Origin of the sequence: Streptomyces sp. SUK 48 (assembly GCF_009650765.1) — a bacterium.
In the GTDB taxonomy this organism is placed as follows: Bacteria; Actinomycetota; Actinomycetes; order Streptomycetales; family Streptomycetaceae; genus Streptomyces.
The window spans coordinates 5,645,207-5,700,745 of the sequence record NZ_CP045740.1 but is presented as its reverse complement, the minus strand read 5'-3'; the positions used below and the strand labels follow the sequence as shown (position 1 = coordinate 5,700,745).

55 protein-coding genes and 1 tRNA gene (1 of these 56 running past the window's edge) are annotated in these 55,539 nt (G+C 71.5%); 25 read left to right on the top strand and 31 right to left on the bottom strand.

The window, feature by feature from the left end; all coding sequences use genetic code 11:
* Window positions 1-279, bottom strand: partial view of a hypothetical protein gene (locus tag GHR20_RS25070; RefSeq protein WP_237520709.1) — the start only. It extends 315 nt beyond the left edge of the window; the window shows 279 of its 594 coding nt (coding positions 1-279); the start codon lies at window positions 277-279; its stop codon lies off the left edge, out of view.
* Between the two features lie 147 nt (window positions 280-426).
* Between GHR20_RS25070 and GHR20_RS25065 the strand changes: the two genes are divergently transcribed.
* Complete coding sequence (locus GHR20_RS25065) at window positions 427-939, top strand: GNAT family N-acetyltransferase (protein WP_153814437.1); 513 nt, start codon at window positions 427-429, stop codon at window positions 937-939.
* Here the strand turns inward: GHR20_RS25065 and GHR20_RS25060 are convergent.
* The gene (locus GHR20_RS25060) at window positions 932-2,992 is read right to left on the bottom strand and encodes an MDR family MFS transporter (RefSeq protein WP_153814436.1); all 2,061 of its coding nucleotides are present in this window, start codon (window positions 2,990-2,992) and stop codon (window positions 932-934) included. The two genes, GHR20_RS25065 and GHR20_RS25060, sit on opposite strands and share 8 nt — an antisense overlap.
* 142 nt (window positions 2,993-3,134) lie before the next feature.
* On the opposite strand from GHR20_RS25060, the gene GHR20_RS25055 reads away from it, so the two are divergent.
* A complete protein-coding gene (locus GHR20_RS25055) occupies window positions 3,135-4,088 on the top strand; it encodes a peptidoglycan-binding domain-containing protein (RefSeq protein ID WP_153814435.1) in 954 nt (317 codons plus the stop codon).
* Window positions 4,089-4,181: 93 nt separating this feature from the next.
* On the opposite strand, the gene GHR20_RS25050 is transcribed toward GHR20_RS25055, so the two are convergent.
* Window positions 4,182-4,856, bottom strand: coding sequence for an HAD-IA family hydrolase (locus tag GHR20_RS25050; protein ID WP_153814434.1), 675 nt, complete (start codon window positions 4,854-4,856; stop codon window positions 4,182-4,184).
* A gap of 170 nt (window positions 4,857-5,026) precedes the next feature.
* Window positions 5,027-5,608 carry a TMEM165/GDT1 family protein gene (locus GHR20_RS25045; RefSeq protein WP_111582179.1) on the bottom strand — a complete coding sequence of 194 codons (582 nt, stop codon included), beginning with the start codon at window positions 5,606-5,608 and terminating at the stop codon, window positions 5,027-5,029.
* A 377-nt stretch (window positions 5,609-5,985) separates the two neighbouring features.
* Between GHR20_RS25045 and GHR20_RS25040 the strand changes: the two genes are divergently transcribed.
* A complete protein-coding gene (locus GHR20_RS25040; RefSeq protein WP_111582178.1) occupies window positions 5,986-6,630 on the top strand; it encodes an HNH endonuclease family protein in 645 nt (214 codons plus the stop codon).
* Window positions 6,631-6,704: 74 nt separating this feature from the next.
* Here GHR20_RS25040 and GHR20_RS25035 read toward each other — a convergent pair whose 3' ends face one another.
* From GHR20_RS25035 to GHR20_RS25025, 3 genes are all read right to left on the bottom strand, one after another.
* A complete protein-coding gene (locus GHR20_RS25035) occupies window positions 6,705-7,328 on the bottom strand; it encodes a VTT domain-containing protein (protein WP_111582177.1) in 624 nt (207 codons plus the stop codon).
* Between the two features lie 157 nt (window positions 7,329-7,485).
* Window positions 7,486-7,944, bottom strand: a complete 459-nt coding sequence (locus GHR20_RS25030; protein ID WP_111582176.1) for a DoxX family protein — start codon at window positions 7,942-7,944, stop codon at window positions 7,486-7,488.
* 283 nt (window positions 7,945-8,227) lie between these two features.
* Window positions 8,228-8,476 carry a DUF2277 domain-containing protein gene (locus GHR20_RS25025; protein WP_111582175.1) on the bottom strand — a complete coding sequence of 83 codons (249 nt, stop codon included), beginning with the start codon at window positions 8,474-8,476 and terminating at the stop codon, window positions 8,228-8,230.
* Between the two features lie 356 nt (window positions 8,477-8,832).
* Between GHR20_RS25025 and helR the strand changes: the two genes are divergently transcribed.
* Genes helR through GHR20_RS25005 form a run of 3 tightly spaced genes read left to right on the top strand, consistent with a single transcriptional unit; the run spans window position 8,833 to window position 12,213 of the window.
* On the top strand, window positions 8,833-11,049 hold the full coding sequence (helR, locus tag GHR20_RS25015) for an RNA polymerase recycling motor ATPase HelR (protein ID WP_243878127.1): 2,217 nt from the start codon (window positions 8,833-8,835) through the stop codon (window positions 11,047-11,049).
* Between the two features lie 51 nt (window positions 11,050-11,100).
* Entirely contained in the window at window positions 11,101-11,445 is a 345-nt protein-coding gene (locus GHR20_RS25010; protein WP_111582174.1) for a hypothetical protein, read from the top strand.
* A gap of 57 nt (window positions 11,446-11,502) precedes the next feature.
* Entirely contained in the window at window positions 11,503-12,213 is a 711-nt protein-coding gene (locus tag GHR20_RS25005) for a lysoplasmalogenase family protein (protein WP_153814433.1), read from the top strand.
* Between the two features lie 56 nt (window positions 12,214-12,269).
* Here the strand turns inward: GHR20_RS25005 and GHR20_RS25000 are convergent.
* Window positions 12,270-12,341: transfer RNA gene (locus tag GHR20_RS25000), tRNA-Val, on the bottom strand.
* Window positions 12,342-12,504: 163 nt separating this feature from the next.
* Here GHR20_RS25000 and GHR20_RS24995 point away from each other — a divergent pair.
* From GHR20_RS24995 to GHR20_RS24985, 3 genes are all read left to right on the top strand, one after another.
* Window positions 12,505-12,849, top strand: a complete 345-nt coding sequence (locus GHR20_RS24995; RefSeq protein ID WP_153814432.1) for a hypothetical protein — start codon at window positions 12,505-12,507, stop codon at window positions 12,847-12,849.
* A gap of 74 nt (window positions 12,850-12,923) precedes the next feature.
* Window positions 12,924-14,327: a hypothetical protein gene (locus tag GHR20_RS24990; RefSeq protein WP_153814431.1), complete on the top strand. Its 1,404-nt coding sequence runs from the start codon at window positions 12,924-12,926 to the stop codon at window positions 14,325-14,327.
* Between the two features lie 146 nt (window positions 14,328-14,473).
* Window positions 14,474-15,070 (top strand): DUF4383 domain-containing protein, encoded by a 597-nt coding sequence (locus GHR20_RS24985; RefSeq protein ID WP_111582171.1) that lies wholly within the window; start codon window positions 14,474-14,476, stop codon window positions 15,068-15,070.
* Here the strand turns inward: GHR20_RS24985 and GHR20_RS24980 are convergent.
* The 3 genes from GHR20_RS24980 to GHR20_RS24970 all read right to left on the bottom strand — a co-directional run bounded on the left by GHR20_RS24980 (window position 15,058) and on the right by GHR20_RS24970 (window position 19,719).
* Window positions 15,058-16,182: an amidase domain-containing protein gene (locus GHR20_RS24980; protein WP_241670592.1), complete on the bottom strand. Its 1,125-nt coding sequence runs from the start codon at window positions 16,180-16,182 to the stop codon at window positions 15,058-15,060. The two genes, GHR20_RS24985 and GHR20_RS24980, sit on opposite strands and share 13 nt — an antisense overlap.
* Before the next feature lie 174 nt (window positions 16,183-16,356).
* A complete protein-coding gene (locus tag GHR20_RS24975; RefSeq protein ID WP_148023895.1) occupies window positions 16,357-17,655 on the bottom strand; it encodes a hypothetical protein in 1,299 nt (432 codons plus the stop codon).
* Between the two features lie 45 nt (window positions 17,656-17,700).
* A complete protein-coding gene (locus tag GHR20_RS24970) occupies window positions 17,701-19,719 on the bottom strand; it encodes a transglycosylase domain-containing protein (RefSeq protein WP_111582544.1) in 2,019 nt (672 codons plus the stop codon).
* Window positions 19,720-20,117: 398 nt separating this feature from the next.
* On the opposite strand from GHR20_RS24970, the gene GHR20_RS24965 reads away from it, so the two are divergent.
* Window positions 20,118-20,330 carry a zinc ribbon domain-containing protein gene (locus tag GHR20_RS24965; RefSeq protein ID WP_148023894.1) on the top strand — a complete coding sequence of 71 codons (213 nt, stop codon included), beginning with the start codon at window positions 20,118-20,120 and terminating at the stop codon, window positions 20,328-20,330.
* 39 nt (window positions 20,331-20,369) lie between these two features.
* Here the strand turns inward: GHR20_RS24965 and GHR20_RS24960 are convergent, their stop codons facing one another.
* The 3 genes from GHR20_RS24960 to GHR20_RS24950 are packed head-to-tail and all read right to left on the bottom strand — an operon-like array spanning window position 20,370 to window position 24,882.
* Window positions 20,370-21,185: an HAD family hydrolase gene (locus GHR20_RS24960; protein ID WP_148023893.1), complete on the bottom strand. Its 816-nt coding sequence runs from the start codon at window positions 21,183-21,185 to the stop codon at window positions 20,370-20,372.
* Entirely contained in the window at window positions 21,185-23,680 is a 2,496-nt protein-coding gene (locus tag GHR20_RS24955; RefSeq protein WP_153814430.1) for a phosphoribosyltransferase, read from the bottom strand. Before GHR20_RS24955 ends, GHR20_RS24960 begins: the two co-directional genes overlap by 1 nt.
* 35 nt (window positions 23,681-23,715) lie before the next feature.
* On the bottom strand, window positions 23,716-24,882 hold the full coding sequence (locus tag GHR20_RS24950; RefSeq protein ID WP_153814429.1) for an HpcH/HpaI aldolase/citrate lyase family protein: 1,167 nt from the start codon (window positions 24,880-24,882) through the stop codon (window positions 23,716-23,718).
* 179 nt (window positions 24,883-25,061) lie between these two features.
* On the opposite strand from GHR20_RS24950, the gene GHR20_RS24945 reads away from it, so the two are divergent.
* Window positions 25,062-25,829 (top strand): TerD family protein, encoded by a 768-nt coding sequence (locus tag GHR20_RS24945; RefSeq protein WP_153814428.1) that lies wholly within the window; start codon window positions 25,062-25,064, stop codon window positions 25,827-25,829.
* A 22-nt stretch (window positions 25,830-25,851) separates the two neighbouring features.
* Here the strand turns inward: GHR20_RS24945 and GHR20_RS24940 are convergent, their stop codons facing one another.
* The 6 genes from GHR20_RS24940 to GHR20_RS24915 all read right to left on the bottom strand — a co-directional run bounded on the left by GHR20_RS24940 (window position 25,852) and on the right by GHR20_RS24915 (window position 30,276).
* Window positions 25,852-26,577: a Tellurium resistance gene (locus GHR20_RS24940; RefSeq protein WP_111582542.1), complete on the bottom strand. Its 726-nt coding sequence runs from the start codon at window positions 26,575-26,577 to the stop codon at window positions 25,852-25,854.
* An 88-nt stretch (window positions 26,578-26,665) separates the two neighbouring features.
* Window positions 26,666-27,805: a DUF475 domain-containing protein gene (locus GHR20_RS24935; protein ID WP_111582165.1), complete on the bottom strand. Its 1,140-nt coding sequence runs from the start codon at window positions 27,803-27,805 to the stop codon at window positions 26,666-26,668.
* Window positions 27,806-27,868: 63 nt separating this feature from the next.
* Window positions 27,869-28,447, bottom strand: a complete 579-nt coding sequence (locus GHR20_RS24930) for a TerD family protein (protein WP_037661547.1) — start codon at window positions 28,445-28,447, stop codon at window positions 27,869-27,871.
* Window positions 28,448-28,544: 97 nt separating this feature from the next.
* Entirely contained in the window at window positions 28,545-29,120 is a 576-nt protein-coding gene (locus GHR20_RS24925) for a calcium homeostasis/redox stress adaptation protein (RefSeq protein WP_037661546.1), read from the bottom strand.
* Between the two features lie 138 nt (window positions 29,121-29,258).
* Window positions 29,259-29,717, bottom strand: a complete 459-nt coding sequence (locus tag GHR20_RS24920) for a peroxiredoxin (protein WP_111582164.1) — start codon at window positions 29,715-29,717, stop codon at window positions 29,259-29,261.
* A 121-nt stretch (window positions 29,718-29,838) separates the two neighbouring features.
* Window positions 29,839-30,276 (bottom strand): DUF3052 domain-containing protein, encoded by a 438-nt coding sequence (locus GHR20_RS24915; RefSeq protein WP_037661542.1) that lies wholly within the window; start codon window positions 30,274-30,276, stop codon window positions 29,839-29,841.
* Window positions 30,277-30,736: 460 nt separating this feature from the next.
* On the opposite strand from GHR20_RS24915, the gene aceE reads away from it, so the two are divergent.
* Entirely contained in the window at window positions 30,737-33,484 is a 2,748-nt protein-coding gene (aceE, locus tag GHR20_RS24910; RefSeq protein ID WP_153814427.1) for a pyruvate dehydrogenase (acetyl-transferring), homodimeric type, read from the top strand.
* Window positions 33,485-33,696: 212 nt separating this feature from the next.
* On the opposite strand, the gene GHR20_RS24905 is transcribed toward aceE, so the two are convergent.
* Window positions 33,697-35,337 carry an MFS transporter gene (locus GHR20_RS24905; RefSeq protein ID WP_153814426.1) on the bottom strand — a complete coding sequence of 547 codons (1,641 nt, stop codon included), beginning with the start codon at window positions 35,335-35,337 and terminating at the stop codon, window positions 33,697-33,699.
* A 122-nt stretch (window positions 35,338-35,459) separates the two neighbouring features.
* Here GHR20_RS24905 and GHR20_RS24900 point away from each other — a divergent pair, with 122 nt between their 5' ends.
* From GHR20_RS24900 to GHR20_RS24890, 3 genes are all read left to right on the top strand, one after another.
* Window positions 35,460-36,086, top strand: coding sequence for a TetR family transcriptional regulator (locus GHR20_RS24900; protein ID WP_153814425.1), 627 nt, complete (start codon window positions 35,460-35,462; stop codon window positions 36,084-36,086).
* A gap of 183 nt (window positions 36,087-36,269) precedes the next feature.
* Window positions 36,270-37,490 (top strand): alpha/beta hydrolase, encoded by a 1,221-nt coding sequence (locus GHR20_RS24895; RefSeq protein ID WP_153814424.1) that lies wholly within the window; start codon window positions 36,270-36,272, stop codon window positions 37,488-37,490.
* 66 nt (window positions 37,491-37,556) lie between these two features.
* On the top strand, window positions 37,557-38,396 hold the full coding sequence (locus tag GHR20_RS24890; protein ID WP_111582541.1) for a DUF4429 domain-containing protein: 840 nt from the start codon (window positions 37,557-37,559) through the stop codon (window positions 38,394-38,396).
* On the opposite strand, the gene GHR20_RS24885 is transcribed toward GHR20_RS24890, so the two are convergent.
* Both GHR20_RS24885 and GHR20_RS24880 read right to left on the bottom strand, forming a co-directional pair.
* Window positions 38,397-39,413, bottom strand: a complete 1,017-nt coding sequence (locus tag GHR20_RS24885; RefSeq protein WP_148023888.1) for an aldo/keto reductase — start codon at window positions 39,411-39,413, stop codon at window positions 38,397-38,399. It lies immediately after the preceding gene.
* Window positions 39,410-39,874 carry a MerR family transcriptional regulator gene (locus GHR20_RS24880; RefSeq protein ID WP_111582158.1) on the bottom strand — a complete coding sequence of 155 codons (465 nt, stop codon included), beginning with the start codon at window positions 39,872-39,874 and terminating at the stop codon, window positions 39,410-39,412. The genes GHR20_RS24885 and GHR20_RS24880 overlap by 4 nt, the downstream gene beginning before the upstream one ends.
* 96 nt (window positions 39,875-39,970) lie before the next feature.
* On the opposite strand from GHR20_RS24880, the gene GHR20_RS24875 reads away from it, so the two are divergent.
* Both GHR20_RS24875 and GHR20_RS24870 read left to right on the top strand, forming a co-directional pair.
* On the top strand, window positions 39,971-40,447 hold the full coding sequence (locus GHR20_RS24875) for an N-acetyltransferase (protein WP_161214968.1): 477 nt from the start codon (window positions 39,971-39,973) through the stop codon (window positions 40,445-40,447).
* A 19-nt stretch (window positions 40,448-40,466) separates the two neighbouring features.
* Window positions 40,467-41,294 (top strand): serine hydrolase domain-containing protein, encoded by an 828-nt coding sequence (locus GHR20_RS24870; RefSeq protein ID WP_148023887.1) that lies wholly within the window; start codon window positions 40,467-40,469, stop codon window positions 41,292-41,294.
* Between the two features lie 35 nt (window positions 41,295-41,329).
* Here GHR20_RS24870 and GHR20_RS24865 read toward each other — a convergent pair whose 3' ends face one another.
* Window positions 41,330-41,983, bottom strand: a complete 654-nt coding sequence (locus GHR20_RS24865) for a pirin family protein (RefSeq protein ID WP_153816121.1) — start codon at window positions 41,981-41,983, stop codon at window positions 41,330-41,332.
* A gap of 96 nt (window positions 41,984-42,079) precedes the next feature.
* Here GHR20_RS24865 and fasR point away from each other — a divergent pair, with 96 nt between their 5' ends.
* From fasR to fabF, 5 genes are all read left to right on the top strand, one after another.
* Window positions 42,080-43,285, top strand: coding sequence for a fatty acid biosynthesis transcriptional regulator FasR (gene fasR, locus GHR20_RS24860; protein WP_111582156.1), 1,206 nt, complete (start codon window positions 42,080-42,082; stop codon window positions 43,283-43,285).
* A gap of 89 nt (window positions 43,286-43,374) precedes the next feature.
* Window positions 43,375-44,310: an ACP S-malonyltransferase gene (locus tag GHR20_RS24855; RefSeq protein ID WP_153814423.1), complete on the top strand. Its 936-nt coding sequence runs from the start codon at window positions 43,375-43,377 to the stop codon at window positions 44,308-44,310.
* A 10-nt stretch (window positions 44,311-44,320) separates the two neighbouring features.
* Window positions 44,321-45,352, top strand: a complete 1,032-nt coding sequence (locus tag GHR20_RS24850) for a ketoacyl-ACP synthase III (RefSeq protein ID WP_111582154.1) — start codon at window positions 44,321-44,323, stop codon at window positions 45,350-45,352.
* An 81-nt stretch (window positions 45,353-45,433) separates the two neighbouring features.
* A complete protein-coding gene (locus tag GHR20_RS24845; protein WP_111582153.1) occupies window positions 45,434-45,682 on the top strand; it encodes an acyl carrier protein in 249 nt (82 codons plus the stop codon).
* A 112-nt stretch (window positions 45,683-45,794) separates the two neighbouring features.
* Window positions 45,795-47,057 carry a beta-ketoacyl-ACP synthase II gene (fabF, locus tag GHR20_RS24840; protein WP_148023884.1) on the top strand — a complete coding sequence of 421 codons (1,263 nt, stop codon included), beginning with the start codon at window positions 45,795-45,797 and terminating at the stop codon, window positions 47,055-47,057.
* An 81-nt stretch (window positions 47,058-47,138) separates the two neighbouring features.
* Here the strand turns inward: fabF and GHR20_RS24835 are convergent, their stop codons facing one another.
* Window positions 47,139-47,633 carry a DUF3145 domain-containing protein gene (locus tag GHR20_RS24835; protein ID WP_037661510.1) on the bottom strand — a complete coding sequence of 165 codons (495 nt, stop codon included), beginning with the start codon at window positions 47,631-47,633 and terminating at the stop codon, window positions 47,139-47,141.
* Between the two features lie 256 nt (window positions 47,634-47,889).
* On the opposite strand from GHR20_RS24835, the gene GHR20_RS24830 reads away from it, so the two are divergent.
* Window positions 47,890-48,774, top strand: a complete 885-nt coding sequence (locus tag GHR20_RS24830) for an SGNH/GDSL hydrolase family protein (protein ID WP_153814422.1) — start codon at window positions 47,890-47,892, stop codon at window positions 48,772-48,774.
* Here the strand turns inward: GHR20_RS24830 and GHR20_RS24825 are convergent.
* Entirely contained in the window at window positions 48,749-49,264 is a 516-nt protein-coding gene (locus GHR20_RS24825; RefSeq protein WP_153814421.1) for an SRPBCC family protein, read from the bottom strand. The genes GHR20_RS24830 and GHR20_RS24825 overlap by 26 nt on opposite strands.
* A 46-nt stretch (window positions 49,265-49,310) precedes the next feature.
* Here GHR20_RS24825 and GHR20_RS24820 point away from each other — a divergent pair, with 46 nt between their 5' ends.
* Complete coding sequence (locus tag GHR20_RS24820) at window positions 49,311-50,288, top strand: aldose epimerase family protein (RefSeq protein WP_153814420.1); 978 nt, start codon at window positions 49,311-49,313, stop codon at window positions 50,286-50,288.
* A gap of 50 nt (window positions 50,289-50,338) precedes the next feature.
* On the opposite strand, the gene GHR20_RS24815 is transcribed toward GHR20_RS24820, so the two are convergent.
* The 3 genes from GHR20_RS24815 to GHR20_RS24805 all read right to left on the bottom strand — a co-directional run bounded on the left by GHR20_RS24815 (window position 50,339) and on the right by GHR20_RS24805 (window position 52,999).
* The gene (locus GHR20_RS24815; RefSeq protein WP_243878126.1) at window positions 50,339-51,412 is read right to left on the bottom strand and encodes a hypothetical protein; all 1,074 of its coding nucleotides are present in this window, start codon (window positions 51,410-51,412) and stop codon (window positions 50,339-50,341) included.
* 277 nt (window positions 51,413-51,689) lie between these two features.
* Complete coding sequence (locus GHR20_RS24810; protein ID WP_153814419.1) at window positions 51,690-52,409, bottom strand: cysteine hydrolase family protein; 720 nt, start codon at window positions 52,407-52,409, stop codon at window positions 51,690-51,692.
* Window positions 52,409-52,999 carry a cysteine hydrolase family protein gene (locus GHR20_RS24805; protein ID WP_111582147.1) on the bottom strand — a complete coding sequence of 197 codons (591 nt, stop codon included), beginning with the start codon at window positions 52,997-52,999 and terminating at the stop codon, window positions 52,409-52,411. The genes GHR20_RS24810 and GHR20_RS24805 overlap by 1 nt, the downstream gene beginning before the upstream one ends.
* A 149-nt stretch (window positions 53,000-53,148) precedes the next feature.
* On the opposite strand from GHR20_RS24805, the gene GHR20_RS24800 reads away from it, so the two are divergent.
* Window positions 53,149-54,141, top strand: coding sequence for a helix-turn-helix domain-containing protein (locus GHR20_RS24800; RefSeq protein ID WP_153814418.1), 993 nt, complete (start codon window positions 53,149-53,151; stop codon window positions 54,139-54,141).
* Window positions 54,142-54,236: 95 nt separating this feature from the next.
* Here GHR20_RS24800 and GHR20_RS24795 read toward each other — a convergent pair whose 3' ends face one another.
* Both GHR20_RS24795 and GHR20_RS24790 read right to left on the bottom strand, forming a co-directional pair.
* Window positions 54,237-55,034 (bottom strand): EI24 domain-containing protein, encoded by a 798-nt coding sequence (locus GHR20_RS24795; RefSeq protein ID WP_153814417.1) that lies wholly within the window; start codon window positions 55,032-55,034, stop codon window positions 54,237-54,239.
* Between the two features lie 10 nt (window positions 55,035-55,044).
* On the bottom strand, window positions 55,045-55,479 hold the full coding sequence (locus tag GHR20_RS24790) for a MarR family transcriptional regulator (RefSeq protein ID WP_111582144.1): 435 nt from the start codon (window positions 55,477-55,479) through the stop codon (window positions 55,045-55,047).
* Window positions 55,480-55,539 lie beyond the last annotated feature (60 nt).

Here is a 55,539-nt window from a genome sequence, read left to right as displayed (position 1 = left end):
CTGGACGCTCGACCAGCGGGCCGCGTACCGGTCCCGCTCGTCCTGGGCGAGGGGACGCTCCCGCAGGTCGCCGTGGCGTTCGACGCGCTGGTTCAGCTCGCGCTCGGCGGCCTGGGTGTCCCCGTCGTGGGCGGCCACGGTGCGCTCGTACTCCGGACCGAAGCGCCGCTTCAGACCGGGTCCGGCGCCGCGGCGGCGGCCGATCAGCACCGTCACCAGCGCGGCGACGACCACGAGCGCCACGATCACGACCAACAAGATGATCAAGCCAGTGGACATGGTTGCCTTCCGCTCGGATCGCGGACCGGTCCGGCGGACCGGTCCCCCCTAGCGGGTCACCCGGAAGCCCGCTCACAAACGGCGCAACGGCACACCGGGTCGTCCGGCCCGGAAAACCGCTCGGCCCGGTCCGGCCCGCGCCCCACAATGAGCCGCATGACGACGTGGACGATCACCCCGCAGGCGCCCGGCTCGCCGGTCGCCACCGCGCTGTGGCGGGCGTACTACACCGAGGTCAGCGACCGCTGGTACCTGCTGTACGAGGGCCACCGCACCGACCCGGCGGAGCTGGAGCGGGGGATCGCGGCCGACCCCGGCGCCGAACTCGCCCCGCCGCACGGGCAGTTGCTGGTGGGGTGGTACGACGGGACACCGGCCGGCAGCGCGGGCGTACGGCTCCTCGATCCCGAAACCGCCGAACTGACCCGGGTGTTCGTGGCCGAGGACCGGCGCGGCAAGGGCGGGGCGGCGCTCCTGGTGGCCGCGGCGGAGGACGCGGCCCGCGCGCTCGGCGTCCGCCGGCTCGTCCTCGACACCCGCGGCGACCTGGTCGAGGCCCGCGCCCTGTACGCCCGCCTCGGCTATACCGAGACCGGCCCCCACAACGCCGACCGGTACGCCGAGCACTGGTTCGCCAAGGAGTTGGAGACGGTCAACTGAGCCTCTCCTGCGGCGCGTTGTGCGGGTGCTCGGGCACGGTGTGCGGGCGTTCGCGTTCGGCGCCGCACAGTTCCGCCGACAGTTCCCTGACCAGTTTCACCAGGTCGGTGGAGCGGCCGGGCTGCCACCAGTCGCCGAGCAGTTCGGCGAGCGACTCCTCGCGGGCCACGGCGAGCCGTTCGGCGGCCTCGCGTCCGGTCGCGGTCAAGTACAGGTCCAGACCCCGGCGTTCGGCCAGCCGCCGCTCCTCGACCTGGCGGGCGGCGGCCATGACGGCCTCCAGCGGGACGGGGCTGCGCTCGGCGAGCACCCCGGGTTCCACGGAGCCGTTGCGGCGGATGCGCAGCAGCATCCAGCTGGCCGCGGGCAGCAGGTCGTACCCGGCCCGCTCGGTGATGTCCCGGTAGATCTCGCGCCGCCCCTCGCGGGTGCCGAGCGCGGACAGGGCGCGGCACACCTCGTCGTACGAGGAGCGCTGGACCGGGTTGGGCGGGAGGGTCTCGGAGGCGTCCGGCGCGGTGACCGAGCCGCGCAGCGGGTCCTCCTTCAGCAGCCAGGCCAGCAGGAAGCCGAGAAGGGCGACGGGGGCGGCGTAGAGGAAGACGTCGGTGATGGACGACGCGTAGGCGTGCAGGGCGGCGGGGCGCAGGGCGGGCGGCAGGGCGGCGATGCCGCGCGGGTCGGCCTTGAGGGTGTCCGCGTCCACCCCGGGCGGCAGCCGGACGCCCGCGAAGGCGGCGGTGAGCTTCTCGGCGAGCCGGCTCGCGAAGACGGTGCCGAAGATGGCGACGCCGAAGGAGGCCCCGATGGAGCGGAAGAAGGTCGCCCCGGAGGTGGCGACGCCCAGGTCCTCGTACGAGACGGCGTTCTGCACGATCAGCACCAGGACCTGCATGACCAGGCCGAGGCCGAGACCGAAGACGAAGAAGTAGGTGCTCATCTCGGCGGTGGAGCTGGTCTCGTCCAGGCGGTGCAGCAGGAGCAGGCCGATGGCGGTGACGGCGGTGCCGGTGACCGGGAAGACCTTCCAGCGGCCGGTGCGGCTGACGATCTGCCCGGAGACGGTGGAGGACAGCAGCAGCCCGAAGACCATCGGCAGCATGTACACGCCGGACATGGTCGGGGAGACGCCGTGCACGACCTGGAGGAAGGTCGGCAGATAGGTCATCGCGCCGAACATGGCGAAGCCGACGATGAAGCTGATGACGGCGGCGAGGGTGAAGGTGCGGATGCGGAACAGGCCGAGCGGCAGCACCGGTTCGGCGGCCCGGCGCTCCACGGCCACGAACGCGACCGCGAGCAGCACCCCGGCCACCGCGAGGGCGATGATCTGCGGGGAGCCCCAGGCCCAGGTGGTGCCGCCGAGGGAGGCCACCAGGACCAGGCAGGTGGCGACGCAGGCGATCAGGAAGGTGCCGAGGTAGTCGATGACGTGGCGGGCGCTGCGGACCGGTATGCGCAGGGCGGCGGCGATCACGGCGAGCGCCACGATGCCGATCGGCAGGTTGACGTAGAACACCCAGCGCCAGCTCAGATGTTCGGTGAACAGCCCGCCCAGCAGCGGTCCGAGCACGCTGGTGGCGCCGAACACGGCACCGAACAGGCCCTGGTAGCGGCCCCGGTCGCGGGGCGGCACGATGTCGCCGACGATCGCCATCGACAGCACCATCAGCCCGCCGCCGCCCAGGCCCTGGAGCGCGCGGAAGCCGATCAGCTGGGGCATGTTCTGCGCCATGCCGCACAGCGCCGAGCCGATCAGGAAGATCACGATGGCGGTCTGGAACAGCTTCTTGCGCCCGTACTGGTCGCCGAGTTTGCCCCACAGCGGGGTCGCGGCGGTCGAGGCCAGCAGATAGGCGGTGACCACCCAGGACAGGTGTTCGAGGCCGCCGAGGTCGCTGACGATGGTGGGCAGCGCGGTCGACACGATGGTCTGGTCGAGCGCGGCGAGCAGCAGCCCGAGGAGCAGCGCCCCGATCGAGACGAACACGCCGCGCGCCACGTGTTCCTCCCCGCCCACGTCCTTCGCCGCACCGTGCGTGTCCAGGGCCATGAAGACCTCCCGGGGCTGGGGGCTGGGATGCGCCCCTTCCATCCTGGGCGGTGTCGCCGTTTATGGCCTGTCGAGTCCTGCGGATGTGGAGGGAATGGGCATACCCTGTGTGGCTTCGGGGGTTCCAGGGGAGGGGACGGACGTGACCGGGGAGAAGGGCACGGCCTGCCCGGAGTGCGGCACACCGAGGGACGCGGCGGGCGCCCCGTGCTGCGACTGCGCCGAGCGCACGGGCGAGGCGCTGCGCCGGACGCGGACCGCGCAGGCGGCAGCGGTGGAGGACTTCGACCCGCTGCGGATCCGGCCCTACGTGGATGTGGGGTCCGGGGACGGCGAGGGGTCCGGGGACGGCGAGTGTCCCCCGCCCGCTCCGCCCACCCCGCCCGCTCACCCGCCCGTCGAGGCCACGATGCCGCTGCGCCCGGTGGCCGTGCCCGGCGTACGGCCCTTGGCGGAAGCCCCTGGCGGACCCGGCCCGTCCCCCGAGTCCCTCACCGCCGGAGCACCCGAGGTACCGGCCCGGCGCCGCCGATTTGGCCGTACCGCGCTGATCGCGGCGGCGGGCGTGGGCGTGGCGGCCGTCGCGGCGGCCGGTGTCGCGCTGTTCTCGTACCACACGCCGTCTAGGGACGACGCGGCCCCGGAGGTCAGGGAGAGCGTCCCGGACGTGCCGCCGCCGGCCACCGCGACCCCCTCGGCGCACGGCACCTCCGCCCCGTCCCGCTCGGCGGCACGCCCGGTGCCCGCGCCCCCGCCGAGCCCCTCGCCCACCCCGACGCGGTCCCCGTCGCCGACCCCGACCCCGGCCCCGCGCCGTACGCCGTCCATGGCACCCTCCCCCACCGCCGCCGCGCCGGGCGCCCCGGCGAGCGCGGCGGTCCTGGAACGCGGGGACTCCGGCCCCCAGGTCGTCGAACTGGAGTACCGGCTGTGGGAGTTGAACCTGTACGAGGGTGAGGCGGACGGCGTCTACACGCATCCCGTGGAGAACGCCGTCAGCTCGTACCAGCTGGCCCGCGGCATCCAGGGCGACCCCCTGGGGGTGTACGGGCCGCAGACCCGGGCGAGCCTGGAATCGGAGACCTCGGGGCCGTAGGGGCCGTAGGGGCCGTAGGGGCCGTAGGGGCCGTAGGGGCCGTAGGGGCCGTAGGGGCCGTCGACCCCTTGTACGCCCCGGAGCTTGCGGCCGTCAGCCGATGTGCAGCCGGATGCCGCCCCCGGGCACACCCTCCACCCGCACGCACGTCAGATCGGGCACGACCACATCGGGACCGTGCGCGGCCGCCCGGGGCCCCACGCCCACCACGACCATTCCCGCGGCGCGTCCCGCCGCGATGCCCGCGCCGGAGTCCTCGAAGACGACGCACTCGGCCGGGGCGATGCCCAGTTCCGCCGCGCCCTTGAGGAAGCCCTCGGGGTCCGGCTTGCTCGCGCCGACCGATTCGGCGGTGACCCGGACCTCGGGCAGCGGCAGCCCCGCCGCGTTCATCCGGGCGGTGGACAGGCCGACGTCCGCCGAGGTCACCAGGGCGTGCGGCAGCTCACGCAGCGCGGCCAGGAAGACGGCAGCCCCGGCGATCTCGACCACGCCGTCCATGTCGGCGGTCTCCTCGGCGAGCATGCGCGCGTTCTCGGCGAGGTTCTGCTCCACGGGCCGCTGGGGCAGCAGCGCGGCCATCGTGGCGTGACCCTGGCGGCCGTGCACGACCTTCATCACGGCGTCGCCGTCCAGTCCGTGCCGCCCCGCCCAGCGCCGCCAGACGCGTTCGACCACGGCATCCGAGTTGACGAGGGTGCCGTCCATGTCGAGCAGCAGGGCGCCGGCATCGAGGACGGTGGGGGTGGGCGCGGGGGTGGCCGTCATCGGCAGTTGCTCCAGGAACGAGAGGCCCCGCACGGATGCGGCGGGGAGGGACAAGGCGGCCCCGCCCGCCGGTCAGGGAAAACGGGCGGGAGCCACTTTGTTTTTCTACGGTACAAAACCCGGCGGCCTTCCCGCCACCGCCCCCCGCGATGATTCACCCGGCGTTCAGCTCAGCCCGCGACCGCCTCGTACAGGCTCCAGGCGCCGAGACCCAGCATCAGCAGCGCCGCGATCTGCGTGATCAGCCGCAGCGGCACCTTCTTCATCAGGGCCTTTCCGCCCACGATGCCGAGACCCGCGACGGCCCACAGACCGAGCACCGCGCCGAGGCCGACGGAGATCGGGTCGTCGTAGCGGGCGGCGAGGTTGGCGGTCATGATCTGGGTGAGATCGCCGAACTCGGCGACCAGGATGAGCATGAAGCCCGTACCCGCGACCTTCCAGAAGGACTGGTCGGCGGGCTTCTTGATCTCCTCCTCTTCCTCGCCCTTGGCGAACAGCAGCATCGCGGCGCCGCCGAGGAAGAGCAGGCCGGTGATGGCGTGCACGAGCCGCTGGGGCAGCAGGGTGAGCACACTGCCCGCGGCCACCGCGAGCACGACATGCACCAGGAAGGCCGCGGCGACGCCCGCGAAGACGTAACTGGCGCGGTAGCGGGTGCCGAGCACGAGGCCGGCGAGCGCGGTCTTGTCCGGCAGTTCGGCGAGGAAGATGACGCCGAAGACGAGCGCCGTCACGGTGATGCTGATCAAGGGTCCTCAATCGGTCGGGGCCACCCCACCGAGAGTGCGATACATCTTCCGACGACACCTCGGCACGGCAGCACACTCGGCGCCCGCGCCTGGTCGCGCGGACGTGCACTGCTTTGCCGAAGGTCTCGCTGGCGGTACCGAGGGTCCGCCTCCGGGCGCCGGCTCAGGCTCGCTGAGCAGTATGTCGACGGTCCGGCGAAGAGCTACTCCCCTTCTGCGCTCCCCATGATACGGGACGGCAAAGTCCCTCCCTCGACCTTGCATTGACATGATCATGTCACTAGCTTCTTACCGGGCGCTCACCCTCCGGTAACTCCACGTCGCGAGCATTCCCTGACTCGTGGCCCAAAACCCCACCCCCACAAGGGAGTTCAGCAATGCCCAAGTTCTACGCGCGTCGACGCCTCAGTGTCCTCGCCGGCCTCACCGGCCTGGTCGCCACCGCCGCGCTGTTCAACTCCCCCACCGCCTCCGCGGCCCTGCCGACGCCGGTCAGCGGGTCCACCGCCCGCGGCTACCTCTCCCAGCTCACCGTCGCCGCCGAGGACCGCACCGGTTACAGCCGCGACAAGTTCCCGACGTGGATCACCATCGAGGGCACCTGCAACACCCGGGAGTACATCATCAAGCGGGACGGCACGAACGTCGTCACCAACTCCGCCTGCACCGCCACCAGCGGCAGCTGGTACTCGCCGTACGACGGCGCGACCTGGACCTCCGCCTCCGACGTGGACATCGACCACCTGGTGCCGCTGGCCGAAGCCTGGGACTCCGGCGCGAGCAAGTGGACCACCGCCCAGCGCCAGGCGTTCGCCAACGACGTCACCCGCCCCCAGCTCCTCGCCGTCACCGACAACGTCAACCAGTCCAAGGGCGACCAGGACCCGGCCACCTGGATCCCGTCCCGCACCGCGTACGACTGCACGTACGTCCGCGCCTGGGTGCAGGTGAAGTACTACTACAACCTGTCCGTCGACCCGGCGGAGAAGACCGCGCTCCAGAACGACCTCTCGGGCTGCTGACCCGGGCCCACGCGCGCGAGCCCGGCCGGAGCGACTCCGGCCGGGCTCCTCGCCAGTCACGGCGGTCGGGGGCCTCAGGAAGCGGGCTGCCTGCGCACCAGGAACCCCGCCGCCGCGCCCGCCCCGAACAGCGCGGCCAGGGACACCCCGGTCGCCAGCCAGGTGGCGCCGAGCCAGCGGGCGCCGAAGTAGCCGAGGGCGACGCTGTAGGCGGCCCAGGACAGACCGGCGAGGGCGGACCAGGGGAGGAAGTCGCGGGCCCTGCGGTGAGCGGCGCCGGCACAGAAGGAGACGACCGAGCGCCCGGCGGGCGCGAAGCGGGCGAGGACGACGAGCGCGCCGCCGCCGCGGGCGAGGGCGTCACCGAGACGTTCCTGCGCGACGGTCAGCCGTCGGGAGCGGGCTATCGCGCGGTCCAGCCGCTCCCCGCCCCGCCAGGCCAGCCGGTAGGCCACCAGATCGCCGAGGACCGAGGCCGCCGCGGCCAGCAGGACCAGGGCCAGCAGATCCGGCACCCCGTGCGGGACCCGGCCGGTCGCGGCGGTCGCCGCACCCGAGCCCGCGGCCGCCGCGGTGCCCGCCGTGATGACGAGCACACCGCTCGGCAGCACCGGCAGGAACACGTCGAGCAGCACGGACAGGGACACCACGGCATAGATCCACGGTCCGGCCGCCAGCGACCCCACACTCTCGAACACGTCTTCTCCTGTTACTTCCCCCGATGACAGCCGTACAGCGTACGCCGAGGGTGTGACAGGAGGTGCGCGGGGGGCTACGGAACCGGTCGAACAGTACGGCGCCCCACCCCGGCCGAGCCGGAGCGGGGCGCCGTGGGGACGACGCGGGAGGGTCCCGTCACGCGGCTATCGGGGCCTGCTCCGGAACGCGCTCGTCCTGCGCCGCCGCGCGCCGGACGAAGAGCCGGTCGAGGCCGAAGGCGCCGGAACCGGTGAAGACCAGCAGGAGGAAGGCCCAGCAGAACATGACCGCGGGCTCGCCGCCGTTCTGGATGGGCAGCAGCGCGTGCTGCTGGTGGATGTCGAAGTACGCGAACGCCATCGAGCCGGAGGCGATCAGCGCGGCACCGCGGGTGCCGAGGCCGATGAGCACCAGGGCGCCGGCGACCAGCTGGATCACGGCCGCGTACCAGCCGGGCCAGGTGCCGGTGGCCACGGTGCCGCCGTGGGTGCCCATGGCCCCGCCGAGGACGCCGAAGAGCGAGGCGGCGCCGTGCGCGGTGAAGAGCAGGCCGACGACGATGCGGAACAGCCCGAGGGCATAGGGCTGCGCGGAGTTGAGGCGAGCGGAAGGCATGGGAGGTTGACCCTCTCGGTGTCGGACGAGTCCGCCGGGGACAGGCGGACCGGTGGGGGTGGCGGTACCGAATGAGGGGTACAGGTTAGGTGCACCTAACCATTGCTTGCAAGTTCAAGTTCTGGCCAGCGTTCCACTTCAGGTGGGAGCCCTGCCCCTGACCCGACAGCATGTAGGGTGGCATGGGCGCACGGGCGGGCAACCGAAAATATGACCGAAACTCGCCCTGGCCGACCGGATCGATCGCGGGAAAGGCGCCACGAGGGACGCTACGGGCGTGGTGTTACGGACGTTCTTCCGCTTCCGTAACAGCGCGTGGCGCATGCCCGCGCACCTCCAGGCCACCGAGCAGTTCGGCCGTGGCGCGGGCGACGGCGGCCACGGCGGCGTCGAAGACCTCGCGGTTGTGGGCGGCGGGGGCGCGGAAGCCCGAGACCTTGCGCACGTATTGCAGCGCGGCGGCGTGGATGTCCTCCTCCGTGGCCTCGGTGGGCAGCACGGGCGGACGCAGCGTCTTGATACTCCGGCACATGCCTTCAGTCTCACGCCGCGGCCGGAGCGCTGAAAGAGGTGAGGGGGCGAGAGGGCGAGAGAGGCCGAGAGGGGCGCGGGCGGAAAAAGCAGAGGCAAGGAAGTCACAGGACTCCTTGCCACTTTCAACATATAGCGCACGGGGGGCCTTGCGGCAAGGCCCCCCTGATGCCGCAGAATCGCCCGTCCGGCCCGAAAACCGCCGAAACACCGAACCGCAGAACCACCGAACCTCCGAACCGGGGAACCGGGGAGCCGAGAGCACGGCCCCCTCACTCCCTTCCGCCTCCTCCCCCTCCTCCCCCTCCTCTCCCTCCTCCCCCTCCTCTCCTCCTCCCTCTCGAACCGGAGCCTCCCGTGCCCACCGCCACCAGCGCCTTCGACCTCCCCGACCGCCTGTCCGCCAAGGCCGCCCCGGAGCTGATCGCCACCGACGAGGCGCACTTCGCGGCGATCGCGCGCTGCCTGGAGCGGACCATCGCCGAGGTCTCCGGCCGGCTCGACCAGGAGCGCCGGGCCCCCGGCGGACTGGGCCGCCAGGCGCTGGACCGGGACGCCGAGGTGCACCGGCTGACCTCCCGCCTGCGCGCCCTGCGCCGCTTCGGCCTCGACCTGTGCCTCGGCCGCATGGTGAGCGCCGAGCACCCCGACGAGCCGGTCTACGTCGGCCGGCTCGGCCTCACCGACCACACCGGCCGCCGGCTGCTGCTGGACTGGCGCTCCCCGGCCGCGGAACCCTTCTTCGGCGCCACCCACGGCAACCCGATGGGCCTGGCGAGCCGCCGCAGATACCGCTGGACGGACGGCCGTATCCGCGACTACTGGGACGAGGTGTTCGCCCCGGACGCGCTGGACGGGCACGCCGCGCTGGACGACCAGTCGGCGTTCATCGCGAGCCTGGGCGGCGAGCGCTCACCGCGGATGCGCGACGTGCTCGGCACCATCCAGGCCGACCAGGACGCCATCATCCGGGCGGGCTCGCGCGGCGCCCTCGTCGTGGACGGCGGCCCCGGCACCGGCAAGACGGTCGTCGCCCTGCACCGCGCCGCCTACCTCCTCTACTCCGACCCGCGCCTCGGCCACCGGCGCGGCGGCGTGCTGTTCGTCGGCCCGCACCGGCCGTACCTGGCGTACGTCTCCGATGTGCTGCCGAGCCTCGGCGAGGAGGGCGTGCGGACCTGCGTCCTGCGGGACCTCGTCGCCGAGGGCGCCGCCGCGCGCACCGAGCCCGACCCCGGGGTCGCCCGGCTGAAGGCGTCCGCACGGCTGGTGGGGGCGATCGAGCGGGCCGTACGGTTCTACGAGGAGCCGCCCACCGAGCCGTCGAAGGTCACCACCCCCTGGGGCGAGCTCGAAGTGACCGTCTCCGACTGGGAGTCGGCGTTCGACGCGGCCGAGCCCGGCACCCCGCACAACGAGGCACGCGCCCAGGTCTGGGACGAACTCCTCACCCTCCTGACCGACCGGCACGACGGCGCCCCCACCGAACTCCTGCGCAGATCGCTGGCGGGCGACCGGGAGCTGCGCACGGCCTTCGACCGCTCCTGGCCCCTGCTGGAGGCGGCCGACCTCGTCGGCGACCTCTGGTCGGTACCGGCGTACCTGCGGCTGTGCGCCCCCTGGCTCACCCCCGAGGAGGTACGACTGCTGCGGCGCCCGGACGCCCAGGCGTGGACGGTGTCCGACCTGCCGTTCCTGGACGCGGCACGGCAGCGGCTCGGCGACCCGAAGGCAGCGGTGCGCGAACGCCGGCGCAAGGCGGCCGTCGCCGCCGAACACGCGCGGATGGCCGGGGTCATCGACAACATGCTCCAGGCCGACCACGACGGCGAGGGGGCGGTGACGATGCTGCACGGACAGGATCTGCGGGACGCCCTGATCGACGAGACGGTGCTGCCCACCGCCGAACCGGACGCGCTCGCGGGCCCGTTCGCGCACATCGTGGTGGACGAGGCACAGGAACTCACCGACGCGGAATGGCAGATGCTGCTGTCGCGGTGCCCCTCGCGCAGCTTCACCATCGTCGGCGACCGCGCCCAGGCCCGGCACGGCTTCACCGAGTCCTGGCAGGAGCGGCTCGCCCGTATCGGCTTCGGCCGGGTCGAGTTGGCCGGTCTGACCGTCAACTACCGTACGCCGAAGGAGATCATGGCGGAGGCCGAGCCGGTCGTACGGGCCGCGCTGCCGGACGCCAACGTGCCGACCTCGATCCGCGGCAACGGCCTGCCGGTGCGCCGCGGCGCGGCGGCCGAGCTGGCCGCGGTCCTCGACGACTGGCTCGCCGCCCACCCCGAGGGCACCGCCTGTGTCATCGGCGCCCCGGACTTCCGTCCGACGAGCCCCCGCGTCCGCTCCCTGACCCCCAGCCTGTCGAAGGGCCTTGAGTTCGATCTGGTCGTCCTGGTCGACCCGGAGCGGTTCGGGGAGGGTGTCACGGGCGCGGTGGACCGCTATGTGGCGATGACCCGGGCCACCCGGCAGCTGGTCATCCTCACGAGCCCGGCCCCGGAGACCGACGTCACCACCGTTGTCCCCTCCGCCGCCCCCGCCGTCGATGAACGCCCGTTCGGATGAACCTCTCGATCGACCTCGCAACCGTAAATCGAACAGGCGTACCATTGCCGTGTGGCTACGACCTACCAATTCCCCAGTGACCTCCTCGCCGGTCAGGAGGAGCTGCACCAGGTCAGGGCCGAGCTGTCGGCCCTGCTCAGGCGGCTGCCCTGGTCGGTCGAGCCGGTCGACGGCTTCAGTGACGACAACGGATGGCGCAAGGCGGAGCGCCCCGCCTCCCCGGGCTGGACGGCCGACGAACAGGCCGAGGTGGAGAAGCTCCGCCGCCGCGAACACGAACTCGCGGTGTTCATCAGCACCCACCGCTTCTGGGCCGAGGTCGCGGCCGAACAGCGCATGCAGGCCCGCAGCCGCCTGAAGCACGCCCACGAGGGGCAGGCACCCGGAAACTCCTGACGACCGATCTGGTCCAACCAGTTGACCACCACCCCAGGTGTCCCCACTCTGATCGCCATGGCTGAGGGACAGGTACCGGAGCGAGGCGGCCCACGACCGGCTCTCCAGCGTCCGGCACGGGCGGCAGGGGCGCCGCCGCTGATCGTGGTCTTCGCGGTGCTGTGCCTCGTCGAGCTCATCGGGGTGGCGACCGGGAAGCACGCCATGGAGTGGATCGCCAAGCCCCTCCTGGCCCCGCTCCTGGCCGCCCACCTGTGGCGCCTGACCGGCACCCGGCACGCCTGCGTCCTGACCGGACTGCTGCTCGCCGCCGCCGGGGACATCGCCCTGCTGATCCCCGGCACCCCGGCCTTCGGCATCGGCCTCGCCCTCTTCCTGGGCGCCCAACTCTGCTGGATCACGGCCTTCCTGCGCGCCGGCGCCCTCGACCACCTGCGCACCCGCCGCGCCGTCTGCGCCGCCTACCTCGCGGTCTGGGCCGCCGCCGTCGCCGCCCTCGCCCCCACCCTCGGCCCCGCCCTGGGCTGCGCCGTGGCCGTCTACGCCCTCGCCCTGCTCACCATGGCCCTGACCGCCCGCGCCCTCGGCACCCGGGCCCTGTGGGGCGGCCTGGTCTTCGTCGCCTCCGACTCCCTGATCGGCCTCGGCGCCGCGGGCCTCGACTTCCCCGGCCGCTCCACCCTCTGCATGACCACCTACATCGCCGCCCTGGCCCTCCTGGTCACCGCCTTCACCACCGACCCCCCACCCACGAACGCCCCGGCGTAACCCGCCCCGACACAAAGAGCCCCCGGCCGCATTCGGCCGGGGGCTCTCCCCATCGGTGGGCGCGGACGGTTTCGAACCGCCGACATCCTGCTTGTAAGGCAGGCGCTCTACCACTGAGCTACGCACCCGAGTCCCGGGCGGCTGCCCAGGTCGAGTCGACAGCCTACCTTGCCCGAGCCGGTGCGGGGCAAACCCGGACGGCGGGGTACCGGAGGCGGCCCGGGGGTTGTCCCCAGCTGGTCTCCGGTGGGCCGCCGGATGGGTTGGGAGGCGGCTGGGTTCCACCGTCGGGTGAGACCTGATTCGGGGGATTCGGACGACTCCGCGCTGGAGATCGTCGCCGTGCGCGTCACCGGCTTCACCGGTCCCCTCGACCTGAGCCCGGACGACGGCTCGTTGCACGCGGACGTCGCCTCCCGTCAGGTGCGGGCCCGGGCCGAGAGCGGCTCGGTGCGCCTGGGCCTGAGCCGCGTACCCGGCCGCGTGGACATGGGCGGCGACGACGGGAGCCTCACGGTGCTGCGACCTCGGACCACGGGGGCGTCCAGCTGTCCGTGCCGCGGGAATCCGCGCGGCGGGCACCGGGTGACCGCCGGTTCCGCCGACGGAAAGGTCACCGTGGATACGGTGAACTGACGGGCCCGTGTGTTCGTCTGTACGGGGTGGGAGAATGGCACCACCCAGGGCCGACCACAGCACGGGAGAGGGATGTGACGGCGAGACCGGGCACGCCAGCGACACAGCCGTACCCACCGTCGTCCACCGCGAGGACCCGGCATAGGGCAGCCGCCGCGCTCCGCGACACCCTCACCCTGGTGAGCCTTCCGGCGCTCGTCGCGCTCGCGCTGCCCGCCGCCTTCGCGGGCGGCGGCACCCGGCGCTGGTTCGGCGGCCGGGCGGAGAGCCAGCGGGCGCAGGCGCAGGAGGCGAAGGACGCGGCGGCGGCCGCGTTCTACGAACTGGACACCGCGCAGCGGGATCTGCGGATCTCGATCGAGACCATCACGGCGGTCGACGACTCCCCCGCCGCCCGGCGTGCCGCCTCGGACTTCGAGGGCCTGGGCCGGCGGATCGACGAGGTCAGCCGGCGCTATATCCAGGCGGTCGACGCCCATGACCTGGACCGGGCCGACCTGGAGGCCGCCGCGGCGACGCGGGCGCGCACCGAGCTGACCGCGGCGCGGGACGAGCTGGTGCGGGTCAAGCAGGAGCTGGACCGGTTCGGCAGCTCCCTCGGCCCGCTGCTGGGTTCGGCCGAGACGCTGCTCGCCCGGGTGGCGCCCGCCGTGGAGCGGGCCCGTCAGGCGCTGCTGGCGGCGAGCGACGCGCTGGACGGCGTCCGCGCGCAGGGGCTGCGCGCCGACGACCTCGCGGGCCGGCTGGCCGCGCTGGCGCCGGAGCTGACGAAGCTGAACCAGGGCGCCGGCCAGCACGGGGTGCAGCAGACGCTGGAGCGGGCCGAGCGGGTGCAGCGGGAGGCCGGGGCGATCCGGGCCGAGGCCGAGGGGCTGCCGCAGAAGGCTGCGGAGATCGACCACCGGCTGGTCTCGCTGCGGACCCGCGCGCAGGCGCTGACCACGCGGGCCGGGCAGGTGGACCCCGTGCTCAGCGAGTTGCGGCGGCGGTTCGCCGCGGCGTGCTGGCAGGACCTCCAGCAGGTGCCGGCGCAGGCGGTGGAGAACGTCGGGCAGGCCGAGCGGAAGCTGGGCGAGGCGCAGGCCGCGCGGGACGCGCAGCGCTGGGCGGACGCGGCCTCGCTGCTGTCGACGGTGCGGGCGCTGCTGAACGCGACGGACGACGCGGTCTCGGCGGCCGGTGACCGGCTGGCCCGGCTGAACGCCGTACAGAAGGATCCGCAGGCGGAGATCGAGCGGACGCGGTTCGCGATCCGGGACGCGCAGCGGCTGGCGATGTCGGGGCGGGCGACGCCGGATCCGCGTCATGCCCGGCCGCTGGACGACGCGGTGGCCCAGTTGGAGCGGGCGGTCGCGGGCCTTGAGGGCGGCCGGCATCCGGACTACTGGCACTTCCTGACCGAGACGGACGCGGTGCGGCAGGCGGCGGCGCAGGTGGTGGCCCGTATCCGGGAGGAGCGCGGGGGCGTCGCGCACTAGCGGGGGCGTCGCGCACCGGCGGGGGCGCCGGGCGCTCATGGCGGCGGTGGGGCGTCATGTTGCCGGTTGCCCCGGTTCGGGCGGATATTGATGAGAGCCATGTTCTGGGATGGACAGCCGCCGCCAGCGCCCCGAGGGAGGCCCGGATGGCCACGCACGCAGCGCGTACGCAGGACAAGCAGCGGATCCGGTTCGATCAGCATCTCCCCGTCGATCACAAGCTGAATCTGGTGTACCGGATCGGCGCGGGGCTGATCGGCGCGTTCCTCGTCGTCTTCGGCATCCTGGGCCTGATCAACCACATCGGGTTCTTCGACATCGGCGGTGCGACGGTCGCCGGTCTGAACACGAACGGCACGCTCAGTGTGCTGTCGATCTGCATCGGCGCGCTGCTGCTGGTCGGCATGGTGATCGGGGGGAACGTCGCGTCCACGCTGAACATGGTGCTCGGCATCCTGTTCCTGCTGAACGGGTTCCTGTTCCTGGCCCTGCTGGACACCCCGAACAACTTCCTGGCGTTCAGGATCCAGAATGTGCTGTTCAGCTTCGTGGTGGGGCTGCTGCTGATGACCTTCGGGATGTACGGCCGGGTCGGTCACGCGCTGCCGCACGACAATCCGTACTGGCGGGCCCGCCACCCCGAGGCCGCCCCGCACGGCGCGGCCGGGGCGCGGGAAGCGCACGGCACGCGTGAGGTGGGGGAGGACCCGGGGCGGCAGGACCGGCGGGGTCAGGTCCTGTAGGCGTAGTAGTACGCCGTCGGGTAGGACGCGACCAGGCTGGCCACCGACCTGTTGTAGGTGTTGGTGGAGTGGTAGGTCACGTACGGCACGCCGGCGGCGTCCCGGTAGGTGACGACCATGGTGTGGTCCTTGGACCCGTCCCGGTTGAAGTCCATCTGGATCACGTCACCGAGGTCCGCCTGGTACACGTCGGCGAGCGGGGTGACGCGCTTGGAGGCCAGCGCGAACCAGGAGAACTCGTTGACGCCGACGAAGGAGTCGGACTGGATGTCGGCGGTGCCGAACCACTTGGTGTAGTCGTCGGTGTAGCCGGGGACGTGCTTCCAGCCGCCCGCCTTCAGCACCTGGCTGACGAAGTTGGTGCAGTCGCCGCCGGCACCTTCGCCGTTGTAGTCCGGGTACGCGGTGTTGTAGTGGTTCCAGTACTTCTGCGCGTACGTGACCATCGCCTTGTAGTCGTACGCACCCCCGGTGAGCTTCTTGGGGTTCGCCGGTCCCGGGTAGCTGATGGCCGCGCGGGGCGCGGTGGGCGGCCCGTCGTCGGAGGTGGCGGGCGTCTTGTCCTTGGGCGCGGCAGGCGTGGCGACCTGGTTGACGGCGAGGTAGCCGTCGTCGGTGTCCTTGATGCCCGTGAGCTGCCAGTCGCCGTGCCGGCCGGACTGGAAGGTCAGCTCGTGGTGGGCCTGGAAGCCGGTGGTCTTCGGGCCCTTGGCCGAGGTGGTGCCCGGCTTGTAGGTCAGCGAGGTGGTCTCGGTGACGGCGACCTTGGCGCTGCGGCCGTGCACCTCGGTGGCGTCGAGCGTCACCGTGGTGCTGCCGGCGCTGTACTTCTCGCCCAGCTTGGCGAGGCGGTCCTTGCGGGCGCGCAGCTGGCCGAGGGCGGAGGACTGCTGGTGGCTCTGGCCGCCGGAGAGGCGGACGGAGCCGTGGAAGCCCTTGGTGTGCTCGGTGCGGGCGCCGGTGGAGCCGTCCACCAGGGCCTGGGTGCGGTCGGTGAAGACCGCGTCGGCGAGCTTCTGGAAGGTCGCCTTGGTGGCCGCGTCCACGGTCGGGTCGTTGGTGACCGCCGCGCCCGCGCTCCAGTTGGGTATGAGCGCCACGCCGGCGACCACTGCGGCGGCGGAGGCGCCGACGATGGTGGTGCGACGCCCCTTACGGCTGAGTCTTCTTGACTTCAATGATGTTCCCCTCTACGCCGGTACACCTACCGGGAGGGGGCATCTTCGCATGGTCTGCTGGGCGCGTGTGAAGGGGGTTGCACAAGTGGAACCTGGTCTGCGTTTCTGTCACTTGACGACGGTGGACCAGTCCGGGGACTGGGCGGGGTCGAGGCTGCGCAGCGCGGCCAGCGTGGAGGGCTTCTGGACGTCCATCCAGTCGGCGAGTTCCTTGAAGGAGACGCACTTGACGCCCTTCTTGGTGCAGATCTGCGGGATGATCTGGTCGATGGACTTCATGTAGATGCTGCCGTTCCAGTGCTCGAAGTGGTTTCCGATGAACAGCGGTGCGCGGCTGCCGTAGTAGACGCGGTTGAAGCCGGCCATGTAGGAGTCGACCGTCTGCTGTTCCCACTGGGCGTACTTGGCGGGGTCGCCGTCGGTCTCGCCGTTGGACTGGTTGTAGAGGAAGTTGAAGTCCATCGACAGGCCCTGGAACTTGCCGTTCTCGTACGGGAGCATCTGGAGCGGGAAGTCCCAGACGCCGTCCTTCTTGGCGGGCCATATCTGGAAGTCGCCCGGGGAGCTGGCGTCGTAGCGCCAGCCGTAGCTCTTGATGGCCTTCAGCAGGTTGGGCTGGCCCTCCAGGCAGGGCGCGCGGCCGCCGGTGACCTCCTGCTTGAAGTCGAAGGGCAGGGGCGGGATGTCGGTGTAGCCGGTGTTCGTCTTCCAGTTCTCCACGAAGGAGTAGAACTGGTCGATCTCGCTCTTCCACTCCTGGACGCTCCAGTCGCCGCCGCCCTTGGCGCCGCAGAAGTGGCCGTTGAAGTGGGTGCCGATGTCGTTGCCCTGCTCGTAGGCGAGGCGGAGCTGTTCCAGGGTGGTGCGGATGTGCTCGTCGGTGGGGTAGTCGATGGCGGCGTCGCCGGGCTGGTGCATCGGGCCGTGGTAGAGGTCCTTCTTGCTCTTGGGCAGCAGGTAGATGCCGGTGAGGAAGAAGGTCATGTGGGCGTTGTACTCCTTGGCCATCTCCCGGTAGTGCGAGAAGAGATGGTCGTCGCCCTGCAGGGCGCCGTCCCAGGAGAAGACGACGAACTGGGGGGGCTTCTCCCCGGGCTTGAGCGGTACGGGCTTCAGGGTGCCCTTCTGCGGTCCGGTGTAGGAGGTGGAGCCGTCGCCGAGGACGTGGGTCTTGCCGTCCCATTTGGTGGTCGCGGAGGGCGCGGGGCCGCCCTTGCCGTCCTTGCCCGAGGCGGCGGTGGGCGTGGTGTCGTCGGGGCGGCTCAGGGCGAGGTAGCCGGCCACCAGGGAGGCCACGACGAGGAAGGCCGCGAGCGTGAAGATCTGCGGGCGGGTGGCGGCGGGGACGCGGCGGCGGCCGGGGGCGCGACGCCGGCCCCGGCCCGTCTGTTGCTTGTTGCGAGACATGCGCGGCTCAATCTCCGTGTGGTCGTGGGTTCGGGGCCCGGGCGGTCAGTCCAGGCCCATGGCGGCCGACCAGAGGGCGTAGGGCACGGTGTCCGGCGACGCGCCCGCGAGTCCCTTCAGGGGCAGCGGTTCCAGGGACTTGGCCAGGTCCATGCGGTAGACGACGACCGCCGTGGACACGGAGTCGGCCGTGCCGGCGTACCAGGCGGCGGTGTTCTGGCCCGTGCCGTTCTCGTCGGTGGTGCCCTGGTCGGCGGTCCCGGCCTTGCCCGCCACGTCCGGGGTGGTGACGTCCGGGTGGGCGGCCCGGAAGGAGTCGGTGAGCGCCTGGTCGACGTCCTGCGCGACGCCGGCGCCGACCGCGCGGGTGGGGCGCGGGGTGGCCAGGGCGACGGGGGCGCCGTTGCGGGTGATACGGCGCACCGAGTACGGCTCCGTGTGGGTGCCGTCGGCGGCGAAGGTGGCGTATCCGCTGGCCATGCGGATGGCGCTGGGTGTGGAGCTGCCGAGCGAGAGGGTGGGCACCTGGGGGCCGATGCTGGTGGACAGCAGCCCGGACGCCTGGGCGGTGCGGCGGACCTGGCCGAGGCCGGTGTCCATGCCGAGCTGCATGAATGGCGTGTTGACCGATTTGGCGAGGGCCTCGCGCAGGGTGATCTTGCCGTACGACTTGTCGCCGTCGTTGTGGGCGGAGACTTTCTTGCCGCTGCGGTCCCAGTAGGGGCCCTCGGGGGTGGTGACGGGGACGGCGTCGTCGCCGTCGTAGACGCTGTCGGGGGTGACGGGGGTGACGGGTCCGCCGCGGGTCTTGTGGACGCCGTGTTCGAGTCCGGCGGCGTAGACGAAGGGCAGGAAGGCGGTGCCGGCCGGGACGGTGGTCGCGTTGGACTCGTTGTAGCCCTGGGTGCGGTGGTCGGGGCCGCCGTAGACGGCGAGGATCCGGCCGTCGGTGGCGACGGAGGCGGCCCCGTAGTGGCCGTTCTTCGCGGCGTCGGGGTCGTCCCGCTTGGCCTGCTTGCGGGCCTTGGTGACGGCGCCGGTGAGCGCGTTCTCCCGCTTGCGGTCGAAGGTGGTGTAGATCTGGTAGCCGCCGAGGTCGAACTGCTGGTCGGTCAGGTGGGCGGACTTCTTGGCGTACTGGGAGGCCAGCTCCACCAGGTAGTCGCTCTGCTCGCCGGTGTTGTACAGCGGGTTGGACTTCAGCGGCTCGGGAAACGTCTTGTACTGGGCGCGCTGGGCCGGCGTCAGCTTGTGGATCTTGACCATGCGGTCGAGGATCCAGGACCACCGTTCCTCGGCCCGCTGGTGGTTGGCCTTGCTCAGGGTGGGGTCGTACAGGCCCGCGCCCTTGAGGAGTCCGGCGAGCATGGCCGCCTCGGACACGTTGAGCTTGCTGACGTCCTTGCCGTAGTACGCCTGGGAGGCGCGCTGGATGCCGTAGGTGCCGCGGCCGAACCAGCTGGTGTTGAGATAGCCCTCGAGGATCTTGTCCTTGCTCATCTTGTTGTCGAGCTTGAGCGAGATCATCGCCTCGGTGAACTTACGGCTGACGGTCTGGTTCTGGTTCAGATAGACGTTCTTCACGTACTGCTGGGTAATGGTGGATCCGCCCTGGGTGTCCCCCTCTCCCACGGTGCGGAACAGGGCGCGGCTGATGCCCTTCACGGAAATTCCGGGGTCGGAGTAGAAGGTCTCGTTCTCCGCGGCGAGCACCGCCCAGCGGACGTCCGGGGGGATGTCCTTCAGGGGCATCGCCTGCCGCTGCACCCAGCCCGTACGGGCCATCGGGGTGCCGTCGGACCAGAAGTAGACGTTGTCCTGCTGGGTGGCGTACGAGTTCAGGTCGCTCGGCACGTCGGTGAGCGCGTACGCGGTCATCAGGAAGGCGCCGAGCAGGCCGAAGGAGGCCAGGATGCCGCCGAGCCACTGCCGCCAGGAGGGCATCCAGCGCCGCCAGCCGCTGCGGCCGGGGCGGGGGTAGGCGGGCTTGAGGCGCCGTGCGTAGGGCGCGAGCGGGCGCAGGTACGGCGCGAGCCGGCGCGTCAGTGGCGCCGGCAGGCCCATTATTCGGGCCGTCACGCTGCCCGCACGCTCCCGCGGGGTGGGGCGCGCGCTGCGCCTGCGCTCGGCCCGTCCGCCGCCGGACGGCGCCTCGGGCGGCGCGGGCACCCGCAGCTGCATGGTCTCGTCGGCCCTGAGAGCGTCCACTCTCAGATGCAGGGTCCGGTCGGCGTCGAGCGGCTGCTCGCCCTGGCCGGAACGGCCCTCCCCTTGCGACGCATCGGTCACTATGCGTCTCCCCTCCGCACTCGCTCCTGCTCGCGCGGTGAGCTGAGCGTCCTCGCTACGGCGTTCACAAGTTATCAGCGAAGTTTTCGATTCCTCCGCACGAGTACCTGGTGCATCCCAACACTCATCAAACATTGAGACGCCACGTTTGCCCCCACGGTTACGCTGTGCTCATGCCTCGCTATGAATACCGCTGCCGGAGCTGCGGCGACACGTTCGAACTGAGCCGGCCGATGTCGGAGTCGGCGGCCCCGGCCCAGTGCCCCGCCGGGCACGCGGACACGGTGAAGCTGCTGTCCACGGTCGCGGTGGGCGGTTCGGCCCCGTCCTCGGCCTCCGCGCCCCAGGGGGGCGGTGGCTGCTGCGGCGGGGGCTGCTGCGGCTGACCCCGGCCGGGGCCCCACCGGGCCCCCACCGGGGGTCACCTACGGGGCGGCCGTGCGCGTCGCCTTCAGGAACTCTCTCAGGATGCGCTCCCCCGCCAGCACCCCCCGCTCCGGCAGCGCGCTGATCCCCGGCGCCAGCCATCCGGTGTCCGCCAGCTCGCCGTGGCCCGGCCGCCAGCCCCGGTCCGCGGCCAGCAGGAGATCGGCGTCCAGCAGGGAGTCACCTGCGGCCAGGGTCAGCTCCGCGCCGGTGCGGCGGGCCACCTCGCGGACGGCGGCGCTCTTGGTGAGCGGCCTCGGCACGGCGTAGAGCTTGCGGCCCTGGAGCGAGACGGTCCAGCCGCGGCCCTCGGCCCAGGCGGCCAGCTCCTTCACCCAGTCCTCGGGCAGCAGCTCGCGCTCGAGGACGAGGTAGGCGAACAGGTCCTCGGCGACCCGCTGCTTGCGCAGCCACACCGGGTCGGCGGCGCGCGTCAGATGCTCCTGGACCTCGGCCAGCGGAGCGCACTCGTCGGCGAGCCGGGCCAGCACCCGGGCGTGCCAGTCGTGGTCGGTGACGCCGTCGACGAGCAGATGGCCGCCGTTGGCGCAGATCGCGAACGCGGGCTGCGGGCCCGGCAGGTTGATGCGCTGGTACTGCTTGCGGGTCCGGGTCGTGGTCGGCACGAACACGGCCGCGTCCCCGAGGTCGGTCAGCAGCTGCGCCGCCGTCTCCGTCAGGTACGACAGCGGCCTGCTCTCGTGCACCTCCACGCACAGCAGCCGGGGCGCGCGGGCGTCCGGCATGGTCAGCGCGAGGGCCGCCGAGGAGTAGATCAGCGTCCGGTCGAGGTCGCTCGCCACCAGTACCGGCATCAGCCGTTCACCGCCCTGCCGTCGGCGCCGGTCGCCCCGCGCGTGTAGCGGGGGTGGATCAACCCGACGCAGGTGTACGGCAGTTCGTCCACCTCCTCGACCGGCACCCCGCGCTGCTCGGCGAGCAGCCGGACATGGTCCAGGTCGGCGCCCGCGCCCTTGTGCGCGAGGATCTTCCAGGGCACCCGGCGCAGCAGCACCCGGGTGGTCTCGCCGACGCCCGGCTTGACGAGGTTCACGTCGTGGATGCCGTACTCCTCGCTGATCCGCTCGACGGCCCGCCAGCCCGCCCAGGTCGGGGTGCGGTCCTCGGCCAGCAGTTCCTTGACGGCCTCCGCCACACCGTCGGCGACCTCGGGGAAGCGTGCCTCGACGGCGTCGAGGAAGGCCACGGAGACGTCGGCGTCCGCGAGTTCGCGGTAGAACTTCGCGCCGTGGAAGTCGTCCGGGCCGACCAGGTCGGCGCGCAGGACCGTACGCGAAATGAGCCCGGAGACGGTCGAGTTGAGGCAGGCGGAGGGGATGAGGAAGTCCTCGCGGGTGCCGTAGGTGCGCACACAGGAGCCGGGGTCGGCGAGGACGGCTATCTCCGGGTCGAACCCGCTGACGCCCTCCGCCTTCTCGAACTCCTCGATGGCCTGGGCGAGTTCGCGGGTGATGGCGCCCTTGCCGGTCCAGCCGTCCACGAACACCACGTCCCTGGGGTCGTGGTGGGCGGCGAGCCAGCGCAGCGCGGTGGCGTCGATGCCCCGGCCGCGCACGATGGACACGGCGTAGTGCGGCAGTTCGAGGCCGTGCCGGAAGTGCGCCCAGCGGCGCATCAGCACACCGACCGGGGTTCCGGCGCGGGCCAGCGACACCAGCACCGGGCGCGGCGACCTCTCGCCGAGGACCGTGTCGGTGACCACGCCGACGGCGCGGGCGATCCGCGCGGCCGAGGTGTCGAGGGCCGCGTGGAACAACTCCTGGTACTGGGCGCTGGGCTGGTACTCCACCGGCAGCGACTCGGCGTAGTGCGCCCCGCCGCTCTGGATGGCCTCCTCCCGCTCCTCGGTCGGCGCCTCCAGGGTGACGTCGGAGAGGTCCTGGAGCAGCCAGCCGACCTCCTCGGGCGGGTACGAGGAGAACGCGGGGCCGCGGAGGGGCTCGGGCAGCATGGCCGGCCTTTCGGGAGCGTGCGGGGGCGCGGGGACGTAGGAGGGGACGACCGCGAGCAGGACGTGCGGCACCTGCTCGGCGAGCCGCGCGAGCAGCCCGTCCGGAACGTGCAGCGCGGGGGTGTCGCCGGCCGAGTCGACCACGGCGACGACGGCGTCGAATCCGCCGCCCGCCACGTTGTAGGCGTACCGCTCGCCGGGCCCGTCGGCCGGGTCGTCGTGCGCCGGGAAGACGATGCGGCTGCGGATCGCGTAGCCGGGGTCGTCCACCGCGAGCACGGGCGAGCGTGTGGTGGTGGAGAACCGCACCGCGCCGTCCCGCGTCCGCTCCAGCTCACCGGCGAGCCGCAGGGGGGCGTACATCAGCTCCTCGGAGCCGAGGACGAGGACGTCGCGGGCGCCGGCGGGGAGGGCGTCGGCGATGCGGCCGGCCATCGCGGGGAGGGCGGCTTCGAGGCGGGCGCGGTGGGCGGGGGTGAATCCGTGCCGGCCGCCGTCGGGCAGACCGGCGGGCCAGCCGAGGTCCACGGTCCCGGGGGCGCGGGGCGGGACAGGCCGGGGCTCCGCCGCCCGGGCGCGCGCGACCGCGTCCGGCCCGTCCCCGGCCTCGTACCGCGCGACCAGCTCCTGCCCCTTCTCCAGCACGCCCTCCGGAAGCAGTACCGTCCCCGAGGCCGCGGCGACGAGATCCACCCGCGCCCCGATCTCCGCCGCGAACTCCTCCAGCCGCCGGACGTCCCGCGCCGAGCGCATGTCCACCAGCGCGACCACCGCGTACCGCGCCCGGGGGTGCCGGGCGTGCAGATCGCGGATCGTGTTCAGCACCGTGTTCCCGGTGGAGAACTCGTCGTCCACCAGCACCAGCGGCCCGTCCCCGGCCAGCAGCGCGGGATCCGAGGGCAGCAGCAGATGCGACGTGGCGTGCGAGTGCGCCTCCTCGAACCCGCCCGCGGGGGCCACCCCGGCGACCGGCCGGCGGGTGGAGTGCAGATACGGCGCCGTGCCGAGCCCGTCGGCCACCGCGTGCCCGAGGCCGGTCGCGGTCTCCGCGTACCCGAGGACGACCGCGCGGGCCGCCTCCCGCGCACCGAGCAGCGCGTGCACCCGCCGGCCGAGCCGCACCCCATGGCCGTACACCACCGAGGGTGTCTGCGGTACGTGCTTGCCGAGCACGTGGGAGACCAGCAGATGGGCCCGCTTGGGGTTGCGGCGCAGGGCGAGGCCCAGCATGGCCCGCAGCTCCTCGCCGCCCACTCCGTCGTCGCCCCGGAGTCCGACCCCGAGTCGCTCGGCGACCCAGCTGCCGGACCAGACCCCGTCGTTCACTGCGTTGTTCATGCGTTCCTTGGATGCGTCTCCCGGTGCGGGAGAGGTCAGTCGGGTATGCCGGCGGCGAGCAGTTCCACGAAGTTGACGTCCTCGTGCGCGACGCCGAACACCTCCGCGCGCAGCAGGGTCCGCTCGGCCCAGGCGCGGTGGGGTTTCACCTCGTTCATCTTGTTCGTATAGGCGGACCTGAGGACGCCCCCGCCGCCGCGTTCCGGCCGCAGGATGTCCTGGGCGTCGCTGTACTCCTCGTGGCTGACCACGGACAGCGTGTGCACGGGCAGCACATGGGAGGGGTGGATGCAGGTCTTGCCGAGCAGGCCGTTGGCCTGGTCGAGGGAGATCTCGCGCAGCAGCCCGTCCATGGCGTGCTCCAGCAGCTTCGCGCGCAGCTCGGCGGCCCGCACCTCCAGGAAGGGGCTCTGCCGCAGCTGGGGTTTGAACATGCGCTCGGAGAGGCGGAAGTACTCCCACACGGGCCCGGTGACCGTGAATCCGGTGCCGTCGGCGCGGCCCAGCATGTTCACCACGTCGGCGATGACGGAGGCGACGACCTGGACGTCGTAGGCGGTCATGTCGGGGGCGCGGCGCAGGCCGTAGGAGGAGCAGAAGTCGGTGACGCCGAGGCGCAGCGCGAGGACGCGGTCGCGGTACTTGTCCACGGTGCGGAAGATGCCCTCCAGGGTCTCCACGCGCGACTCGCGGTAGAGCAGCTCCGGGGACTCCAGGACCGGCATGGCGAAGAGCCGGCGCCCGGCTTCGGCCTCGGCGGCGGTCAGGGCCTCCAGGAAGGACAGGCCGCGCTCCCCGGTGAACTTGGGCAGTACGAATCCGGACAGCAGCCGCACGGAGGGGCCGAGGCGGCGGACGAGGTCGGGGATCTGCTCGGGGGTGCGCACCCGGATGAACAGCAGCGGGGGCTCGGCGTCCGCCCGGGAGCCGAGGTCGGCGAACTGCCGGACCAGGTTCTCCTCACCGGCCGGTACGTCCGCGTCGCCGATGGAGTCCTCCAGGCACAGCACCATGGAGACCACGCCGTTGCCCGCCTGCCGGAGGATGTCGTCGGCGAGCCGGGGCCGGGTGGCCGGGCTGTACAGCGTGGCGCCGAGGGCGGCGGCCAGCAGCCGGGCCGGGGAGTCGGCGGTGAACGCGCACGGCTCCCGATGGAAGAGGCGCTGCCGGACCTCGGGGGCGATATGCCCGAAATGACGCATAGGACTCCCCCAAGAGGTGCGACCCGGGATTGAGGATTCGGTAAAGGGTGGCCGGTAATAGTACGTAGGGTGACCTGTCCGAAGTTCCCTCCTGGCGTGAATTTCCGGTAACTCCACTGTGTCGGTCACGGGCACCCCCCGCATTGTCGTGGCCAGGACCGAGAGGGCAGGATGACGGCATGACGCACGCGATGCTGAAGGGGTCGAACGTCCCGCTGGAGGCCACCACGGTGCGCGCCGTGCTGCGCTGGACGCCGGGGACGTCGGTCCCGGACGTGGACGCCTCGGCGCTGCTGCTGGGCGCCGGCGGCCGTGTGCGCTCGGACGAGGACTTCGTGTTCTACAACCAGCCCCGGCATCCCTCGGGCAAGGTGTGGCGGCTGGGCAAGAAGCGGGTCACCGAGGGGCTGACCGACACGATCCAGTCGGAGCTGACGGGGGTCGAGCCGGAGATCGGCCGGATTCTGCTGGTCGCGTCCGCGGACGGGGTCACCTTCGACCGGGTGCCGAACCTGAGCATCGCGCTGTACGACGCCGCCGTCGCCGACGGTGAGCCGTGGGCGGAGTTCGAGATCAAGCCGGAGACCGGCGCGGAGACGGCGATGATCTGCGGTGAGCTGTACCGCCGCGGGGAGGGCTGGAAGTTCCGGGCGCTGGGCGAGGGCTATTCCAATGGCCTCAAGGGACTGGCCACGGACTTCGGCATCTCGGTGGACGAGTCGGAGGAGCCGACGGCCGCGGAGCCCGCGGCGGACGAGGGCGTCACGGTGTCCCGGCCGCTGCCCCCGGAGCAGCCCACGTCGGCGGTGCCGCCGCAGCCGGGATACGGGTTCCCGCCGCCGGCCTCGGCCCCGGTGTACGGCTATCCGCAGCCCGTACCCGCGCCCTTCGCCCCGGACCCGGGCTTCCGGCTGCCGCCGCAGGGGCCGCAGTTCATCGGGCGGTAGCGGCCCCGAGCGCCGGCGGAGGTCAGACCTTCGCCTTGTAGCCCCGGCCCCACTGGAGCCCCCATCCGTACAGCCGGTCCAGCTCGGCCTGGAAGCCGTAGACGAACTTGACCTCGCGGCGGACCATCAGCTCGCCCTTGACGTTCTCGATGAGCAGGACGGCGCAGGAGCGGGCCTGGGGGTGGCGCTCGTCCAGGCTGATCTCCAGCCGGGGGCCGCTGCTGGGGTACAGGGTGACGATGGCGTGCGTGCGGTCGAACGCCGGGGTCTGGTCGTAGATGTAGACGAAGACCAGGATGCGTTTGATGGACTCGCGGTGGTCGAGGTTGATGTACATCGTCTCGCCGGAGCCCGAGCCGAACCGGTCGTCACCGCTGATCTTGATGTACGGCACCGCGTTGATGTCGCCCAGGTAGTCGCCCAGCGGCTGTACGACGCCCTTGGTGCCGTCGGCCAGTTCGTACAGGCAGCCCAGGTCGAGGTCGACGTCGACCATGCTCTGCCCGTGGCCCTGGATCTCCGGCGGCTTGAGGGCCTTGAGGGGGTGCCGCAGCAGGCTGGGGCGCTGTGCGCCGAAGTCGGAGGTGCGCATCCGCCAGGTGAGGTTGACCCGCAGATGCCCGGTGGCCGCGCCCTGCTTGGTGAGGGAGGCCGACTGGCGCCGCTTGGTGAGCTCGATGGCGTTGGCGGCGTTGCCGGAGTCGAAGTCGACCGCGCGTGCGCCCAGCAGTCCGTCGAAGAAGCCCATGTCCCGCCCCCAGGTCGTCGTCCGCATGCGTGCGGGGCGGCGGCCGTGCCCGCCGCCCCGCACAGAGCGTTCCTCATGGATCAGGGTGTCACACCCCGGAGGAGACCTCGGCCTTCTCCCCGGTGCCGCCTTCGGCCGCCGCGAGGGCCCGGTTCCTTCGTACGGAGGACCAGAAGGACAGGGCGATCAGGACGACGCCGACGAGGCCGGTGATCACCTCGTTGATCTGGTACTGGATGGTGACCATCAGGATGATGGCCAGGGCGCCGATCGCGTAGTGGGCGCCGTGCTCCAGGTAGACGTAGTCGTCGAGGGTGCCCTGGCGGACCAGGTAGACGGTGAGCGAACGGACGTACATCGCGCCGATGCCGAGGCCCAGGGCCATCATCACGATGTCGTTGGTGATGGCGAAGGCGCCGATCACACCGTCGAAGGAGAAGGACGCGTCCAGGACCTCCAGGTAGAGGAACATGAAGAACGCGGCCTGGCCGGCCAGCAGGACGGCCGACTTCTTCTTGCCGGTGCGGGCGGCCTCTTCCTCCTCCTCGTGCTCGCGCTCCTCCTCTTCCTCGAGCCGGTCCTCGAAGAAGCCGGAGAGACCGCCGACGATCATGTACGTGATCAGACCGGCGATGCCGGAGATCAGGACCGTCTGCGCCTTGTCGATGTGCGCGCCGCCGTGCTGGTGGGCGTGGGTGGCGAAGGTGAAAGAGGTGATCAGCAGGACGATCAGGGCGATGCAGACCGACAGCATGTCGACCTTGCCGAGCTTGGCCAGCGGACGCTCGATCCACTGGAGCCACTTTATGTCCCGGTCCTCGAAGATGAAGTCCAGGAAGATCATCAGCAGGAACATGCCGCCGAAGGCCGCGATCGCCGGGTGGGCGTCGGTGACCAGCTGCTGGTAGCGGTCCTTGTCGGCGAAGGCGAGGTGCACCGCGTCGATCGGGTTGAGCTTGGCGGTGATGGCCACGATGACGACGGGGAAGACCAGCCGCATGCCGAAGACGGCGATGAGGACGCCCACCGTGAGGAAGATCTTCTGCCAGAAGGCGTTCATCTTCTTCAGGATCCCGGCGTTGACCACCGCGTTGTCGAAGGACAGCGAGATCTCCAGGACGGCGAGGATCGCCACCACCCCGAACGCCTCCCACCCCCCGTAGAGGACGGCGGCGACCAGGCCGATCGCGGTGACCGCGAACGACCAGCCGAAGGTTTTCAGTAGCACTGGTTACCCCATCGTGTTGTGGGGGCGCCTCCCATGAGGGTCTCCCCCGCGCCGAGCACGGCTTTACGAAACGTTGACCCCAAAGTCTAGAGCGATGCCGCGCAGTCCCGACGCGTACCCCTGACCGACCGCCCGGAATTTCCATTCGCCCTGGTAGCGGTACAGCTCGCCGAAGATCATGGCGGTTTCGGTGGAGGCGTCCTCGCTGAGGTCGTACCGGGCGAGTTCTTGACCGTCCGACTGGTTGACGACCCGGATGAAGGCGTTGGAGACCTGTCCGAAGGTCTGTCCGCGCTCGTCGGCCATATGGATGGAGACCGGGAAGATGATCTTCTCGCACTGGGGCGGGACCTTGGGGAGGTCCACCAGGATCGACTCGTCGTCGCCCTCGCCCTCACCCGTGAGGTTGTCGCCGGTGTGCTCGACCGAACCGTCCGGGCTCTTGAGCTGGTTGTAGAAGACGAACCACTCGTCGCCCATCACCCGGTTGTTGGCGCCGCACAGCAGCGCGCTGGCGTCCAGGTCGAAGGGGGCGCCGGTGGTGGAGCGCGCGTCCCAGCCGAGCCCGATCATGACGTTGGTGAGGTTCGGTGCGGCCTTGGAGAGGGAGACATTGCCTCCCTTGGCGAGCGTCACGCCCATGATTGCTGGTCCTCCCCTGACAGTGCTTCCTGTTTCCTGCGCGTCCGGCGCCGGCCGTAAACGGCGCGGCGCCGGACGGTGTCCCAGCTGACGGACGTCAGACGTTGACGCCGAAGTCCTGGGCGATGCCGCGCAGCCCGGACGCGTAGCCCTGGCCGATGGCGCGGAACTTCCACTCCGCGCCGTTGCGGTACAGCTCGCCGAAGACCATGGCGGTCTCGGTGGAGGCGTCCTCGCTGAGGTCGTAGCGGGCGATCTCGGCCTCGCCGGCCTGGTTGACGACGCGGATGAACGCGTTGCGCACCTGGCCGAAGGACTGCTGGCGGTTCTCGGCGTCGTAGATCGACACCGGGAACACGATCTTGTCCACGTCGGCGGGCACGCCGGCGAGGTTGATCTTGATCTGTTCGTCGTCGCCCTCGCCCTCACCGGTGATGTTGTCGCCGGTGTGCTCCACGGAGCCGTCGGGGCTCTTGAGGTTGTTGAAGAAGACGAAGTGCTGGTCGCTGATGACCTTGCCGGAGTTGTTCAGCAGCAGCGCGCTCGCGTCGAGGTCGAAGTCGGTGCCGGTCGTGGTGCGCACGTCCCAGCCCAGTCCGACGATGACGGCGGTCAGGCCCGGGGCCTCCTTGGTCAGCGAGACGTTGCCGCCCTTGCTGAGGCTGACTCCCACGAGTCCTCCATGTGGTGTCGAGGGGCGGGGAGCCCCGTCGTGCTTCGGATATGGGATCAACGAGCCGATCCTAGTGACGAGTTCCCGCCCCCCGCAGACCCTGGACCCGAAGAATCACAGGTTCGGCCGACCGGCCGACTAGAGGGTGTCGAGCGCCTTCACGTACTCGTTCAGGTCGCGCGCGTCCGGCAGCCCGTTGACCACGGTCCAGCGCACGACGCCGTCCTTGTCGATGATGAAGGTGCCCCGCACCGCGCAGCCCTTGTCCTCGTCGAAGACGCCGTAGTCGCGCGAGACGTTGCCATGCGGCCAGAAGTCGCTGAGCAGCGGATACTCCAGGCCCTCCTGCTCGGCGAAGACGCGCAGGCTGTGGATGGAGTCGTTCGAGACGGCGAGCAGCTGGGTGTCGCGGTCGGCGAACCTCGGCAGGTTGTCGCGCAGCTCGCACAGCTCGCCGGTGCACACGCCGGTGAAGGCGAAGGGGTAGAAGAGCAGGACCACGTTCTTCTCGCCGCGGAAGTCGGCGAGCCGCACCGTGCGGCCGTGGTTGTCCTTGAGCTCGAAGTCGGGTGCCTTGTCGCCGACCTGGATCGCCATGTCGTGCTTCCCTTCGGTGGGCTGTTCGGGTGAGAGCACAGCAAACGCTCTGATCCACCCTACGCAGCGATCACCTGGGGTCCGGACGGGCCGGGGCGAGATCCGGCCCGTCCGGTCGCGGTCACCGCTTCGACTTGGCCGCCTTCGGCGTGGCCAGCCGGCTGCCGCTCCAGTCCTTGCCGACGCTGACGCTCTTCGCGGCGGTCAGGCCGGCCGTCGTCGCGGCTTCCGAGATGTCGCTCGGCTCGACGTATCCCGAACGGCCGGTCTTCGGCGTGAGGAGCAGAATCGCGCCGCCCTCTTCGATGTACGTGGTGGCGTCCACCAGCGCATCCGTCAGGTCGCCGTCGTCGTCCCGGAACCAGAGCACGACGGCATCGGCCACGTCGTCGTATTCCTCGTCCATCAGGTCGCCCTCGACGGCTTCCTCGATGGCCTGGCGGAGTTCCTGGTCGACGTCGTCGTCGTAGCCGATCTCCTGGACCACCTGTCCGGGCTGGAACCCCAGCCTGGCGGCAGGGTTCGTCCGCTCCTCCGCGTGGTCCGCGGTCGCGCTCACGGGTTGCCTCCTGATCATGTCTGGTGAATATCTCAGCCACGCGCGTGCGCGAAGCATTGGCCGTAGTCCACACGGGCGGGGCGGATAGCGCAAGTACCCGGCCGTCCCGGCCGTCGAAACGGTGACGATACCGGCCGTGTCGTGGCAACTCCTGGCACCGTATCTCGATTCCTCGCCACCCACATCACCCGCATGTGCCCGGTTTGCGCTCAGCGGAATCATCCGCGGCCGGAACCATCGAACAACTTTGCCAAGCGCGTCACACCCCGGGCGTATCGTTGCGTTTTGACCGGCGGTGTGCTCCGGCGGTACGCGGGGTGGCGCAGGTGGAGATGACGGGCGTCCCCCCGAGGTACACGATGGGGAACGGCGCGGGCACTGGCAGTAGGCATGAGCGGCAGCGCTGACGAGCAGTAGGCACGAGCAGCGACAACCGGCCCTCCGACAGGTAAGGAACAGCGTGGCTTCCGGATCCGATCGCACCCCGATCATCATTGGCGGCCTTCCGAGTCAGGTGCCTGACTTTGATCCCGAAGAGACCCAGGAGTGGCTCGACTCCCTGGACGCCGTCGTGGACGAGCGCGGCCGTGAGCGGGCGCGCTATCTCATGCTGCGGCTGATCGAGCGGGCCCGCGAGAAGCGCGTGGCCGTGCCCGAGATGCGCAGCACGGACTACGTGAACACGATCCCGACCAAGAGCGAGCCGTTCTTCCCGGGCAACGAGGAGATCGAGCGCAGGATTCTGAACGCGACGCGCTGGAACGCGGCCGTGATGGTCTCGCGCGCCCAGCGCCCCGGCATCGGCGTGGGCGGCCACATCGCCACCTTCGCCTCCTCGGCGTCCCTGTACGACGTGGGCTTCAACCACTTCTTCCGCGGCAAGGACGAGGGCGACGGCGGCGACCAGGTCTTCTTCCAGGGCCATGCCTCCCCCGGCATCTACGCCCGTGCCTATCTGCTGGACCGGCTCACCGAGAACCAGCTGGACGGCTTCCGCCAGGAGAAGTCGGCGTACCCGAACGGACTGTCCAGCTACCCCCACCCGCGCTCCATGCCGGACTTCTGGGAGTTCCCGACGGTCTCCATGGGCCTCGGCCCGCTGGGCGCGATCTACCAGGCGCGGATGAACCGCTACATGGAGGCGCGCGGCATCGCGGACACCTCCAAGTCGCATGTGTGGGCGTTCCTGGGCGACGGCGAGATGGACGAGCCGGAGTCGCTCGGCCAGCTCACCCTCGCGGCCCGGGAGGGCCTGGACAACCTGACCTTCGTGGTCAACTGCAACCTCCAGCGCCTGGACGGCCCGGTGCGCGGCAACGGCAAGGTCGTCCAGGAGCTGGAGTCGGTCTTCCGGGGCGCCGGCTGGAATGTGATCAAGCTGATCTGGGACCGCTCCTGGGACCCGCTGCTCGCGCAGGACCGGGACGGCGTCCTGGTCAACAAGATGAACATGACGCCGGACGGGCAGTTCCAGACGTACGCGACCGAGTCGGGCGCCTACATCCGCCGGCACTTCTTCGGCGACGACCACCGGCTGCGCGCCATGGTCGAGAACCTGAGCGACGACCAGATCCTGCACCTGGGCCGCGGCGGCCACGACCACCGCAAGATCTTCGCGGCGTTCAAGGCGGCCAACGAGCACAAGGGCCAGCCGACGGTCATCCTGGCCAAGACGATCAAGGGCTGGACGCTGGGCCCGAACTTCGAGGGCCGCAACGCGACCCACCAGATGAAGAAGCTGACGGTCGACGACCTGAAGCGCTTCCGGGACCGGCTGCACCTGCCGATCTCCGACCGCGAGCTGGAGTCCGGCCTGCCGCCGTACTACCACCCGGGGCGGGACTCGGAGGAGATCCAGTACATGCACGACCGCCGCACGGGCCTCGGCGGGTACGTCCCCACGCGCGTGGTGCGCTCCAAGGCGCTCGCGCTGCCGGACGACAAGGCGTACGCGACCGTGAAGAAGGGCACCGGTCAGCAGTCCATCGCGACCACGATGGCCTTCGTACGGCTGCTCAAGGACCTCATGCGGGACAAGGAGATCGGGCGGCGCTTCGTGCTGATCGCGCCGGACGAGTACCGCACGTTCGGCATGGACTCCTTCTTCCCGAGCGCGAAGATCTACAACCCGCTCGGGCAGCAGTACGAGTCGGTGGACCGGGAGCTGCTGCTTGCCTACAAGGAGTCGCCGACCGGCCAGATGCTGCACGACGGCATCTCCGAGGCGGGCTGCACGGCCTCGCTGATCGCGGCGGGCTCCGCGTACGCGACGCACGGCGAGCCGATGATCCCGGTGTACGTCTTCTACTCGATGTTCGGGTTCCAGCGCACCGGCGACCAGTTCTGGCAGATGGCGGACCAGCTGGCGCGCGGCTTCGTCCTCGGTGCGACGGCGGGCCGTACGACGCTCACCGGCGAGGGGCTGCAACACGCCGACGGGCACTCGCAGTTGCTGGCCTCCACGAACCCGGCGTGCGTCGCGTACGACCCGGCGTACGCCTACGAGATCGCGCACATCGTCCAGGACGGGCTGCGCCGTATGTACGGCAGCTCGGACGAACACCCGCACGGCGAGGACGTCTTCTACTACCTCACCGTCTACAACGAGCCCATCCAGCACCCCGCGGAGCCGGCCGGGGTGGACGTCGAGGGCATCGTCAAGGGCATCCACAAGCTCTCCGACGGCCCCGGCGGGGCGATCCCGGCGCAGATCATGGCGTCGGGCGTCGCGGTGCCGTGGGCCCTGGAGGCGCAGCGCGTCCTCGCCGAGGACTGGAACGTACGGGCCTCGGTGTGGTCCGCGACGTCCTGGAACGAGCTGCGGCGTGAGGCGGTGGCCTGCGAGCAGCACAATCTCCTGCACCCGGAGGAGGAGCAGCTCGTGCCGTACGTGACGCGCAAGCTGAGCGGCTCGGAGGGTCCGTTCGTGGCCGTGTCCGACTGGATGCGGTCGGTGCCGGACCAGATCGCGCGGTGGGTGCCCGGCACGTACCAGTCGCTGGGCGCGGACGGCTTCGGCTTCGCGGACACGCGGGGGGCGGCGCGGCGCTTCTTCCACATCGACGCGCAGTCGATCGTGGTCGCGGTGCTCACGGAGCTGGCGCAGGCCGGCCAGGTGGACCGCTCGGTGCTGAAGCAGGCGATCGACCGGTACCAGGTGCTGGACGTGACGGCGGCGCACCCCGGTGCCGCCGGGGGCGACGCGTGACGCTGCCGTAGGGGCGCGGGCCGGCCGCGGCGAAGCGCCCCTCCAGGGGCGCGGGGAACCGCGCGACCGGCCACGACGCCCGCGCGGCCCGCACCCGGCGGCGGACCGCGGCCGCACACTGCACCCCTCCCGCAGTGTGCGGCCGCGGCCGGGCTTCCGGTGGGAAACTCTGTCCCGCGCGGAGCGCACCGCGCCAGGGATCTTGGCCGGAGTCACTCTGATAGGCGACCGGGGTCAGATGTGCCCCACGCCCGCCCCGCCTCCGCGTTCCCGCCCCGCTTGGTGAGCAGCGCGACCAGGACCGCGGCCACGGCGACGCCCGCCGCGACCAGGCACGCGAGGCTCATCCCGGAGATGAACGTGTCGTGCGCCACGGTCGTGATCCTGGCGGCTATCTCGGCCGGTATCCCCTTCTGCACCGGCGCCACCCCGGCCTGCACCGCCTCCGACGCCTGGTCCAGCTGGGCCGGCTTCAGCGGCGGCAGCCCCGCGCGGGACCAGTTGCCCGGCAGCGCGCTGTCGACCCTGGAGGCCATCACCGCGCCCAGCACCGCCGTGCCGAGGCTGCCGCCGATCTGCATGGCGGCCTGCTGGAGGCCGCCGGCCACACCGGACAGCTCCATCGGCGCGTTGCCCACGATGACCTCGGTCGCGCCGACCATGACCGGGGCGAGGCCGAGGCCGAGGAGGGCGAACCAGACGGACATCACGCCGCCGCCCGTGCCGGCCTTGAGCGTGGACATGCCGTACATGGCGATCGCGGTCGCGGCCATGCCGCCGGCCAGCGGGACCCGCGGGCCGAGCTTGGTGATCGCGGCGCCGGCGAGCGGCGAGGCCACGATCATCATGCCGGTGAGCGGCAGCAGGTGCAGACCGGCGTCGACCGGGGACATCCCGTGCACGTTCTGGAGATAGAAGGTCACGAAGAACAGGCCACCCATGAAGGCGATGGCCATCAGGACCATGAGGACCACACCGGCCGACAGCGGCACGGAGCGGAACAGGCCGAGCGGGATGAGCGGTTCGGCGACCCTGGTCTCCCAGAACGCGAAGAACGCGAAGAGCAGGACCGAGGCGACGATGAAGCCCCACGTCCTGCCGTCGCCCCAGCCCCAGCTCGGTGCCTTGATGAGGGCCCAGACGAGGCAGAACATCGCGCCGGACAGCAGCGCGATGCCGAGCACGTCGAAGGAGCGCGGCGCGTTCCGGGCGCGGTGGTCGAGCAGGATCAGCAGGCCCAGGACCAGGGCGAGCGCGCCGACCGGCACATTGATGAAGAACACCGACTGCCAGTTGACGTGCTGCACGAGCACGCCGCCGAGGATCGGGCCGCCCGCGGTGGACGCGCCGATCACCATGCCCCAGATGCCGATGGCCATGTTGAGCTTCTCGGCCGGGAACGTGGCCCGCAGCAGGCCGAGCGCGGCCGGCATCAGCAGCGCGCCGAACAGGCCCTGGAAGACGCGGAAGGTGACGACCGCGGCGATGCTGTCGGACAGCCCGATCGCGCCGGAGGCGACGGCGAAGCCGGTCACGCCGATGAGGAAGGTCTGCCGGTGCCCGAAGCGGTCACCGAGCTTGCCCGCGGTGATCAGGGTGACCGCGAGGGCGAGGAAGTAGGCGTTGGTGATCCACTGCACATCGGCGAAGGTCGCGTGCAGATGGTCGCGGATGGCCGGGTTGGCGATGGCCACGATGGTGCCGTCCAGGGCCACCATCATGACCCCTACGGCGACGGTGATCAGGGTGAGCCACGGGTGGCCGCGCATCCCTGTGGCCGGCGCTCGCTCCGTCTGGGCCGGCGAGGCTCCGTCACCCGGGCCCGTCGTGTCGATGGTGGTCTGACCAGTCATGCGTTCGAGACTAGTGACAGCCTCTGACAGTTGACAAACATTTTCATAAGTCGGTAACTGACCGGGCAGACTGCACATAGGCTGAGCTGGTCGAACGTTCGGAAAGGGGCAGTCGAGGGGCCATGGAGACGCTGCGCGAGCGCAAGAAGCGGCGTACCCGGGAGTCGCTGCTGCGGGCCGCTCTCGAACTGTTCACCGCCCAGGGGTACGAGCGCACCACGGTGGACGAGATCGCCGCCGCCTGCGAGGTCTCGCAGCGCACCTTCTTCCGCTACTTCGGGGGCAAGGAGGACGCCGCCTTCGCGGTCCAGGAGATGACGGAGGCCCACTTCCTGTCCGCGCTGCGCGCCCGGCCGCCGCACGAGGCGCCGATGGAGGCGCTGCGGCAGGCCGTCCTGGAGGACTGGGAGTCGATCCGCGAGACCGTCGAGTCGGCCGTGCCGATGGAGCTGTATCTGCGCATGTACCGGACGATCGAGTCCACGCCCGCGCTGCTCGCCGCCCATCTGCGCCGCTCGACCGCCGTGGAGGAGAGCCTCGCCCGGCTGCTGGCCGAGCGGGAGGGAGTGGACGTGGACGCCGACCCCCGGCCGAGGCTCGCGGTGGCCGTGTTCGGCGGGGTGATTCGGGTCACGGAACGGCAGTGGTGCCTGGGCCGGGACTTCAGCCTGGAGGCCGTCAGATCGCTCACCGTCTCCTACCTCGATCAGGTGAGTTCGGCGCTCCAGGGGAACTGGCGCGCGGACTGAGGCCGTTGGCACGACGTCGGGAAGATCGACGGAAGCGCGTTCGGGGGCCGCCGACGGGGTGTTCGGCAGATCGACCGCGACAGGTTCGAAAGATCGTTCACCGGGTGTTCGATCTCCGTCGAAACGTGATCCCGGTCACTGGGTTACCGCGAGACCGTCTCGTTCTCCTAGTGTGTCCTCCCAGTGACTTCCTTCGACACCTCCTCCCCGCAACTCAACGTCTGGCGCGCCATGCTGGCGCTGGCCGTCGTGTTCGTGATGCTCGCCACCACCGGTTGGACCGCCCTGCGCACCCACCCGGAGTCCGGCGAACTCCAGGCGTCCCGCGCCAAGTGGACGCACGGCAGCCTGCACGGCCGGCCGCTGCCGGCCCCGGGTGCCGACCCGGCGCGGCTCACCCGCTTCTTCGCCTCGCTCTCCGCGCAGGACCGCTCCCGCCTCGCCCACCGCTATCCGCTCGCGGTGGGCAACATGAACGGCGCGCCGGTCTCCCTGCGCTACCAGGCCAACCACCTCGCCCTGGCGCAGCAGCACACGGTCGAGCGCGAGCGCATGCACGACAGCCGGCTCAGCACGGCCGGCCAGCAGGACGCGGGCCGTCGTATGCACCGCTACGAGTCGCTCATGACCCCCGGCCGCCAGATCCTCTCCTTCGACCCGGCGGGCGCCGGCCGCATCTCCGAGGTGTTCGGGAACCTGACGAAGGCGCAGCGGATCTCGGTCGTCGTCCCCGGTGTCGACACCGACCTGCTCACCTTCCAGAAGACCAACCGCCCCTACACCGCCCCGGTCGGCATGGCCAAGGCGCTGTACGCGGCGGAGCACGCCGCCGCCCCGAGGACGCGTACGGCCGTGATCGCCTGGGCCGACTACACCTCCCCCGACGGCCTCGGCGTGGACGCGGCGACCGGGGCGCGCGCGGCGGAGGGCTCCCTGCGGCTGAACGCGCTGCTGCGGTCCCTGCCCGGCCGGGCCCCGGTGTCGATGTTCTGCCACAGCTACGGCTCCGTGCTGTGCGGGGTCGCCGCCCACGGCATGCCCGGGCGGGTCTCCGACATAGCGGTGGCCGCCAGCCCCGGGATGCGGGTCTCCAGGGCCGCCGACCTGGACACCACCGCCCGGGTGTGGGCCATGCGGGACGCCACCGACTGGATCCAGGACGTGCCGTACCTGGAACTGGGCGGGCTCGGGCACGGCGCCGATCCGGTCGCCGCGGGCTTTGGTGCCCGGGTGCTGTCCGCGCGGGACGCGCAGGGCCACGCCGGCTACTTCACGCCGGGCACGGACAGCCTGCGCAACCTCGCCGAGATCGGCACGGGCGCGTACGGCTCGGTGACGTGCGCCGGTGGAAACGACGTCTGCCGGGCCGGTCTGTCCGCGACGACGACGGCCCGACGCGCGTAGAAACAGCAGGAAGTGCGGTCCGCGAAGGTGGCGACGGAAAAGGACGTGCCGCATACGATGAGCCGCATGGGTGACGTACTGGCGGGTTTTCATGCCGTCTGGGAGTTCGAGTCCGACTCCGTGCTCATCCGCTACGAACGGGGCATTCGAACACCGAAGTTGTTCCAGGCGCTCGGCGAACGGCGGATTCCGCTGTCGGCCCTGGAAGAGGTCACGCTCGCTCCGGGCCGGCGTGGCACCCTCGTCCTGCGGCTGGTGCCCCGTGCGGGCGCGGACCCGCTCATGGAGGCGGCGGACGGACAGCTGAAGGAGGGTTCCGACCCGTACCGGCTGGTCCTGCCGGCCGAGCGGGAGCCCCAGGCGGCGTCCCGCGCGGAGGAGTTGGCGGCGCGGCTGACCGAGTCGGGCCCCGCGGACCGGTATCTGGTGGCCGCGCCCGAGGCACCGCTCCAGTTCAAGGCGTACGACGGGAAGGCGACGTTCGACGGGACGTCCGTGCAGTTCCGCTGGTCCTGGACCGGCGCGTCCACGGCCAAGTGGAAGGCGGGCGACCAGAGTTACGCGGTCGCCGACCTCAGCGGGGTGGAATGGCGCTCACCGGAGGCCCTGGAGGGGTTCCTGCGGCTGCGCGCCTCGGGCACGTCCTCGGTCCCGGAGCCCGACCAGGACCCGGCGGCGGTGGTGTTCGGGCTGGGCTACGGCCCCGTGCACGAGTCGCTGCCGTTCGCCGCGGCGGTGCTCGCGGCCGTGCGGGCGCGCCGGCCGGTGCCCGCGGTGGCGCAGTGCCGCCGCGACCCCGCGGACATCGCCGAACGGATCCGGCATCTCGGGGAGTTGCACCAGGCCGGTCTGGTCACCGACGAGGAGTTCGCCGGCAAGAAGGCGGAACTGCTCGCGGAGCTCTGATCACTCCCGGCCGGCCGAGGTGAACGCCATGTCCGCGTACCGCTCGCCCGCCACCTTGCCCGCGATCGGCTCCAGCCGCGCCAGCTCGTCCTCGGTCAGGGTGATCCGGGTCGCGCCCACGTTCTCCTCGACCCGGCTCGCCTTGCGGGTGCCCGGGATCGGGATCACCGGCAGCGAGTCGACCGTCGCGCGCTGCTGGACCCAGGCCAGGGCGATCTGGGCGGCGCTCGCGCCGTGGGCGGCGGCGATGGTGTGCAGGGGCTGGAGGAGGGCCGCGTTGGCGGCGGCGTTGTCACCGGTGAAGCGGGGCTGCTGACGACGGAAGTCGTCGGACGTGAGGTCCTTCTCCGCGTTGGCGAACGCGCCGGTCAGGAAGCCGCGGCCGAGCGGCGAGTAGGGCACCAGGGTGACGCCCAGCTCCCGTGCGGCGGGCACCACATGCGCCTCGATGTCCCGGCTGAACAGGGACCACTCCGACTGCACGGCCGCGATCGGGTGCACGGCGTGCGCGGCGCGCAGTTCGTCGGCGGTGACCTCGCTGAGGCCGAGGTGCTTGACCTTGCCCTCGCGCACCAGCTCCGCCATGGTGGCGACGGTCTCCTCGATGGGCACGTTCACATCGCGGCGGTGCATGTAGTAGAGGTCGATCACGTCCACGCCGAGCCGCTGGAGGCTGCCCTCGACGGCCTCGCGGATGTACGGGGCGTCGTTGCGGATGATCCGCCGGTTCGGGTCGTCCTTCGGGATGGACAGGGCGAACTTGGTGGCGATCACCACCTCGTCGCGGTGGGCGCGGAAGAACGGGGCGAGGAACCGCTCGTTCTCGCCGGCGCCGTACGCGTCGGCGGTGTCGTAGAGGGTGACGCCCAGCTCCAGCGCCCGGTCCAGGGCGGCGCGCGCCTGCTCGGTGTCGGTGGGGCCGTAGCCGAAGCTCATGCCCATGCAGCCGAGTCCCTGTACACCGACCTCGGGCCCCTGCGCTCCCAGGCGGGCCGTCGGAATCCTGGTGTCGGTCATCGCGTGTTCCCCTCGGTAGCGTAAAAATCGATCTTGCGGTCGAGCACGGCGAGCGTGTCCCGCAGCTCCGCGATCCGGCCGAGCACGTCCCGGCGGGTCCGCTCCAGCAGTTCCTGCCGCTCCCGGTAGGTGCCGGCGCCCTCGCGCACCAGCTCCGCGTACCTGACCATGTCCGCCACCGGCATGCCGGTCAGCCGCAGCTTGGTCACCAGGTCCAGCCAGTCCAGGTCGCGGTTGGTGTACCGGCGCTGACCCGTGTGCGAGCGGTCGACGTGCGGCATCAGGCCGATCCGCTCGTACCAGCGCAGCGTGTGCGCGGTCAGGCCGGTGCAGGCGACGACCTCGCTGATCGTGTAGTGGTCTTGGCCGTCCGGGCGCGGGTGGCGCGGGGGCCGGGCGGAGCAGATGTCGGCGGGGTGTGAGTCCTCAAGGGTCGCAGGCGTGGTCTGCATCACCGTCATGCCTCAACGCTATGACCTTGGAGTGCACTCCAAGCAAGCCGAGCCGGTAAGAAAACCGCAGGACCGGGCGCCGGGTGGCTGGATAGCGTGCGGGGCATGAGTCTCGCACGCAGGGCCACGCCCGAGGACGCCGCCGAAGTGCTGCGCCTACGCCAGGTCATGATCGATTCGCTGGGCAGGCCGGGATTCACCGGGGAGACGGGCTGGCATGCCGAGTCCCTGCCGCTGCTGCGCGCGCGGCTCGGCGACGCCGGTGCGGACTTCGGGGCCTTCGTCGTCGAGTCGCCCGAGCGGCCGGGCAAGCTGGCCGCGCTGGCGGCGGGCACGGTGGACTACCGCGTCGGCACCCCGCACAATCCCCGGGGCCGGGTCGGCTACGTCTTCAGCGTGGCCACGGACCCGGACGCCCGGCGCCGGGGCTACGCGCGGGCGTGCATGGACGCGCTGCTGGCCTGGCTCCGGGAGCGGGGCGCCGGACATGTCCTGCTCACCGCCTCGCCGGACGCCCGGCCGCTGTACGAGTCGCTGGGCTTCACCCGCGATCCGGACCCGTCGATGCGGCTCATGCTGTGAGCGTCATAGTCTCGACGGCATGTCGTTGAACAGCCTGGCGTCGATCGAGAACTGGCCCGTGCCCACCGCGGCCGCGGGTGTCGTACGAGCCGACGGGACCGTCCTCGGGACGCACGGACCCCTCGCCCACCGCTTCCCCCTCGCCTCCGTGACCAAGCCGCTGGCCGCCTACGCGGCGCTGGTGGCGTACGAGGAGGGGGCGATCGAGCTGGACGAGCCGGCCGGGCCGCCCGGGGCGACGGTGCGGCACCTGCTGGCGCACACCTCCGGCCTCGCCTTCGACGAGCACCGGGTGACGGCGCCGCCCGGGGAGCGGCGGCTGTACTCCAACGCCGGGTTCGAGCAGCTCGGCGACCACATCGCGAAGGCGACGGACATCCCGTTCGCGGACTACGCGCGGCAGGCGGTGCTGGAGCCGCTGGGCATGACGGCCACCTCGCTCGCGGGCTCCCCGGCGAAGGACGGCGTCTCGACGGTGGCGGACCTGCTGCTGTTCGCGGCGGAGGTGCAGGCGCCCCGGCTGCTGGACCCGCGCACGGTCGCGGCGGCGATGACCGTCCAATTCCCGGGCACCAAGGGTGTGTTGCCGGGCTACGGCCATCAGAACCCGAACGACTGGGGCCTCGGCTTCGAGATCCGCGACGGCAAGTCCCCGCACTGGACCGGGAGTTCCTCCTCCCCGCGCACCTTCGGCCACTTCGGCCAGGCCGGCACCTTCCTGTGGATCGACCCGGACGCGGGCCTCGCCTGCGCCGCCCTCGCCGACCGCGCCTTCGGCCCCTGGGCGATCGAGGCATGGCCGGTCCTCACCGACGCGGTGCTGGACGAGACGCGCGGCATGCGCTGACCCGTCGGCGCCGGGGCTGCGAGCGGGGGGACCCGTCAGTCGGACAGCTCCCAGACGAGCAGCTCCGCCGGGGTCTCGGCCACCGCCTCCAGGCCCCGCGCGCCGGTGATCCGGGCCGCGTCCCCGGCGGCCAGCCCGGCGCCGTCCAGCCGCACCTCGCCGCGTACGACATGGACGTACAGGCGGGCCGCGTCCGGTACGGCGGTCCGCTCCCCCGCGCCCAGCCGGCGCACATGCAGCATCGCGCCCGCGGCCGGGACGGCGTAGGGGGTGGCGTCGGCGATGCCCGGGACGACGCCGTACGACGGCTCACCGCCCGGCTCCAGCGGGGCCAGCCACATCTGGAGGAAGGCCAACGGGCCCTCGCCGTCGTTGCGTTCGACGTGCCGCACGCCCGTCGCGGCGCTCAGATGCTGGACGTCCCCGGCGCGCACGGTCCGTTCGTGGCCCGCGGAGTCGCGGTGGGTCAGCTCGCCCTCGATCACCCAGGTGACGATCTCGGTGTGGCTGTGCGGGTGTTCACCGAACCCGGCGCCGGGCGCGAGCCGTTCCTCGTTGCAGGCGATCAGCGGGCCGAAGCGCAGATTGCCGGGGTCGTAGTGCGGGCCGAACGAGAAGGCGTGGCGGGTCTCGATCCCGGCCGCCGGGTCCCCGCCGGGGTAGCGCTCGGCGGCGCGCCGTACGTCGATCACGACCCCACCGTAGTCCCGCTCCCGGTGTGCGCGGGCCCCGGGTTGCCGACCCGCCGACGCATGGTCCCGTCCGGATAAGGCACTCTTGTCCCCGTGCCCGAACCCGAATCCCACCCTGGTGACCCCGCAGCATCCTTCGTCCATACGCACGCCGCGACCCTGAAACGGCTGGAGAAGTCCTCCGGGAGTCTCGCCGCCCAGGCGATCGCGCGGATGGACGAGACCCTGCCGTGGTACCGGGCGATGCCCCCGGAGAACCGGTCCTGGATCGGGCTGGTCGCCCAGGCGGGCATCGCGGCGTTCACCGAGTGGTTCCGGCACCCGGACACCCCCCAGGCGATCTCCACGGACGTCTTCGGGACCGCGCCGCGCGAGCTGACCCGGGCGATCACCCTGCGGCAGACCGTGGAGATGGTGCGCACCACCATCGAGGTCATGGAGAGCGCCATCGACGAGGTGGCCGCCCCGGGCGACGAGCGCGTGCTGCGCGAGGCGCTGCTGGTGTACGCGCGGGAGATCGCCTTCGCGACCGCCCAGGTGTACGCCCAGGCCGCCGAGGCACGCGGTGCCTGGGACGCGCGCCTGGAGTCGCTGGTGGTCAACGCGGTGCTCAGCGGCGAGGCCGACGAGGGCGCCGTCAGCCGGGCCGCCGCGCTGGGCTGGAACTCCCCCGAGCATGTGTGCGTCGTCCTCGGCACCGCCCCGGACGGGGACAGCGAGCTGACCGTGGAGGCGATCCGGCGGGCCGCGCGGCACGCCAAGCTCCAGGTGCTCACCGGCGTGCTCGGGGACCGCCTCGTGGTGATCGCGGGCGGCAGCCCCAACCCGCTCGCGGTGGCGAAGTCTCTGATCGGGCCGTACGCGGCGGGCCCGGTGGTGGCCGGTCCCGTCGTACCGGACCTGCTGGCGGCCACCCGGTCCGCGCAGGCCGCCGCGGCCGGACTGAAGGCGTGCACGGCGTGGCAGGACGCGCCGCGGCCCGTGCTGGCGGACGATCTGCTGCCGGAGCGCGCCATCGCGGGCGATCCGAGCGCCCGTGAGCAGTTGGTGGAGGAGATCTACAGACCACTGGGAGAGGCCGGATCGGCGCTCCTGGAAACCCTGAGTGTCTACCTGGAGCAGGCGAGCAGCCTGGAGGGCGCGGCGCGCATGCTCTTCGTTCACCCGAACACCGTGCGCTACCGGCTCCGACGTGTGACAGACGTCACCGGGTGGTCGCCTTCGGATGTACGATCCGCGTTCACGCTGCGGATCGCGCTCATCCTGGGGCGCCTGGCCGACGGTGACCCCCAGGCGTAGGTTTTTGTCGGAGGTCAACAAAAGCCCTCCGTGTTCTTCGTCCCTGTCCCCACGGGCGGCCGTGCCCGTCCCCAAGAGAGAGTGTGAGAGTGCTCGTACTCGTCGCTCCCGGCCAGGGCGCTCAGACGCCCGGCTTCCTGACCCCCTGGCTCGAACTCCCCGGTGCCGCCGACCGTGTCGCCGCGTGGTCGGACGCCATCGGCCTCGACCTGGTGCACTACGGAACCCAGGCCGACGCCGACGCGATCCGGGACACCGCCGTGGCCCAGCCGCTGCTGGTCGCCGCCGGCATCCTGTCCGCCGCGGCACTGGGTGCCATGTCGGAGATCGCGCCGGGCGCGGTGGCCGGGCACAGCGTCGGCGAGATCACCGCGGCCACCTTCGCGGGCGTGCTGCCGGACGCCGCGGCCCTCAGGCTGGTCCGCACCCGCGGCCTCGCCATGGCGGACGCCGCCGCGATCACCGGGACCGGCATGTCGGCGCTGCTCGGCGGCGACCCCGAGACCTCCCTCGCGCACCTGGAGAAGCTGGGCCTGACCCCGGCGAACATCAACGGCGCGGGACAGATCGTCGCGGCGGGCACGCTGGAGCAGCTGGCCGCGCTGGCCGAGGACAAGCCCGAGGGCGTGCGCAAGGTCGTCCCGCTGAAGGTGGCCGGCGCCTTCCACACCCGGCACATGGCCCCCGCGGTCCAGGCGCTGGCCAAGGCCGCCGAGGACCTCTCGCCCGCCGACCCCAAGGTCCCCTACGTCTCCAACAAGGACGGCGCCTCCGTCACGTCCGGCGCCGAGGTGCTGGAGCGCCTGGTCGGCCAGGTGGCCAACCCGGTGCGCTGGGACCTGTGCATGGAGACGTTCAAGGAGCTGGGCGTCACCGCGCTCATCGAGGTGTGCCCCGGCGGCACGCTCACCGGACTGGCCAAGCGGGCGCTGCCCGGCGTCAGGACGCTGGCCCTGAAGACCCCCGACGACCTCGACGCGGCCCGTGCGCTCATCACCGAGCACGTTTCGACGCCTGACGCCTAAGGAGCCGTAGATGGCGAAGATCAAGCCCAGCAAGGGCGCCCCGTACGCGCGCATCCTCGGTGTCGGCGGCTACCGCCCGACCCGGGTGGTGCCCAACGAGGTGATCCTGGAGAAGATCGACTCCTCCGACGAGTGGATCCGCTCCCGCTCCGGCATCGAGACCCGGCACTGGGCGGGCCCCGAGGAGACGGTGGCCGCGATGTCGGTCGAGGCGGCCGGCAAGGCGATCGCCGACGCCGGTATCGACGCCTCGCAGATCGGCGCGGTCGTCGTGTCGACGGTGTCGCACTTCGCGCAGACCCCGGCCATCGCCACCTCGATCGCCGACCAGCTCGGCACCGACAAGGCGGCCGCCTTCGACATCTCGGCCGGCTGCGCGGGCTTCGGCTACGGCCTCACCCTGGCCAAGGGCATGGTCGTGGAGGGCTCCGCCGAGTACGTCGTGGTGATCGGCGTGGAGCGGCTCAGCGACCTGACCGACCTGGAGGACCGGGCCACGGCCTTCCTGTTCGGCGACGGCGCCGGCGCGGTCGTCGTCGGCCCCTCCAAGGAGCCGGCCATCGGCCCGACCGTGTGGGGCTCGGAGGGCGACAAGTCCGAGACCATCAAGCAGACCGTCTCGTGGGACCGGTTCCACGTCGGCGACGTCAACGAGCTTCCGCTGGACAGCGAGGGAAACATCAAGTTCCCCGCGATCACGCAGGAGGGCCAGGCGGTGTTCCGCTGGGCCGTGTTCGAGATGGCGAAGGTCGCCCAGCAGGCGCTGGACGCGGCCGGGATCAGCTCGGAAGACCTGGACGTCTTCATCCCGCACCAGGCCAATGTGCGGATCATCGACTCGATGGTGAAGACTCTCAAGCTGCCGGAGCATGTCACGGTCGCCCGTGACATCCGCACCACCGGCAACACCTCGGCCGCCTCGATCCCGCTCGCCATGGAGCGGCTTCTGGCGACCGGGGAGGCGAAGAGCGGTGACACCGCGCTCGTCATCGGATTCGGGGCGGGTCTCGTCTACGCCGCCACGGTCGTTACCCTCCCCTAGGCACTCCGTGCCGGATCATGCGGTCCGGTGGGGGGACGAATGCCACAAACCGTCTGGATTATCGAAGAAGGAGCGCCTGACATGGCCGCCACTCAGGAAGAGATCGTCGAAGGTCTCGCCGAAATCGTCAACGAGATCGCCGGCATCCCGGTTGAGGACGTCCAGGTGGACAAGTCCTTCACCGACGACCTGGACGTCGACTCGCTGTCCATGGTCGAGGTCGTCGTCGCCGCCGAGGAGCGCTTCGACGTGAAGATCCCGGACGAGGACGTCAAGAACCTCAAGACCGTCGGCGACGCGACCGAGTACATCCTCAAGCACCAGGTCTGAGCCATTCGCTGACGTCCCGCGGCCCTCGGGCCGCGAGGCCGTCAGGCTGGCAAGGCCCCGCCACCCGGCGGTGGCGCCGTAGATTCCCGCATCCGTTGGAGAGAGAATTCCCGTGAGCCCGACCAATCGCACCGTGGTCGTCACCGGTATCGGCGCAACCACACCGCTGGGTGGCGACGCAGCTTCGTTCTGGGAGGCCCTGATCGCCGGCGAGTCCGGTGTCCGTCTCCTGGAGGAGGAGTGGGCGGCGGACCTCCCGGTCCGCATCGCCGCTCGTATCGCCGTCGAGCCGGGTGAGATCATCCCCCGGCCGCAGGCCCGCAAACTCGACCGCTCGGCGCAGTTCGCGCTGATCGCCGCGCGCGAGGCGTGGCAGGACGCCGGCTTCACCGCGCGGGCCGGCGAGGACGCGTCCGTCGACCCCGACCGTCTCGGCACGGTCATCGCCTCCGGCATCGGCGGTGTGACGACGCTTCTGGACCAGTACGACGTGCTGCGGGAGAAGGGCGTTCGCCGCGTCTCCCCGCACACCGTGCCGATGCTCATGCCCAACTCCCCGGCGGCCAACGTCGGTATCGACCTGGGCGCCCGCGCCGGCGTGCACACCCCCGTGTCGGCCTGCGCCTCCGGCGCCGAGGCCATCGGGTACGCGATCGAGATGATCCGCACCGGGCGTGCGGACGTCGTCATCGCCGGTGGCACCGAGGCCGCGATCCACCCGCTGCCCATCGCCGCGTTCGGCAACATGATGGCGATGTCCAAGAACAACGACGACCCCTCGGGCGCGTCCCGGCCCTTCGACACGGGCCGCGACGGCTTCGTGCTCGGCGAGGGCGCCGGTGTGATCATCCTGGAGTCCGAGGAGCACGCGAAGGCGCGCGGCGCCCGGATCTACGTGGAGGCGGTCGGCCAGGGCATCTCCGCCGACAGCCACCACATCACGCAGCCCGAGCCCTCGGGCAACGGCATCGCGCACGCGCTCCAGAACCTGCTGGACAACACGGACCTGAAGCCGGCCGAGGTCGTGCACGTCAACGCGCACGCCACCTCCACCCCGCAGGGTGATGTCGCCGAGATCAAGGCGCTGTGGAAGGTGTTCGGCGACGACGTCGAGCACATGGCGATCTCCGCGACCAAGTCGATGACCGGTCACCTGCTCGGTGGCGCGGGCGGCATCGAGACGGTGGCGTCGATCCTGGCGCTGGTGAACCGTACGGCGCCCCCGACGATCAACATGAAGGAACTCGACCCCGAGGTCAACGCGGACATCGTGGTCGGCGAGGCCCGGCAGCTGCCGGAGGGCCGCGTCGCCGCGCTGAACGACTCGTTCGGGTTCGGCGGGCACAACGTGGTGCTGGCGTTCCGCACGCTCTGAGTACGCAGCAGAAGGGCCCCCACCGGCTGGTGGGGGCCCTTCCTCATGCATGCGAACGGACGGGGACGGACGCGGCCGCGCTCAGACCACCTGGTGCAGCCACCGCACCGGCGCGCCCTCCCCGGCGTACCGGAACGGCTCCAGTTCGTCGTCCCACGGCTTGCCGAGCAGCTTGGCGATCTCGGCCTCCAGGTCGGTCTCCTCGCGCTGGGAGCGGGTGAGAGCGGCGCGCAGCCGGTCCTCGGGGATGAGGATGTCGCCGTGGATACCGGTGACGGCGTGGAAGATGCCCAGGTCGGGGGTGCAGCTGTAGCGCTCGCCCTCGGCGGTGGCGCAGGGCTCCGCGGTGACCTCGAAGCGCAGCAGATGCCAGCCGCGCAGCGCGGAGGCGAGCTTGGAGGCGGTGCCGGGGCGGCCCTGCCAGGAGAACTCCGAGCGCCAGGTGCCGGGGGCCGCGGGCTGCCGGATCCAGTCGAGGTTGACGCGTGTGCCGAGCACGCCGGCGATGGCCCACTCGACGTGCGGGCACAGCGCGCGCGGCGCGGAGTGCACGTACAGAACTCCACGTGTCGTCACCGGAACCTCCGGGCAGAGCGGGACATCTTGCTGGCTGGCCGGCGGCTGTGACACCACGGCCGCGCTGATGGCGAGGCTACCTTGCGGCGGGGCAAGGAGAGTGACGTACCGTCGGTCCCGGTGCCAGGAATCCTTCACCATTCACCCAGGGGGACGCTTGTACGGGCCCCGTTCGTTCCAGCGGACCCGGTACCGGGAACCCTCGCACGTTGTCATGGGGGGAAGCACCCGACGTCGAGCGAGGAGAACACCAGGGATGCGGAAGCGAAGCCACCGGGCGCGGCTCGCCCTGGCCGTGGCGGCGGCCACCGTGCTGGGCGTCGCCGGGTGCGACGCCCAGGGCTCGTCCGCGGCCCGGGGCAGCGGGACGCGGACCGCCAAGGCGCCGGTGTGGAACCGCAGTCCGGCCTCGGTCGCCGCGGTCGGCGACTCCATCACCCGGGGCTTCGACGCGTGCACGGTGCTGTCGGACTGCCCCGAGGTGTCCTGGTCGACGGGCAGCGACGCCCAGGTGGAGAGTCTGGCGGTACGGCTGCTCGGGGCCGAGGGCGCGGCCACGCACAGCTGGAACTACGCGATGACGGGCGCCCGGATGGCGGATCTTTCGCAGCAGATGGCGGATGCGGCGAGTCGCGACCCCGAACTGGTCACCGTGATGGTCGGCGCGAACGACGCCTGCCGCTCCTCCACCCGGGCGATGACCCCGGTCGCCGGGTTCCGCGCGGACTTCGAGGAGGCCCTGCGCACCCTGCGCGCGACCGCCCCCGGAACGCAGGTGTACGTCGCGAGCGTGCCGAACCTGAAGCGGCTCTGGGAGCAGGGCCGGGGCAATCCGCTGGGCAGGGAGGTCTGGAAGCTCGGCATCTGCCCCTCGATGCTGGGGGACGCCGACGACCTGGGCGGGGCGGCGGAGCACCGGCGCGACCAGGTCGAGGACCGGGTGGTGGCCTACAACAAGGTGCTGGAGGAGGTCTGCGCGGCCGACCGCCGCTGCCGCTTCGACGGCAACGCGGTGTACGACTACCGCTTCGGCACCGACCAGCTCAGCCACTGGGACTGGTTCCACCCCAGCAGGGACGGCCAGGCCCGGCTGGCGTCGATCGCCTACCGGACGGTCACGGCCGCGGGTCCGGCGGCATAGCGCCCCCGCCCCCGCCCCCGTCCTCACCCCCGCCCCCGTCCTCGTACCGGGCCAGTTCCGCGGCCAGGCGGCGCATGACGGTGTGGTTGGCGCGGCGCATCGTGGCGCGCACGACGGGGGCCAGCAGGCGTTCGGGCAGGGGGGCGCGCAGCCAGGTGTAGGTGAAGGAGACCCGGCTGCCGCCGCCGTCCGGGAGCGGGGCGATGGTGTATATGCCGTGGGCCTGGCGGCGGCCGGCGGCGCTGGTGTTGTGCTCGACGATGCGGTACGGCGGCTCGGAGTTGATGACCTCGATGCCGACATCGGTCCGCGTGCCGCCCAGGACGGCGGTGACGATGGCACGGGCGCCGTAGCCGCGGCTCGGGCCGCTGTAGCGCCAGTCGGTCAGATAGTGGTCGGTGAAACGCTCGTGATGGGCCATCACTTCGAGGAAGTCATGGACCCGCGCGGGCGGGTACGGAACCTCGGTCGACACGGTGACGGGTCGCATGGACGGCACGCTACAGAGGACCGCGCCGGTCACCTAGGGTTTCGGCATGAGCGAACTCTTCGGCACACTTCCCGACGGCACCGAAGTGCACCGCTGGACGCTGGAGCGGGGCGGGACGCGGGTGGAGGTGCTGACGTACGGCGGGATCGTGCGCTCCGTCGAGGTGCCGGACCGGGAGGGCCGGACGGCGGACGTGGTGCTCGGGTTCGCCGGCCTGGACGGCTATCTCGCGCACCCGGAGCCGTACCTGGGCGCGCTGATCGGCCGGTACGCCAACCGGCTCGCGGGGGCGCGGTTCCCGCTGGACGGCGCGGTGTACGCCCTGGAGCCGAACGAGGGGCCCCATCTGCTGCACGGCGGCGCGCGGGGGTTCGACAAGCGGGTGTGGGAGGCGACGGGCGTCGAGCACGGGGTGCGGCTGGCCCGGGTGAGTCCGCACGGCGAGGAGGGCTTCCCCGGCCGGCTGGACGTGACGGTGACGTACACGCTGGACGCCTCCGGTGCGCTGCGGATCGCGTACGAGGCGACGACGGACGCGGAGACGGTGGTGGCGCTCACCAGCCACGGCTACTTCAACCTCGCGGGTTCCGGGGCGGGTTCGGCGGCCGGGCACGAACTGCGGCTCGCCGCCTCCCGGTTGACGCCGACCGGCGAGGACCTGATCCCCACGGGTGACCTGCGCGAGGTGGCGGACTCGCGCTTCGACTTCCGTACCGCCCGCAAGGTGGGCACGGGCTACGACCACAACTTCGTGCTGGACAAGGGAATCACCCGGGTACCCGAGCAGGTCGCCGAGCTGCACGACCCGTCCTCTGGCCGTACCCTCACCGTCTCGACCACCGAGCCCGGCCTCCAGCTCTACACCGGCGACCACCTGCCCGCGCCCTTCGCCCCCTGTGACGGGATCGCGCTGGAGACCCAGCACTTCCCGGACTCCCCGAACCACCCGGACTTCCCGTCCACGGTGCTGCGCCCCGGCGAGGTGTACCGGTCCCAGACGGTGTACGGCTTCTCCGTGCGCTGACGGGGCCCGCGGGTGTCCCCCGGCCGGCGCCGGCCGGGGGACACCGCTGCTCACGCCCTGGCGGTCCGCCCGGTGATCGGGCAGGCGCCGGCCGCGGCGGCGCCGAAGGCGGCGGTGTGCGCGGGTGCCGAGCCGCCGATCTGCCGGAGGATCTCCTTGGACAGCAGGTCCTCCTTGCCCTTGAGCGCGTCCGCGACATCGAGGGCGGTGTTGAAGACCATCTCGGCGGCCACGTTGTCCTGGACGATGCGGGCCAGGTTCTCCAGGGCCACGCCGATCGGGTCGGCGGGGGTCTCCGCGGTCGGCAGGTCGATGAGGTGGGTGTTCACCTTGGCCTGGTTCATGGTGCGCCGGATGATGATGGACGCCTGGTTGAGTTCGGCGGTCGTCCAGATCGAGAGCACCATGACGTACAGGTCGCTCCACGCCTGTTCGCCGATCCGTGCCCGCCAGCGCTTCATCAGCGCTTCGATCCCGGTGATCTGCGCGGTGGCCGCCGCGGTCATGTTGACGCGGACGGACGGGTACACGGTGGCGGCGAACTGGTTGAAGGCCACCATGTCGAAGGACTTGGCACCGACGGCGGTGTCGATGAACTTGACGGCCTCGGTGAGGATCTTGTTGCTGGAGGCCGCCAGGTCGGTGGGGAGGTTGGCGGTCGGCAGCTTGGTGCGGGCCGTGGCGAGGGTGCTCCGGAAGGCGGTCAGCGGGGTGATCCAGCCGGCGTCGCCCGCGGGCTTGAAGGCGACCATGTCCAGGTCGTGCGGGTCGATGCGCTCGGAGTTGGCGATGTTCGGCACCTTGCCGCTGAGGTAGGCGGCGATGACCGAGTAGATGCCGAGGGGTACGTGGGCGATGGACTTGGCCAGTTCGAAGTACTCCGGCACCGGGTCCACCGTCTCGACCTGCGCCCCCTTGTCGATCAGGGTGAAGCGCCCGCCGACGGCGTTGTTCTGCACGACGACGACCGGGCTGAGGTGCTTGGTCAGCTCGGACTTGAGGGAGGCGTAGTTGGCGCGCATCCCGGCGTTGACATTGCGTATCGCGTCCCGCGCGGCCTTCTCGTCGGTCGCACCGGCGGCGCCGGTCGCGGCCGACGCGCCGGTGGCCGCCTGGGTCTCCATGAGGAGGGTGGCTGCGCCTACGGCGGAAACGGTCCCCAGAAATCCTCTGCGAGTGGTCATGCCCCGTCTTTCCGTGATGAGTGGTCGTGCTCCTGTGGGGTGGGGGGAAAGATGTGGGGGGAGTTCTCGGGGGGTGGTGCGCCGGCGAGAGGGGAGTCGCCGGGGCCATGGGGGTCTCCACGGCCCCGGCGGGGGTGTCTCACCGGGTCGAGCCGGACCGGGCCTGGCCGGCTCGGTGCAGGCCGGATCGGGTCGGTTCGGGTCAGGCAGGGTCAGGTCAGGTCAGGGACTTCTGGGTGGGTACGACGACCCCGTAGAGGTCCTGGACCGTGGCGAGGGCGGCTTCGTGGACCTGCCGCGCGGGGATGCCCTCGGGGTCGCCCTTCAGCGGCAGCGGCCGGGTGGCCGAGGCGTCGGCGACGACGGTCGGGTGGTAGCCGGCGAGGAACGCGCCCTGGGTGGTGAACAGGACGCACATGTTGGTCATGAAGCCGGCGACGATGACGTTCTTGCGCCCGGCCCGCTTCACCTTCTGCGCGAGGTCGGTGCCGTGGAAGCCGTCGGGGACGCTCTTCTCGACCACCGGCTCGCCCTTGGCGGGCTTGAGCTCCGGGACGATCTGCCCGGCCTTGGACGTGAGGTCGTAGCCCTTGTCGACGATGTGGATGACCGGCGTGCCCGCCGCGCGGGCCCGGTTCAGCAGGGCCTTGGCGTTGGCCACGGCCGGTTTCCAGCCGTCGAGTTCCATCACACCGTCGGTGTAGGTGTTCTGGTAGTCGACCAGGATGAGCGTCGCGTCGGAGAGCGTGGCCGGGGTCTCGCCGAGGCCGTTGAGCTTGCGCAGCGTCGTGGTGTGCTCGGCCACGTTCGCGTGGGCGGCGGGCGCGGCGGACTCCTTCTTGGGGGAAGCGGAGTCCGAGTCGGAGCCGCAGGCGGCGAGCGTGGCCGTGAGGAGGGCGGCGACGCCGAGCGCGGCGGTACGGCGGGTCGCGTTCATCAGCCGATGCCCTCCTGACCGGCGACGACGACCCCGTACAGGTCGGCGATGGTGGCCAGGGCGCTGAGGTGCACGCCGTGGGCGTCCACCTCCTGGCCCGCGACCGGCAGCGCGCGGGTGGCGCAGGCGTCGGCGACCACGGTGGGGCGGTTGCCGCGCAGGAAGGCGCCCTGGGCGGTGAACGCGACGCACATGTGGGTCATGAAGCCGGCGATGACCAGGTCGCCGCGGCCGGCCTCGTCCACCAGCCGCCCCAGGTCGGTGCCGTGGAAGGCGTCGGGGGCCTGCTTGACGACGACGGACTCGCCGTCGGCCGGGGCGACGCTCGGGTGGATCTGCCCGATCTCGGCGCGGATGTCGTAGGGGGTGCCCTCGCCGCCGTCGTTGACGACGTGGATCACGCGGGCGCCCTCCCGGCGGGCGCGTTCCAGCAGCCGGGCGGCCGCGTCGAGGGCCGGCTGCCAGCCGTCCAGCTCCATCACACCGGTGGTGTAGGTGTTCTGGTAGTCGATCAGGACCAGCGTGGAGTCGGCGAGCTTCGGAGGCGTCTCGTCGAAGCCGTTGAGCTGACGCAGAGTCGTTCTGGGCATGGCAAACCACCTGGGGGGATCGGGAGTTGGGAGGCGGCGCGCCGGTGCGGCGGCCTGTGCTCCAGACGCTATGGCCGGTTCCCCTACGTCGGCAATGACGTCTAGCATGCAGAAACCGACACCGCCGTATTCCGTCGCCCGGGGGGCCCGTGCACATCGTCGACCAGCTGATCGTGATCGTCCTCTTCGACCAGGTGGACCTGCTGGACGTGACGGGACCGCCGGAGGTCTTCCACCTCGCCCGCCGGGAGTCGGCGGAGGCCGCGGCGTACGACGTCGTCCTCGCGGCCGAGACCATGGACCCGGTCGTCACGGCCGCCGGGGTCCGGGTGCTGCCCGATGTCACCTTCGACGCGCTGGCGTCCCGGAGCATCGACACGGTGATCGTGCCGGGGGCGGTCGGGCCCGACGGCGACGGCCGGCTGCGGCCGACGGTGGACCCGGTGGTCGTACGGCGGGTACGGGAACTCTCCGCGCGGACCCGGAGGATGACCTCGGTCTGCGTCGGGGCACACATCCTCGCGGCCGCCGGGCTCCTCGACGGCAAGCGGGCCACCACGCACTGGTCGACCGCGCAGCAGCTCGCCGCCGACCATCCGGCCGTGGAGGTCGACGCCGACCCGATCTTCATCCGCCAGGGCGATGTGTGGACCGGTGCCGGCATCAGCGCCTGCCTGGACCTGTCCCTCGCGCTGATCGCCGACGACCTCGGCGAGGCCGTCGCGCTCCGGGTCGCCCGGCAGCTGGTGATGTACCTGAAACGGCCCAGCGGGCAGAGCCAGTTCAGCGTGCCGCTGGAGCAGACGTCCACGACCCGGCGGATCGAGGATCTGCGCCACTACATCCTGCGCCACATCGCCGAGCCGCTGACCGTCGCCCAGCTCGCCGAGCACGCCCACATCAGCGACCGGCAGCTGACCCGGATCTTCAAGAACGATCTGGGTACCACCCCGCACGCCTATATCGAGTCGGTCCGCGTCGAACGTGCCCGCAATCAGCTGGAGTCCACCGACGCCACCCTCGAACGCGTCGCCGCCGCCTGCGGGTTCGGCACCCTCGACACCCTCGTCCGGTCCTTCCGCCGCAGGCTCGACACCACCCCGACGGAGTACCGCCGCCGCTTCCGGACGACTCCCGCCTGAACTCTCCTGTGCGGCAGGCGGGTTCGGGCCGGCCCCGGCCGCCCCGGAGGGGGCCCGGGTGCCCGCCCGCCTTCACACCCTCGTCCGCGACGTGATCAGCGGTCCGTCGTCCGCTCCCGGGCGGCGGGCTCGGGTTCCGCCGGAACGGACTCCTCCCCCAGCAGGTCCCGCGCCAGCAGCGTCGCGCCGGCCACCGCGCCCGGCATCAGGAAGACGGCGACGAAGGGGACCAGGAAGGCGAGGCCGAGCGGGGTGCCGTAGCCCCAGACCAGCAGGCGGCGGGAGCGCAGCAGGGTGAGGCGGGTGCGCAGGCCGAGGCCCCGGCGCTGCAAGGGGATGGAGGTCAGCTCCTCCGCGAGGAAGAAGCCGGTCACGAAGAAGCCCAGCACCGGGATCACCGTCTGTCCGACGAACGGCAGGAAACCGAGGGCGAAGAGCAGGAGGCCCCAGAGCGTCGCCCGGATCAGGACGCGGACGCTGTCCCGCGCCGACAGCCACAGCTCCCGCCAGAAGGTCAGCGTGGACCGGGGGGCCGTACCGTCGGGCGACTGCGAGGCGTCGACCCGCTCCGAGAGGCTGTCGTAGAAGGGCTGCCCGATCAGCAGCGTCACCGCGGTGAACGTGAGCACCGCGAGCAGCAGCCCCAGCGCGAACAGCACCGCCGTCAGGAAGCCGCGGAACAGCCCGCCCCAGGGGCCGGACCAGTGGTCGGCGAAGGGCGTGGCCCAGGTCACCGCGTCCGCGCCCCCTATCGCGAGCGCGACCAGCGCGGCGGCGTAGAGGACCAGTGCTATCAGGCCCGGCAGCAGGGCGACGCCGTACTGTCGGCCGTGCCGGGCCACCCACCGCTGGCCCTCGACCAGGTACTTGAATCCCGCCCCCAGATCACGCATGGCGAAAACCCTACGCGTCGAGCATGCGCCGCAGCAGGTCCCGCAGGGTCCCGCGCTCGTCCGCCGACAGCCCCGCCAGCGGCTCCCGCGCGAAGTGCAGCCCCTCCCGCAGGTCGCGGGCCACTCGCAGCCCCTCCTCCGTGGCCGCGGCCATCTTGATCCGGCGGTCGGCGGGGTCCGGGCGGCGCTCGGCCAGGCCCCGGACCTCCAGGCGGTCCACGATCCCCGTCACGTTCGAGGGCTCGCACTTCAGCTTCTGCGCGAGCTTGCGCATGGGCAGCGGCCCGAGGGACAGCAGGCTGAGGAGCTTGGCCTGCGCGCCGGTCAGGGCGTGCTCGGCCGCCGCCTCGTCGTAGTCCGCGTGGTAACGCGCCACGACCTCGGCGATCAGTTCGACGACATCCAGGGTCAGCTGGTCCGGACGGCGGGGATGCGGTGGTGCCATGCCCTCCAGCCTACCCCGTTACTTGACAAGCTGAAATATTCAGCCTAACCATTGTTTCAG

Coding starts and splice junctions, on each gene's coding strand:
- GHR20_RS24920 (WP_111582164.1), bottom strand. CDS start 29,717: ATGGCGATCCAGGTCGGCGACAAGGCACCCGACTTCGAGCTCAAGGAC.
- GHR20_RS24970 (WP_111582544.1), bottom strand. CDS start 19,719: ATGGGCCTGCCGGCGCCACTGACGCGCCGGCTCGCGCCGTACCTGCGC.
- GHR20_RS25005 (WP_153814433.1), top strand. CDS start 11,503: ATGGCTGAGGGACAGGTACCGGAGCGAGGCGGCCCACGACCGGCTCTC.
- GHR20_RS24870 (WP_148023887.1), top strand. CDS start 40,467: ATGTCGTTGAACAGCCTGGCGTCGATCGAGAACTGGCCCGTGCCCACC.
- GHR20_RS24955 (WP_153814430.1), bottom strand. CDS start 23,680: ATGAACAACGCAGTGAACGACGGGGTCTGGTCCGGCAGCTGGGTCGCC.
- GHR20_RS24905 (WP_153814426.1), bottom strand. CDS start 35,337: ATGACTGGTCAGACCACCATCGACACGACGGGCCCGGGTGACGGAGCC.
- GHR20_RS24810 (WP_153814419.1), bottom strand. CDS start 52,409: ATGAACGCGACCCGCCGTACCGCCGCGCTCGGCGTCGCCGCCCTCCTC.
- GHR20_RS24940 (WP_111582542.1), bottom strand. CDS start 26,577: ATGGGCTTCTTCGACGGACTGCTGGGCGCACGCGCGGTCGACTTCGAC.
- GHR20_RS24950 (WP_153814429.1), bottom strand. CDS start 24,882: ATGCGTCATTTCGGGCATATCGCCCCCGAGGTCCGGCAGCGCCTCTTC.
- GHR20_RS24795 (WP_153814417.1), bottom strand. CDS start 55,034: ATGCGTGATCTGGGGGCGGGATTCAAGTACCTGGTCGAGGGCCAGCGG.
- GHR20_RS24985 (WP_111582171.1), top strand. CDS start 14,474: ATGGCCACGCACGCAGCGCGTACGCAGGACAAGCAGCGGATCCGGTTC.
- GHR20_RS24945 (WP_153814428.1), top strand. CDS start 25,062: ATGACGCACGCGATGCTGAAGGGGTCGAACGTCCCGCTGGAGGCCACC.
- GHR20_RS24815 (WP_243878126.1), bottom strand. CDS start 51,412: ATGGAGACCCAGGCGGCCACCGGCGCGTCGGCCGCGACCGGCGCCGCC.
- GHR20_RS25040 (WP_111582178.1), top strand. CDS start 5,986: ATGCCCAAGTTCTACGCGCGTCGACGCCTCAGTGTCCTCGCCGGCCTC.
- GHR20_RS25060 (WP_153814436.1), bottom strand. CDS start 2,992: ATGGCCCTGGACACGCACGGTGCGGCGAAGGACGTGGGCGGGGAGGAA.
- GHR20_RS24960 (WP_148023893.1), bottom strand. CDS start 21,185: ATGCCGGTACTGGTGGCGAGCGACCTCGACCGGACGCTGATCTACTCC.
- GHR20_RS24880 (WP_111582158.1), bottom strand. CDS start 39,874: ATGACGGTGATGCAGACCACGCCTGCGACCCTTGAGGACTCACACCCC.
- GHR20_RS24845 (WP_111582153.1), top strand. CDS start 45,434: ATGGCCGCCACTCAGGAAGAGATCGTCGAAGGTCTCGCCGAAATCGTC.
- GHR20_RS24930 (WP_037661547.1), bottom strand. CDS start 28,447: ATGGGCGTGACGCTCGCCAAGGGAGGCAATGTCTCCCTCTCCAAGGCC.
- GHR20_RS24900 (WP_153814425.1), top strand. CDS start 35,460: ATGGAGACGCTGCGCGAGCGCAAGAAGCGGCGTACCCGGGAGTCGCTG.
- GHR20_RS25065 (WP_153814437.1), top strand. CDS start 427: ATGAGCCGCATGACGACGTGGACGATCACCCCGCAGGCGCCCGGCTCG.
- GHR20_RS24965 (WP_148023894.1), top strand. CDS start 20,118: ATGCCTCGCTATGAATACCGCTGCCGGAGCTGCGGCGACACGTTCGAA.
- GHR20_RS24790 (WP_111582144.1), bottom strand. CDS start 55,479: ATGGCACCACCGCATCCCCGCCGTCCGGACCAGCTGACCCTGGATGTC.
- GHR20_RS24975 (WP_148023895.1), bottom strand. CDS start 17,655: ATGTCTCGCAACAAGCAACAGACGGGCCGGGGCCGGCGTCGCGCCCCC.
- GHR20_RS25025 (WP_111582175.1), bottom strand. CDS start 8,476: ATGTGCCGGAGTATCAAGACGCTGCGTCCGCCCGTGCTGCCCACCGAG.
- GHR20_RS24825 (WP_153814421.1), bottom strand. CDS start 49,264: ATGCGACCCGTCACCGTGTCGACCGAGGTTCCGTACCCGCCCGCGCGG.
- GHR20_RS24805 (WP_111582147.1), bottom strand. CDS start 52,999: ATGCCCAGAACGACTCTGCGTCAGCTCAACGGCTTCGACGAGACGCCT.
- GHR20_RS24890 (WP_111582541.1), top strand. CDS start 37,557: ATGGGTGACGTACTGGCGGGTTTTCATGCCGTCTGGGAGTTCGAGTCC.
- GHR20_RS24820 (WP_153814420.1), top strand. CDS start 49,311: ATGAGCGAACTCTTCGGCACACTTCCCGACGGCACCGAAGTGCACCGC.
- GHR20_RS24850 (WP_111582154.1), top strand. CDS start 44,321: ATGGCGAAGATCAAGCCCAGCAAGGGCGCCCCGTACGCGCGCATCCTC.
- GHR20_RS25030 (WP_111582176.1), bottom strand. CDS start 7,944: ATGCCTTCCGCTCGCCTCAACTCCGCGCAGCCCTATGCCCTCGGGCTG.
- GHR20_RS24885 (WP_148023888.1), bottom strand. CDS start 39,413: ATGACCGACACCAGGATTCCGACGGCCCGCCTGGGAGCGCAGGGGCCC.
- GHR20_RS25050 (WP_153814434.1), bottom strand. CDS start 4,856: ATGACGGCCACCCCCGCGCCCACCCCCACCGTCCTCGATGCCGGCGCC.
- GHR20_RS24830 (WP_153814422.1), top strand. CDS start 47,890: ATGCGGAAGCGAAGCCACCGGGCGCGGCTCGCCCTGGCCGTGGCGGCG.
- GHR20_RS24875 (WP_161214968.1), top strand. CDS start 39,971: ATGAGTCTCGCACGCAGGGCCACGCCCGAGGACGCCGCCGAAGTGCTG.